We start from the raw sequence: 56010 nt of genomic DNA on the forward strand, positions 1-56010 counted from the left end.
TCCTTTGCTTCTAAATCATTTTTAAATTCTAGTAGTGCTTTAAACATACGAGTAGCCGCTCCGGACGCAGGAACAAACTTTAATAAGGTTTGTCCTTTAATCGATTCCTCGTATTTATCTACAAATACATTTATTTCCTCATTTGTTAACTTTATAACGCCGTCACCAAGTGTAGCAGGTCTGATAATGTTTGCGTATTCAAACCCTTTTTTAAAGTAGTTTAATTGTTTTTCAACTGTTTCCAGAGAAATTCCTTTCTGCTCCATTAACTCATGGTCTTTCGGCAGAAATTTTGTTGTTGATGTCATCTCTTGTGTCTCCAAGGTTATAATTATTTTAATGTTAGTAATAATTTATTGAACCAGCGAATAATATGTAGATTAGTTTTGGAAATACTAGCATAATACCATATACACAAAGTAAATAAAAAAAGTACAATTAAGCGAAACCGATTGCGTGGATTAACGTATTTTTCGGGAGTTTAAGATAACATATTAAAATAATTGTATTATTGTAAGACTAAATTGCAAATTACCGATCGAACCATATGAAAGAAAAGAACAAAGTACTACAAAACATTAGCTTAGGGATTCTAATAGCCAATACGATACTTCTAGTTTTACTTTATTTTATACCTACTTCTGATCGTCTTGGATGGACGAACAATAATGTTATCGAAAATATTAAAACACCATTATTCGATTTCGAAAAGTTCGGCACATACTTTAATATTCAAGGAGACTCATTTTTATTAATAGAGCAATTCAATGCTCTACCCATTTCTTTTTCTACTGAACATTTTGCTTTCTATGGAATTGTATTGATGATCAGTTTCTCAATTTATTTATCAAGTATATCTGGTTTAACGAAGTTGTGGCATGCTTTATTTTTTGGAGTGTTCGCATTATTGATTGGTACATTTCATCTTGAAAACCTTGAGATTTTACATCAAATACATGATAAAGCATTTACAGCATTAGTTTTAATTGCATTCACAGGATTAAGTTATTATTTCCATAGAAATCAACATATTAAGTTTCTTGTTCGATGTGCTAGCTTTTTGATATTAATATCAGGAATTATACTTTTTATCCAATTAGTAACACCTAACGTAAATTGGTATATAGAAAGCATAGCCTATTGCTTCCCTAGTTTATCATTATTGACTTTAGCTTTTATATTATTTGCCAGTATGGCCATTCCATTTGGCATACTTTACTTATCTACATTTAAAAATGTTGGTGGAAGCGGGGACAGTATCAAACACTTTTTATTTTTCTATATCGTTTACTTATTGAATTTAGTGTATTGTTATTTCGTCCTTTTTTATCAGCAAGATTTAGATATTTATTATATCCCTCCATTCTTACTTTTAATAATTGCTTCTTTTGTTGGCTTGTGGGTGATAAAGCAACAGGAGGAATTATTCTCATCCATTTTGAGAGATAAAAATATATTGTATTGGGTTTATGTAAGTGGTGCTTTAATCGCTCTATCTTCTTTATCTTTCCACAAAGCTATTTTTGATTCATCATTTGTAAAAGCTGCGGAGCAAACTACTGTAGCAACTATGCTTGGTTTTGGTTGTATCTTTTTAATCTACATTTTGTATAATTTCTATGATGTACTAAAGAAAAACCTTCAAGTATATAAAGTTGCTTTTAAACCTAAGAATATAGATTTCCTTTCCACTTGGGGTGTTGGCCTTCTGATTGTTATTGGTCTATTATATATACAGCATTTTGCTCCATTTAATCTAGCAAAAGCTTCTTACTTTAATAATTTAGGAGATGCAGAGTATATAGATGGACAATATTTCTTAGCAGAGAACAGATACAATACAGCTAGTGTGTACCATTATAACAACTACCATTCGAATTATATGTTAGGGCAAATTGCTGAGAAAAATAAAAACAAAACCGTTGCTGGAGTTGCCTATAAATATGCATATAAAGGAGGAGGTATAGAGCAAGCATTTTCTAAATCAGCTTCACTAGAGATAGATAAGAAAAACTATTTAGAGTCATTATTCATCCTCAAAGAAGGATTGAAAGAATATCCCAAATCGGAAATTTTACATAATAACCTTGCTTTAGCTTTCATGAATATCAATGAGCTGGATAGTGCATTATTCTATTTGGAAGCAGGGATTTCTTTAAACAAAGATTACAATAAAGTTTTAAAGGGGAATTATATCGCTATATCAGCACTAGCGAAAAAGGAAGTGAATGAGCATTCTAAATATTTATCAGAGATTGATAATTCTACTTCATTAATTGAGAGTGTAAATCAACTGGCATTATTAAATACCGATGGTATTGCTTCTGCTCAGAATTTCGCTAAATCATTAGTAAATGATAGCACCTTAAATGGCGATGAAGTTAGTTATATTTATAACTATGCATTAAACAATTCACTAAAAGAACAACCCGAGGTATTAGGTGATTACATTGCCAAATACATGAGCGTTCAAAACAGCGATTACAAACAACAGCTTCTATTTGCATACGGCTGGACTCAAAAAGCCAATGATAACCAAAAAGAATTCTTAAAAGCATTTAAAGATTTGGATAAATTTTACGGAATAAATAACGCCTATTACAACTTTATTATCGGTCTTGAGGCTCTTAATAATGATCAGTATATTTTAGCCGAACATAAATTAGCAGCTGCATGGAAGTTAGGACAAAAGTCGGCGATTTATCCTTTAGCACTTACAAATAGTATTTTAGGAAATCATCAAGAAGCAGTTCAGCTATTTGATTTATGCGAGAGATTTAAAATTATCGATACTGAGGACAAAACTTTAATTCATCATTATACATCAAGTAAACAATTGAAATCGGATAGTGAAAAAGATTATTTCTACCAGCTTTTATTCAATTATCAGAAAATGTCCAATGATGAGGTACTAAAATCACTTAAAGGGTTATCACTGAAAAGTAATCAAGAAGACCTTTTGACGATGATTTTAAATTATAAAGTGAAAACAAAACAAGCAGATATCACTTCTTTAATTCATCAATTCAAAAAACAATTTGATGTATCAGATGATTTAAAAGTTGAAATGATATTTGCTAAATATCAAATGGATTTACCAATAGATGAATTTACAGTAATAGAAAACAACACATCAATAGCTGTAGATTTTGCAAATCATTTGATAAAAAAGGATACAACTTTATTCGAAACAGAAGCTTTATTTTTAAACCCTGCCTATCAGAAATATATTGTCAACAGCTATATTCAAAAGGGTGAAGACGATAAATCTTTTGAGTGGGTGAAGGATGCAATTACCGTTAACCCTTACTCTGAATTGAATGTTCGCAATTACTTTTACGTAGCCATTCCTCAAGGTTTAAAAGATTATGCTCATGATATCATGGTAGATTCTGAATATTATTTAGATGATGCTGCGACGAAAAGAATAAATGAGTTATATTCAACCCTAGTAAATGATTACCATAAAAGTATAAATACTTGGAATTAAACTAACATTTTATGTCTAACCGTGTCATACAAACGAAAGGTATCTCTCGAATCTATAAAATGGGTACCGAAATAATTAAAGCTTTACAAACCATCGATATCACTATTGATAGGGGAGAATATGTTGCATTTATGGGCCCTTCAGGTTCGGGAAAGTCAACATTAATGAACATTGTCGGCTGCCTAGATACACCAAGTAACGGTGAATATTGGCTAAATGGACAAGACGTAAGTGACATGACAGAAAATGAATTGGCCATGGTTAGAAACAAAGAAATTGGTTTTGTATTCCAATCATTCAACCTTTTACCTCGATCTACCATACTTGATAATGTTGCTTTACCTTTGGTATATGCTGGAGTGAGTAAAGAAGAACGTTTAGAGCGAGCACAAAAATCTTTGGATGCGGTAGGTTTAGGTGACCGAATAAGCCATAAACCAAATGAGCTTTCTGGTGGTCAAAGACAACGTGTAGCGATTGCAAGAGCATTGGTAAATAACCCAAGTATCATTTTGGCCGATGAACCTACAGGTGCCTTAGACACAAAAACCTCTTACGAGATTATGGGAATTTTTGATGATCTACACCAAAAGGGGAATACTATTATTATGGTAACTCACGAAGAAGACATTGCTAATTATGCACATCGTATAGTTAGACTTAGAGATGGTTTGATCGAAAGAGACGAGCAAAACCAACATATCACTAAAGTGGAAATTTAAAAATGAAAGTATATACTAAAACTGGCGATAAAGGAGAGACCTCTTTATTCGGAGGTAAAAGAGTTCAGAAAGATCACATCAGAATAGAAGCTTATGGTACTATTGATGAATTAAACTCTTATGTGGGGCTTGTTAGAGATCAGTCAGTAAATAATAAACGATTGAATATTTTAAAAGAAATTCAAGATCGTTTATTTACCATTGGTGCCGAAATGGCTGCAGACCCTGATAAACCTTCTTTAAAGAAACCTGACCTTCATGAGCAGGATATCGAATTACTTGAACAAGCTATTGATCAAATGGATTCGAAATTAGCTCCTTTAAAATATTTTATCCTTCCTGGTGGTCATACTGCTGTATCATACGCTCATTTAGCTAGAACAGTATGCCGAAGAGCTGAACGTTTAGCGATAAGCCTTGTAAACGAAGAAGGAAGCATCGACTCTATTGTCATTCGATACCTAAACAGATTATCTGATTACCTTTTTGTTCTTTCTAGAGCTATGGCGAAGGAACTTGGGGTGGAAGAGAACTATTGGGTGCCGAGGAATAAGGATTAATAGGTAGCAGGTAGCAGGTAGCAAAGCTAACGCTCGTTTTTTAGGTAATAACTAATAAGGAATAACTGAAATTTTAATTAAACTAAAGTTTAATTGATACCTTATAATATAAATCAAAAAGCATGATTGAGGCAGAAGCCTTGGTCATGCTTTTTTTGAATCAAACAGCTACAGTATCAACTGATGTCGATAAAGTGATAAGTTATCACTAACTCATCATTAATAGTCTAATAGGTAAAGGTGATATCTTTGGATGATTTTTTTCAGAAGTTCACCATATAAAGGTGATGTCGCATAGCCAACTCCTCCATATTTTGTAGATCCAATCATATTTGCCCAAGCTTTATAATCACGACCTTGAGTAAATAGTGGTGCGTATCTTTTTTGCTTGTTTAAGAAAACGGAATGTGCTCTAAACGACTCCCATGGTGTTTGATACTGGGCAAAGGAATCTTTTACGGTACATTTATATAATACTCTTCCTCCTTTCTTAATTTTTGATGAAGAGACCACAATGTTTTTATTCATTTTGTACTCCTCCAAAGTGTAATATTCTGTGGTAGTAATAGGCTTTGTTTTTTTGGACTTGTCCTTTACTCCGAAATAATTATTTCCTACCACTCTTTTTCCGTACCCCGTCTCCAACGCTGCTTGTGCTAAAGTAATGGATGCAGGTACATGATATTTTGCTTGTTCCATGAGTGCTGTCTCTACTTTTTGTAATGGAACGGTTGATGTAAAAAATGCATATACATGTGGAGGTACTGACATTTGATCTAAAACTAACTTTCTAAACTTGTCGTTGATCTCTTTATTTAACACTAGTAGTTTTTGATTACTCAATTGATCAACTCTTGATACTTTATGTTCTATCAAAAAGTCGGTGACAATTAATTGCCTTTCGATGATAAATTTATCAATAGTCGTATTGGCCTTATCTAGTTTCGCCGTTTTATAATCCGCGTAATTATTATTCACAAACTGAACAGGTACAACACTCGTTTCTTGAACATCTGATGGAGTAGAGGGTAAAGTCTCTAAATCAAAATCTTCTATAAACTGATCGATAGTAGGTTGTTGCTGGGCACCATAATTTACCGCTACTGGTGCTTGCACATAAATTACTTTGTCTACAGGTTGTCTTAATAATTGTACTAGAAAAATTCCAGCAAATAAAACAATGAGTGATAGTACAAATTTTGGGTTGACAATTACAGTGTAAATGTTTCCGTTAAAGCGGAAATAGAAATTGTTTGGGTATTTTAATCCAAAAGCTAAACCATTTTTTGACTGTACTGATAATTCAGAGGTCGTTTTCAATAAAAACATGACATTTAAATTTTACTTTTGACCTGAGTTCGAAAAATACATTTCAACGAAATCAAGTATTACGAATTCAACAATCGTCATCTCAATATTTTTTTTGAGATAACTCGATAAATTTCGAAGCTAGTTTTGGTCAGAGTAATGTTGGTAATTGAAGTACTATATCCTCGTCTACTTCAATGAAAATTTTCAAAACTAAAACGCTTCTAAAAAGTTTCTAAGTGTGATTCATATGATCACATTTCAAAATTAGTTTAATTTTTAAACATTGCCAATATATTTATCAATTAATTATAATAAATAGCAAAATAATGTCAATTAGCATCAATACAATGCGTGTAGGACGCAAATACAAACTCACAAATTACAACGACGTGTTTATTTTTGAAACATTAGAAATGATCTCGGATGATGATTTTTTGATCAAATTATTAGACACTCTTGAAAAATGTAAGATGAGTGAGCTGTATGAATATGGGAAAGGGAAGGATTTTTATATTGAAGAAATTGAGGAAGAGGATTAGAAATTAGGAGATAGGAATTCGCTCGTTTAAACTAAGAAACTTAAGAACTAAGGAACTAAGTGAAGGAAATAGATTATTTGGATAAAGTATCGAAGGTCTTGGAATCTTATTCTTAGGATAATTATTTAGGTAAGAGGTAAAAAGTAAGAGGGAAGGGAGAAATTTTTGGTGCACTTGGTCTTTGAGGTAAGATGAAAATTTTGCCCTACTTACTATCTTTAGAAGGTAATAACTAATAAAAAATAACTAAGGGATTTAGAGGTAATAGTTGATAACTAGAAGATTATTAAACGAGCGTTAGAATCAGTAACTACGTTTTTCACTTTTCATTTTTAATTTTTCATTTCCCTTAACTTTTCACTCATAAAAAATCCCCTGCCGCATTAAGCAACAGGGGATATATGAAATAATAAGGTCGATTAAAAACCCTATTCCTAGTATCTGTAGTGATCTACTTTGTATGGACCTTCTACTGGTACACCGATGTATGATGCTTGATCTTCAGTTAACTCTTCTAACTCTACACCGATTTTAGCAAGGTGAAGACGAGCTACTTTCTCATCAAGGTGTTTAGGAAGCATGTAAACTTTGTTTTCATACTGACCGTTGTTTTGCCATAACTCTAACTGCGCCAATGTTTGGTTAGTGAATGAGTTAGACATTACGAATGAAGGGTGACCTGTAGCACAACCTAAGTTGACCAAACGACCTTCTGCCAAGATAATTACATCGTTTCCAGATGCAACAGTATACTTGTCAACTTGAGGTTTGATGTTCACTTTAGTGTGACCATATTTTTCGTTTAACCAAGCCATATCGATTTCGTTGTCGAAGTGACCGATGTTACAAACGATTGCTTTGTCTTTTACTTTTTCGAAGTGACGACCCACAACGATGTCTTTGTTACCAGTTGTAGTAACTACGATATCGCCTTCTAGGATAGCGTCGTCCATTTTCTTCACTTCAAAACCGTCCATTGCAGCTTGTAAAGCACAAATTGGATCGATTTCAGTAACGATAACTCTTGCTCCAGCACCTCTTAAAGAAGCAGCAGAACCTTTACCTACATCACCGTAACCAGCAACTACTGCTACTTTACCAGCGATCATAACGTCTGTAGCACGACGGATACCGTCTACTAAAGATTCTTTACAACCGTATTTGTTATCGAATTTTGACTTAGTAACTGAGTCGTTAATGTTGATTGCAGGTAATGTTAAAGTACCGTTCTTCTCTCTATCGTGAAGTCTAAGAACACCTGTTGTAGTTTCTTCAGAAATACCTTTGATGTCTTTTACTAATTCAGGGTATCTATCCAAAACCATGTTAGTTAAGTCACCACCATCGTCAAGGATCATGTTTAATGGCTTACCACCTTCGAAACCGTGTAACGTTTGTTCGATACACCAATCGAATTCCTCTTCAGTAAGACCTTTCCAAGCATAAACCGGAATACCTGCAGCAGCAATCGCAGCAGCAGCTTGATCTTGAGTAGAGAAGATGTTACAAGATGACCATGTAACTTCAGCACCTAATTCCACTAATGTTTCGATAAGAACGGCAGTTTGGATAGTCATGTGAAGACATCCTGCGATTCTAGCACCTTTTAATGGTTGCGAAGGACCAAATTCTTTTCTCAAAGACATCAAACCTGGCATTTCTGCTTCAGCAAGTTCGATTTCTTTTCTACCCCAATCAGCTAAAGAGATATCTTTAACTTTGTAATTCGCTGTTGTACTTTCCACGATAAAAATTCTTTTAAAATATAATTTTGAGTCTGCAAATTTACGAATAAAATCTTCAAATTGTGTATGTTATTCACAAACTTGCACATCTATAACAATATTGCGACATAAAATTGTTTTGAAATACGGCAAAATATTTGAAACATCTTAATATTGTCTTAAAGTTTTAAAGATCTATCTAAGTTATTCATATAATAGTATTATTTTCGTAAACTGTAGATTCTTTAGTATTCAAAGCAAAAAACCACAATGATTGGTTAATGAATGTCGCTATCAAACAGAAATAAACGAATTCCACAACTGCTTGCAATCATAACAAGTGTACTGACCTTAATTTTTGGCAACGATTTAAAAGCTAGTAATATTGATAGCTTAGCAAAAGACTTATCGCTTGATCAGAAAATTGGGCAGCTTATCTATGGGATTTCTTTAAATAATGAGAGTCAGTTAAAAGATTTAGGAAAGGACAATCAGCTAGGTGCCTTACTATTTGATAAATATTGCAAACCTTCTCTTCAAACCTATTTCAAAAATTTAAACAAACTGCCAAATAAATTACCCGTCTTACTAGGTGCATATAACCAAGAAGGTATTCAGTGCTTCGACGAGCATTATCAATTTTTACCGGATAACTTTAATCTTGGAGCAATAAAAAGTAATGCTTTTACCTACAATACCTATAAGGGAATAGCAGATGCTTGCCGTCAACATCAATTGGATTTTTATATAGCAGAAAGTTTATCTATCAATCCAGAAAAGGATCATTCGTATGGTTTTGGTGAAGAGGAGATCAATATTATTTCAAAAAACCATGCAGCTTTAAAAGGATTAAATCAGCTTGGGATAAAGCCTGGTACTTCATTTCACTATCTAAAGGAATTAGGTGATTATAAATTTAGAGAGATCAACACTCTTAAAGGATTGGTGAGAGATTCTATTCAATTTATCTACCCGTCTAAAGTCGCTTTCGAAGCGCCTATATTTCCTTCATCGGTAACTACTTTCCTTACCGATTCTTTAGGCTTTAATGGAATGATTGTAAGTGGAAACTTGTCAAAAGGGAATAACGCAAAAGTAACTGTTGATAATGCTATTTACGCTTTGAAGAATGGTCATGATATGATTGCTCTTTCTGGAATGTTCCAAGAAGTGATAAAAGGTATCACTAATGCTGTAAACAAGGGTATTTTATCAGAAGATCTGATCGACAAAAAGGTAGAAAAGGTATTACGTTTCAAAAAAGAGAGTTTGATTAAAACATCAGAGGAAACCAATATTAATTATCATGCGATCGCTGAAGAATCTTTTGAGAAATCGGTGACACTTTTAAACAATACCGATAGCATTATTCCTCTTTCTTCATTAAATGATCAAAAATATCACTTGATAAGTATTGGATTGAATGGTAGTCCTGACTACTTCTCCAATATGCTAAAGAAGTTTGTCGATTTTGATTATCACAGTATTGAAAGCTCAAGTTTTTCAACAGCTCAAGTCAACTTGCTTCTTGAAACTTGTAAAGATCAAGATTTGGTGATAGTCAATATAGTTTGTCATCAGAAATCTTCTAAGCATCGATTTGGAGTTAGTTATGCTACGGAACAGCTGATAGAACACCTACAAGAAAAAAAGAATGTGATTGTCGCCCTACATGGTGACCCTGCAGGACTAAAATATTTATCTGATAGCAGAAATACGATAATCAACTATTCGACTGCTAAAGAAGCTCAAGAAGCATCAGTACAATTAATTGCAGGAGCAATAGATGCCAATGGAAAACTTCCTATTGCAGTCTCAAATTATAAATTATATCAAGGTGAAAAGGTAAAAAGTTTGGGTCGTTTAGGCTATGGTTCTCCGGCATTTGTAGGTATTGATGCCGAAAAATTAACTACGCTTGTCGATAGTATTGCTATAGGTGCAATAGAAATGGAAGCCACTCCAGGATGTCAGGTAGTGATTGCTAAAGATGGTAAGATCATCTTTGAAAAGGCTTATGGATATTTCACTTATCAAAAAGAAGTTCCTGTAACCAATGAAACGGTATATGATATCGCCTCTATTACAAAAGTAGCCTCAACTACTCAAGCAATGATGATGTTGGATTATCAAGACTCTGTCAATGTCAATCAGCATTTAAAATATTACTTACCTGAAACGGATACAACCAATAAAGGAAATATCAGATTGATTCAATTCATGACACACACTGCTCCGCTAAGAGGAGGCTATTATTTCTGGGGTCATGTATATGATAAAGAAACTAAAAAATACGATCTGACTTATATCAGTTCATATAAAAAGAAGAACTTTGGAGTAGAAATCACTCCCAATTTATATGCTACGGATAGTATTAAAGATTGTATGTGGCATTGGTTACTCGATGCTCCATTATCCACTAGAAGAAGGTACACCAAAGAAGTATATCGTTATTGGTATAGCGATTTAGGGTATTATTTTCTTCAAAGAACTATTGAGAAGATCACAAATAAGCGTTTGGATCAATTTGTAGAAAGCAACATTTATAAACCACTAGGAACACGAAGTTTAGGGTACTTACCTCAAAATCATGGTATAGATATTAAGCGTATACCACCAACTGAAATGGATATCAATTACCGACAGTCTTTGATGAAAGGTTTGGTTCATGACCCATCTGCTGCTTTGATGGGTGGGGTTGCTGGACATGCAGGAGTATTCTCCAATGCGCATGATTTAGCTATTTTGATGCAAATGAACCTTCAGAAAGGTTATTATAGTGGACACCAATACTTTGATGAAGCTACATTGAAAAAATATAACCGTCAGCCATATAAACGATTCAAAAATAGGAGAGGACTTGGTTGGGACAAACCGCCATTAAGAGGAGATGAAGGAAATACATCGGCTTTAGCACCAAAATCTACTTTTGGTCATACTGGCTTTACTGGAACTTGTGCATGGGTAGATCCTGATAATAATATAGTTTATATCTTCTTGTCCAACAGGGTATATCCTACAGCTAGAAACAATAAATTAGCGAAGGAAAACATTAGAGAGAATATCCAAGGGGCGATTTACGAATCGATGATTGACAACAATTCCATCTAGATAAAAGTAGCTGTAGTTTTCGTCTTACAGTTTTTCTCTTTTATCTCAAAAAAACATAACCTACGATAGATCAATCAATTAACCACATCAAATAATGTCCTTGAAATAATATATTGACATTTGTTGTTAATTTATCGTGACTTAAATTTGGTTGGTAACAATATTCCTCATACTTTTGCATCGCTTTAAAGGAAAAAGCACCTATAAATGGCTCCGTAGCTCAACTGAATAGAGCATCACATTACGGCTGTGAAGGTTCCAGGTTTGAATCCTGGCGGGGTCACAAACTTTTTCCGAAAAGCAAATGGTTCCGTAGCTCAACTGAATAGAGCATCACATTACGGCTGTGAAGGTTCCAGGTTTGAATCCTGGCGGGATCACTAAAATTGGGAATTTAAGGTCAGAATACTATTTTCTGACCTTTTTTTATATCTAATCTTCAATGCTACTCATTGGAGATCAAGTGGTTAAGACTTTTTATGTTATGTGGACACGTTGGTGGATAGCTCACCATAGTGACCACTTTTTTTACTTTTTTAATTTTTTTACTAACCATGAAAAAAAGAATTTAAAGAAAATGAGAGTCTCATTTGTATCAAAACCACTCAAAAACAAACTAGAAGTGACCATTGCAGCAAGAATCGTGATAGGCGATCAACGTTCAAATGCCTTTGTAACAGGCGTAAGGTGTGAGAAAAAGAATTGGGATGGCAAGCACCAATTCATCAAAGGAAGACATCACTTTGAAGACAATCAAACCCTAAGAATCATTGAAAATGATGTAAAGAGCCTAATAAATCAGTACCGTATTGAACATGGTGAACTACCCCACCCCAATACTATCAAAGACATTTATGTACATGATTTAATGGGAAAAGAAGCTCCTCAAGTAAAACTGTCCAGTGCGATGAGTAAAACGATCCAGCAAAAAGAGTTGAAACTTTCTGCTGGTACAGCTCGGAATTACCATGTTCGTTTAGCTCGTGTAAATGAGTATATGCAGGAAACACAACAAGAAGAAGTAAAACTGAATGAATTAAATCCTCAATGGGGAAGAAAGTTTATCAATTGGCTAGAACATCAGAAAAATAAAAATCAGCTTGATGAGTTCTTGAACAAAAATACCGTAGCTAGGATTGTAGGAACATTGAAAACAGTGACTAAAGAAGCTGCTCAAAGAGGTGAAATTGACTATGATCCATTGGGAGCTTTAGTAAAACCTGAAGGGGAACCTGTTGATTTTGTTGTTTTAACTGAGGGAGAGTATTCAAAATTGAAAGTGTATCAATTTGGATCTTCGAAAATTCAAAAAATAGCTGATATGTTGATTTTCATGTGTGAAACAGGGTTTCATTACCGAGAAATGCAAAATTTTAAGGCAAGTGAAAATACTTACATCAGTAGCTCAGGAGTTAGAATGATTTCCATTTTACGTCAGAAAACAAAGAAATCAAGTGCTATTCCATGCATTCTTCCATTTTCAGACTTAGGACAAAAGTTATTAGAAAAATATGGTGGAGAAGAAATGCCAAGAATTTCAGTAGAAAAATTAAATAGCTACCTCAAAGAAATTGATGCAATACTGGATATTAACAAAAATCTCACATCGAAAGTAGGTAGAAAAACTTTTGCTACCCGATGGTTGAACCTAGGAATGTCAAAAGAAAGTATTGCTACCATGTGTGGTCATAGCTCTTCCCGAATTACTGAAGAAGTGTATATGAGAGTTCAGGATTACAAAGTGATTCGAGAAATGGAGGAAGCCAAAAAGAATATCTTTGACCTTCCAACTTCAGAGCTAATTCAAGGCTAAAATTTCAATTCTCTAATAGCTTATTATAAAATAGAATAGAGGTATTTCTTTTTTGCTTTATATGAGCTGTTACCCTTTAACAAGTGACTTGTTGTGTTTTAACAAGTGGAATCTAATGAAAATGAGTTACCAACATAGGTTTTATTTTCGTTAGGTTCTTTCACTTGTTAAATAGTAATAAGTAAGTTTTTCGCAAATAAAACGTTACTTTTATGAAAAATAAATCTAAGTTTTCTTATGCCTTTTCAATTAGAATACCTTAATAATCTATTAGTAGGATTTTTTCTGTCTATAGCTTTAATACAACTTATTATAATTATTCTCAATAAGAGTAATTATATCAATGTATTATTATTTTCTATAGCATTATTAAGTGCCGTTTTTGTTTTATTATCGGGTTATTGCCACTTAACAAATGATCCCATCAAGCACTTAGGCTATTATAATCTTTTCTTTTTAATCTATCTTATATTGATGTTTTTGATTATTATTCTAACTCAAGAGTTTAATAAAGACATTAAGAATAAGTTTTTTTATTATTTAGCAATTTGCAGTATTGTCATAACCGCATTAATACATCTTACACTAAAAAATGGTATTGTATATCAGGAAATATTAGCTCTTAAAACTTTGAGTAATTCAACATTTATTGAAGATTATTATTTACCTGAAGGAAAGATTAATGTCTTTTATCCATTTTTCATGGTTTGGTATTTTATCTCTATATTTCTCTATTATTTCTCAATATTAATCTATAATTACCGAAAAAAGGAAAAACAACAAGTTCACATTATCATATCATTGTTGATCATATTTATTTCATCCAACCTTTATGATAGTTTAATTGATATCGGCCTAATTTCATCAATTTTTATAACTGATTATGCTGTAATACCTATTGTCATTCTATTTAATTATGAGTATGCTTCTAAGATAACTGATTACTTAAAAACTAATGAAAAACTAATCGAAGCAAATCAAAAGTTTTCTGACCTTATTGAATCAGTAGAGTTGTTTATTATTGGTCAAGATACTGATGGAAAAATCATCTATTTAAATACTTTCACAAAAAAAAAATACTTCTATGGTATGGATGTATATGGTCAAAATATCAAAGAGTATTTAGTCAATTTAGAAAAATCAGTTACTCAAAACACAATAATTACAACTCTAAAGGTTGGTAATATAAAAGAAGCAATATTATCTATTACTAAAATTAAATTAAATACTTCTGAAGGCAATCTGAATTACTATATAGGTTATGATATTACTGATAAAACATTAAATGAAAAACAATTACTACTTACTTTAAAGGAGTTAGAAAAAGTAAAAAACGAACTTACAAAAGAAAATATTTTTCTAAAATATGATTCAAACAAAAAAAATAATGACTCAATACTACAAACCAAAAATAAATCATATCAAAAAGTAATTGACGAGATATATAGAATTAGAAACTTATCTAATACAGTTTTATTAGAAGGTGAAACTGGTGTAGGAAAAAGGTTTATTGCTAACACTTTAGTAAAAATAAGTAATAGAAAAGATAGACCGTTCACTACTTTCAATTGTAATTATCAAGGTCAAAGTTCTTTATTTAATTTCTTAAGAAAATCATTCAAAGATGGTAATCTTGTTGAAGAAACAGGATTAATTGAAATGTTAGATAATGGTACATTACTTATCAATGAAGTAAGTGGATTATCCTTAAAAGATCAAATTCACCTATATGATTTCTTAGCATCAAGAAGAGAAAAAAGTATTTATGCAAGTAATGTTAGATTAATAGTAACTACATCTAAAGATTTAAAGGTACTTGTCGAAGAAGGTAAATTTGATAATAATCTTTATTACTGTTTAAATTTATATTCATTAAATATTCCATCATTAATGAACCATATTGAAGATATCCCTCTTTTAGTGGAAAAGTTTATTTTTGATGCATGCAGTCAAGCTGGCATTCCTGAAATGACAGTAACCTTAAAAACAATTAAACAACTTCAATCTTATAATTGGCCAGGAAATATAAGAGAATTAAAATACGTGATTGAAAGAGCAGTATTAACAAGTCCAGGAAAAAAGTTAATCCTTAAAGAGGTAATTAGTGAAGAGCCTCCTAAAATTGAAAATGAAGGTTTTAAAACTCTATTAGAAACAGAAAAAGAACATATCCTAAAAGTCTTACAATTTGCAAATTGGAAAATCAGCGGAAAGAATAGTGCTTCAGTTATTTTAGGAATTAAAGAGAGTACTTTAAGGGCCAAGATGAAAAAACTTGAAATCCAAAAAGGAAAATAATCGCAATATATTACGGATTCGCAATATATTGCGATTATCACAATTGTTAATTTTATATAATATACACGCTTAAACAACTGAAAAACAGATTTTTAAATAAAAAAAATAAGAATAATGTTAAATGTAACAACTCACTATATAACTTTGTAGTATTCAATAATATGATTTCTTATATACAACGTTTCAACACAGTATTATAAGTTTATCAATAAGCTATTAAAGTAATAATAATGAAGTTTAATATTTTAATAACATTATTCTTTCTACTTGTTATTCAATCAGTATTTGCACAAAAAGCTGAAAGAAAGGAATTATATAAACTAGATAGTGCAAAGTACAGTGATGATAATTTTCCTCCAGGGAGATTTCAAATATTATCAGGACAATTTTACCCTAATTGGGAACCTCATTTAGGGAAAGGTTTACTTCCCCTCCCTAAGTATTATCAATGGAAACAAAAACTTTCATCAAAAGGAATTGATTATTTATTAGTTTTTTCTCCAGAGTATCAATTAGGAACTAAGGGAGGAGCTTTACATGGAAACTCAGAACAAGATGTAATCATATCTTGGAGGGTTGCAGAAAATGAAAACAGCTATAGTAAGTTCTTATTTTGGGGACTAAATGTATATAGATTCACAGGGACTACTCCTTCAGAATTATCAGCAGAACAAGGATTAACCGTTGGTACTATTGGAGGTGCAGATGCAAAATCCTTTTGGATGTTAGGAACATTCTTTTTTGAGCAAGGTCTACTAAAACATAAACTTAAATTAAGAGTTGGTCACCTTTTTACTAATATGTTATATGCTACGAATAAGTATATGGCTGATGATAGAGATACATTTATCAATGGAATTTTAAATTCTCCAGAGGGTGTTCAATGGACTTCACAAAAATCGTTAGGTTTTAATTTTCAATATGATTTTGGAAAGTTTTATGTGATGGGAGGTTTTCAAGATCAAAAAAGTGACCCAAGATATCCAAATTTTAATTCTTTCTTAGATGGCGATTATGTCTATTTAGGTGAAGTAGGATATACACCAAATAGAGGAACTAATCATGAAGGATTTTATTCATTAACAATGAACTATAATACAGCTTATGATAATGTCAGTTCTGGATATGGACTGTTATTTAACTTCCACCAAGATATTAATAGTGTAATAGGAGTCTATGGTAAATATGGCCAATCTTTTGAAAGATTTGGATACTTTAAAAGGGCTTATGCCGCAGGTTTAGCAGTAAATGGTCCTTTTGGATGGGATTATGACCAAATATCAATAGCTTATTTAAATGGTGATCCATCAGATCCAACTTTAAATAATAGTGATCAAGGGATTAATATGTATTACAAATGGTTGTTGACATATCGTACAGATTTTACGGTAGATGCTCAATACTATTTTGATAGATCAAAAGCACTTCCTACTGATAGAGATAATGCATTTCTAATAGGAATGAGATTAAGAACAATATTTTAAAAACTATAAAATTAATTCTTTGGTTTAGAAGATCAGATGTTTTATAAGATAATCATATTGTTGGTATTGAGTATTGTAGTTAAAAATGAAGTTTTTGCTCAACAATCCTATTTTAGAAAAAGATCTTTTTTTGGACAACAATATAATCAAGAGTTAATATTGGATTCAACTCATTATATTTTCCCATTAAGACCTCTTTTTAGAGAAAGTGATTTAGACTTATTGGTAGAGAAACAAATCCTTCCAATGACACTTGATAAAGATGAATATGCTTTTATACATTATTGGAATTCAGCACCTGCAACACCTTCGGATTATAATTTAATAAACCATAAAAAATATACTGACAAAAAAGGACGAAGTAAAAACATAGCCTATTCAGTTCCTAGTTTTTACGGTACAGATCCATTAGTAAGTTCTCCTTTTAAAAAAGTATGGACTCCTTTACGTGTAATGGAAAGACATACCATTTTAAAATATGGTTTTTCTACAAACATCTTAGCCGCATCGTATGTAGGTTACACTCCTTATGCATTAGAAGGTAAACCAAACTGGACAGGATTTGTTGGTGCAGAAGCTTACTCAAATTGGCTTTTGACAAGTAATAAAGTAGGTGTAACAAATTTATCCTTTGAAATAGGTTATAAGTATAATTTATTTTATGATGCACCTGAAATGAAAGATATAGTTGGTTCCGAAGTTATCAGTAATGTAACAAATGGTCCAAGTGATCCAATTATTGGTGACATGTATATTACACAAGGTTTATTTAATAATAGAATATTGGTTGCAGTAGGTAGAATCACACCTTGGTACTATTATGCTTTTAACACATTTGCAGATGATGAATTAACAAGGATGACGAATAATATGGTAAATGGAGGGTCTGTTTTACCTGATGGTGGAGGAAATAGTACAAAACCTGGATTTGCTGTTCAAGCTTATTTAAATAACAATTTATACTTGAATGTTGTCTCCACAAATCCATCTGGAGAAGATGCAGGATTTGACTTTTCAATATGGAACAGGAATCACTATTTTGTAGCAACGGAACTTGGTTACGTTTATACATTAAGTAATCATTTAGAAGGAAGGGTTTCTTTGGGAATGCATCATCTTTATAAATATGAACAAGAAGGAATCACTTCAGGTTATGGTTTTACATTTTTATTACAACAAGAATTAACACCAAAAGGATTTACACCATATACGGGTGCTTATTTTCAAATACATCAATCAAACCCAACAATATCAACAGTACAACAACAAATAGCAATAGGATTGAATATAGATCATGCTTTTGATAATAGAAATGATGGCTTAGGATTAGCTTTAGGTTATTCAGATACTTCTGATGATACAATGAGAGATGAATTTTTTGTTGATACTTTCTATAGGTTTCAATTTACAGAAAGTTCTCATATTACAGCAGACTTTCAATTCTATATCAATGCTGCCAATAAGCTACAAAATAAATTTATTGTACCTGTAATGAATGCACGATATATCTTTAATATTTAATCTGTTCGCTAAACTGTAAAAACTTAGTAATCAAATCTTAGTGAGTTAAAGAAGCAATACTATTGAACATGTATGATTAAGCACACGATTTTAACCTAATCTACTTATAATCAACTGTTTTTGAAAAATAATTAAACTAAAAATATGAAAAACGAAAAACAAAGTTGGATGCCTTTAATTGTAGTATGTCTTGCTATGCTATCCTTATATTTTCTTGCTTCAGGAATTAATGTAGTAATAAAAAAGGTATATGAAGACTTAAATACTACAGTGAGTACTATCCAATTATCTTTAGTATTAGCATCGTTGGTGAGTGGATCACTAATGATTACAGCAGGTAAAATTGGAGCTAAAATTGGGATGAAAAAGACATTAATTATTGGTTTAGTGATTTTTATTACAGGAGCAATAATCGCCTTAATTAGTCCCAATGAATCCATTTTTGTAATGGCTTGGGGATTTATTTGGCCATTGGGAATGGTTTTGATCGTACCTACAACTGTAGCTATGGTCACATATTATTACCAAGGTACACAAAGAGCAATGGCATTTGGTGTATACGGTGCAGTTGCTTCTTTAGCGGTGACTCTAGGGCCAATAGGAGTTGGCTTTTTAGCAGATCAAATTTCATGGAGATATGCAATGAGTATCTCACCTGTTTTAGCCTTGGTTACCATTTTATTAGCTTTTAAAGTACAGGAATCTGAAAAAGATAGTTCAATTAAAATTGATTTTCCAAGTGTTCTTCTTTCCTTTTTAGGATTAGCTACTTTCTTAATTGGTATGATGATGGGAGGAACTTATGGTTTTATCATTGAAAAAAGACCATTTGAACTTTTTGGTACAATCTTACCATTAGCGGGTTTATCAGTCGTAGTTTTAGTTATGATAATTGCTATTGTTTTTATGTACTTATTTATGACAAGGACAAAACAACTGATAAACACAGGAAAAGAACCATTAATTGATCCTTCAATATTTTCAAATAAAGTTTATTCAGCAGGTTTATTTTCACAGACCATACTATATATTGTAATTCCAGGTATATCCTTCATCTTACCTTTATTTTTACAATCAATTAATGCATATGGACCTAGTGAGACTGCTTTAACAATGTTACCAGGTACTGCTACAATGGCAGTTGTTGCTTTATTTACCCCAAATCTCGGAAAGTTTATAGCTCCTAAATACATTATCATAAGTGGTTTTATCATCATTGTAGCTAGTACTTTCTTAGTATTAGGAGGAATAGGAAGTCAGATTGGTGAAATTTCATTAACAATGCCACTAATAGTATTTGGTACTGGTGCTGGCTTAGTAATGTCACAAATTGCTAACCTTACATTATCATCAGTAGATATTAGCCAAGCTAGTGAGGCTTCTGGTATAGCTGAAACTTTTAAAGAAGCAATAGGAGGAGGTTTTGGTATTGCTCTAATCAGTACAATTGTATTAGGTATGTGGTATTCTTCTTTTATCGATAATCAATTAGCCATAGAAGAAAAACACCTAACTGATCAAGAAAAAACAGAATTAGTCATCAAATTAGAGGATCAAATTAATGATGGTCCTACAGTAAAATCATCTTCTTACTACAATACTCTCAGTAAAGAATCAAAAGACTATTTTGATCAAATAGATTTTGAAAGTGGTAAGTATGCTATTACTCAAACAATGTGGGTAATTAGGCTTTTCTTAATTATAGCGATAGGGTTAAGTCTTTTATTTCCAACTACTAAGTTATCATAATAACACACATTTAAATTTTTAATATTATGTATAAAGGTGAATCAAAAGTTTCTCCTGAGAAACTAGAAAAAGTTAGAAAAATCTTTAATGAAACTTCAAATATCTACGATGCTCCTGAAGTAATTCGTGACTTTTGGATGAGAATGGCTGAGGAAAAAGTACCCCATCTTTTTTCACAAAACCTTTCTTGGTATGGTTTTCATCATGCACCATTTTCAACAGACACAGAAAATGCAGATGTTATAATGTATGGTGTTGGATATGATCTTAACTCATCTCAAGAAATGGGAGACACTCGACATGCTCCTATGTATTTAAGATTTGCATCTAAATATATACCACCCGTTCATGGTGAGTGGGAAATGGCTCCTTTTGAGATGTGCAATGTTATTGACAGAGGAGATATTGATAAATTTTCAATGGATTATAACCAAAGTTTGGAATGGGATATGAAACATGCTTTAGAATGGTCTAAAAATGGAGCATTACCATTAAGAATTGGTGGTGATCATGAAATTTTTGGAGGAACAATGGTAACTGCAAATATGCTTGCAGATAAATATTTCCCAGGACAATCAATGGGAGCGATTATGTTTGACGGTCACTCAGATTGTTTCTTACCAAATGATGTAGGAGGATATATAGATACTGATTGGGTAAATGGAGGAGGAATTCCAAGAGCTATTTACAATGGTTGGGTAGATCCAGAAAAAGTATTTCAATTTGGTATGAGAGGTTTTGGTATAGATTCTCCAGCTGGTCAATATGCAGCTGATAAATTTGGTATTAATATCATTCGTCCTCTTGATTTAGAGAAAAATGGATGTCAATATTATGTAGATATGATCCGTGAGCGTGTTGGTCAAAGCCCAATGGTAATGACCTGTGACCTCGACTGTCTTGACCCAACTCAAGGTGGAGGTATTACACAACGTGATGGCTTTGGTTTAACATTCAGAGAGGTACAGCAAATAAGTAGATCAATGAAAGGGTTGAACTTGCTTGCTGCAGATATTTGTGAGTATGCTCCTTCTCATGATAATAATGCAAGATCAACAGCTTACAGTGTATCAGCTTTAATTTTTGAATATATGTGTATGCTTGTTGATACTAAGGTTCGCTTGAATGATGGCAAATACAATCAAACAAAATGGGACCTTAATCTTTCTACTTCTGCAACTTATCCAGGAGAAATCTTCTTGGATAGATGGAAGAAAGATATGAAAAAATAAGTATGGAGATGAGTAGAAGTTTATATGTTCTTACATAGAGCTTTCACTTCTCTCCCTCCTTTAATAAGACAGAAAATAACCCTTTTCAATATATAAGGCCCTTGTTTCAGTAATTGGAATAAGGGTTATTTTAAACTTTTAGTCTTGGATTAATGCAAATGAAAAAATAGAATTTTTTTATAAAACTCTCATTTATTTTTTATGGTAAAATTATGAAAACAACTAATAAATTAAATGATCAAGATCTATCTTTTTATTTAGATTACATTACAAACCTAGGAATGTTACTTTTTGCGATTAGCTTAACTACTCCTATTTTAGGTTTGGTGATTTTTGATGTAGAAACTGAGATTATTGATGGAGAAGAAGTTATTGAAAATCAAATGTTTTGGGATAAACCTATATTACCATACATCTGCGGATTTATAATTCTTATGATACATTGGTTTAAATTTGTAGAAATTAGTCATTACATGAAAAATACAAACTTGAACCAGATGCTTATTACTTTCGGTTACTTTTTTCTATTGTGCTTATATCCATATTTAGAAATGAATATTGAGTTTACTTCTGATCAGCCACATTCTCGAGCTGTATTCAGTGCAGTCTGGGGAGGGTTAGGTATATTTTCTTTTTGGCGTCTACATCATGCGAAGAAAAATGAAATGTTAAAGGAAGTACTATCTGAAAATCGATTAAAAGTATTATCCAATGAAATTTTGGCAGACCCAATTGCTGCAATTTTTTGTATAATACTATCTTATTTTGGATTCAACATTTGGTTAATTGGTATGATAGCTTTTGTACCTCTTGCAAATTACTTGTTAGGTAAAACTAAAATAAAAGCAGGTCTTTAAGAATTACTCAAAGACTTTTCTCTTAATGTAATTTTTCATGTCTTGCGTGTAACAATGCAAAATACTGATCATATTTTCCTCTATAAACAATATTATAATGAAACTTAATAATATACTCATTACTTCAATCTTTGTTTTTTCTTCCTTTTTAGGATATAGTCAAGTAGCTCCAACAAATGCAGATGCTGAAATAGCAAAAAAAATGCAAGATCCTTTAGCTTATATTTCTGCAATAATGTCTGACAATGACCTTCTGTTTAAAACAGGAGAAAATGATTTTAGTTTTAGCTCTTCTATTCAACCTGTGAAGGCATGGTCATTTGATAAAGCGGGTTTTAATTTTATAGCAAGAGGTGTAATCCCTATTTTAGGTTTAGCTCCTCAAGCTCAAACTCCTGTTGTCGGAGAACCAATTTCTAATACTACAAGTCCAACATGGGGACTGAGTGATATGATTACTCAATTCTTTTTCTCTCCTAAAACTGATGGTGCTTGGAAATGGGGAATAGGACCTATGTTTTCATTAAAAACTAGAACTAATGAAAAATTAGCGGGGCCTGGTTGGGGTTCTGGACCTGTTGGTGTTGCAGTAGGTGGAGCGGGTAACTTCGCATTTGCTTTTATAGCAGGACATCTTTGGGGATTTGATGAACAGTTTAGTACAAGTATTTTTCAGCCAATGATATTCTATAACTTCCCAAGTAAGCCAGGTTTATCTGTCGCGTACAATAACCAGGTTTCATACAATTGGTCTGCTTCTGAAAATAATGAATTAACGTTACCACTTGGTTTATCAGTAAATAGATCATGGGGAATGGCTGATGGATATGGTTTAGAATTAGGGGTAGGACCTTATTGGAACGTTGTGAAACCAGAAGGATCAGCATCATTTATGACCCGATTGAATGTTGCAGTAATATTTCCTTAATCACAAAAAACTATCAACATTTCTTAAATAAATAGGGGGTCTTACTTAAATATTTCACTTTATATTACCCCCTATTTTATACTAATCGATAACACCTCTTCCACCCTCACATTCTCATTCCCATTAACCACCTCACATTTCCACTTCTTCTTACCCAAAAACCATTTTCTTTCCCAATAGGCTACGACTTCAATAGGTACATCTACTTTATACTCAACGGTAGCATTTCGAGAAGAATCCAATAATACTTCTAGAGCTAAATATTCATCTTGATATTGAATGGTTTTATATGTTTCTAAGGTATCTACACCTATATGAATAATGGTATCCTTAATAATCAGGTTTTCTATCTTTTGGTTGGCTTGAAAGGAAACTTGGTAGGCACTTTCTAAGTTCTGGAACTTTGTTTTTAAAGCATTGTATTTACGGAGCCAGTTAAACTGATCTTGTTGATGAATTTCCTTTAAGGTTTTAATGGATAAAGCCAATGCATCGGCTTTATAAACAGTTTGATTAAGATCGTTTTTATAGGTTTTAATTAGAAAAATAAAGTAGTCCCCACTCTAAAAGTCTGTCCGTAAGTTTTATCTGCTTTATAAAAACCTGATAACTGTATCTTTTCTCTTATCGAATACGCTAAAAGAATTTCACAAGCTACATTCGTTTCTGCTCTACGAAAATCTGGTAACTGCACGATAGGAGTGACTTGCACATACATTTTAGGACTAAATACAATGGGCGTAATCACCTGGAAAGTCATACCATGTAAAGCGACATTCTCTCCGTTTTCATTTAGCATCCCTGCCTTTTCAGACATGTATTGGTAAGAAATGATTGGGAAGAACTGTACCTTTTCAAAGGCCATTACACCTAAAGTTAAACCAGGTGCCACTACCCAACGGCCATTCCCTAATCCTTTGTCCACATTTCCTGTTGGTGCATAGACATCAATAGAAGGACCGAAGGCGCCTAAAAGTTTATCGTAGTTTTTATAAGGTAAATAGAAGTAGCGCAATCGCACATCACCAATTCCGGTTGCTCCTGTTCTTGTGTTATGAAGAATAGGAAGTTCACCTAAAATTAAATGTTTTTCAGAGGGAGCGATAATAAATGAATTCCTTAAACCGTATTGATCACTAGCACCTGCATGCTCAAATTGAATATCCATTTGTGAGTAGAAATTCGTCGGTTTCGATGCATCAATGACTTCTTCAGTATTTTGTGCAAAGGTAAGACCACCCAAAAATAGGAGTTGAATGATAATGTAAATTTTTTTCATGATAATTATAAGTATTCGTATATCATGAAAAGGACAATTTAGATCACGCAACCCTATTTCTAAATGGTTTAAATAATCAAATCTCCCCCTAACTCCAACTCCGTTCCTTCAGGAAAGTAGGCCTGTCCATCAAAAAACAAGATGTTGTTGATAGGGATATTGATTTTGCTGGGGGCACTATCAAATTTTATTTTCGTTTTGGAAATGACCCTCTTGCTCTTTCTAAAAGGCATTTTCTCTTTTTGATCTTGCCATTCCACAACGACTTCATTTTCATCAATCATAATAAACTGAGAAGGAGATACATGCCATAAATCCAATTCTGTATGATTCATCCACTTGATTTCGAGGAGAAGGTTTTCTCCGTCGTAGATGCAATTCAACTTTGCTATCAAGCCTGCTGCATTCATCTCATTTTCTGAGAATCTTACTCCAGATAAACCTTTTCCTCTCTTTTTGTCTAAGATGTTATTTAAGTATTGATTGATTGATGTTTCTTGTTCTTTATTTTTAATGGATAGTTGATAACTTTTCTTGAATGACACATAAGGGTTTTCTCTTAAATACTTTTTATAAGAGTCGTTTGATAATTGATAACGTAAATGTTGTGCTTGTCCTTCCTCATAGTAATTGATAACATACAGCAAACGAAGTGGTCCCTTTTCATCTGTCTTAATATAATTAGGAGAATTATTTGATGGATGAACCGTTTGATGAATAATCGTATCCTGTTCAATCCAAATTCTATCTTCTAACAATACTGCAGATAATCGATTGTCAGTTGTCGAAAGTCGAATTGGTTCTAAGAAGCCTGTTCCTTTATAAGAAACGATATACGACAACTCATGCTGATTCGGCAATGCGATTAATTGTATACCACATGTATTCCCGTGCATGTCTAATGTATTTTTCTCTGCTTGATACTCCCAGATATTATCAGAAATTACTTTGGAAGTAGTCTTTTGATTGATCTGACAACCACAACATATCAATAAAAAAATATAGAGGACTCTCATAAAAATGAAGATAAAAGGAGCACCCAGAAATCATCTGGGTACTCGATACTTGAAATGATTATTACGTTCGGTTTACTTAGTAGACCAAATTGAATAACTTCTCGGAGGACATTGGATTTTCACCCAAGTCCCACCTTGTGTCCACGGTTCCCAATTTGAATGTCCTGTGTAATCCTTAATTTGTTGACTACTCCAATTCGTTGGAATCCAACGTTCTTGCCAGTTGTCAGAGTTATTGATATATAGCACTAAGCCAGGGTTTCCATTGTATCCATTTCTTCTCATAATGTACTCGTCATTATCCACATGAAGAATAGATGTATTACCAGTTGCGTAGCTTTTGTGAATCCATAATAAGTTGTCCATCATACCACGATCCAACCAATCTTCGTAGTCTTTGTAGAAGACACAAGGGTAGCCTTCATGTGTTAAGATGTATGCGTATGCTAGATTCTTTCTCCAGATTTCGTCCGTATCGTGGTTCGCCACAAAAGTTACTGCTCTATAGCTATCTTTTTTCCAAAGCATATCGCTGTTCAACTCATTTAAGTTGTTACCATCAAATGCTCTGTCCATAGCATAATATGCTGCAAAATCGAAAGCCGATGCTTTTCTATCGGTGTTATCTACCCACCACTTTAAAGTATTTGCATTTCCATCCCACATTTCACCTACAGCAAAACCACCAACATGATTTACCCAATCTTTCACGACCCAGCCACCAAAGCCTTTTACATAGTCAAATCTCCAACCATCAAAACCTACATTGTTCTTGTAGTATTTACCCACACTTTCGTTGCTTTTCCACAACCAATCCTGTACGTATCCTTTTACGTGACTAAGATCTGGGTATCCACCAAAAATACCTTCATCATTGTTGGCATCTAAGTTCGGATGGAAATCGTTGTATGTTCTGTTGAATTTACCAGATGCCGGTTGGAATTTCGTCCATGTATCTGTACCTGTATAAGGATTCGCCTCTAATTGACCACCACTATTATGGTTGATCACAATATCAGCATACACTTGCATGTTTTGATTGTGTGCCTCACCAATTAATGATCGAAGCTCAGCACCCGATCCAAAACGTGTTTCTGTTGAACCATTTTGATTATAATCTCCAAAATCAAAATAATCCATAGGATCGTAACCCATAGAGAATGGACCATTCTGTGCTTTTGAAGCTGGTGGCAGCCAAATCGATCCAATTCCTTGGTTACTCCAGTTATTCAGTTTTCCTTTTACAGTATTCCACCAAGTTCCTCCTGCTGGAACATCCCAATAAAATGCCTGCATCATCACTGGGCCACCTGGACTATCATAATATCTTTTGTTGGAAGACTCATCGGTAGTAAATGGAGCACCATCGTGAGTGGTCACCTGCATCTCCATATTGGCTTTTGGTTCATGAGCTGGTATTGAGTTTTCGTCTTCCTCAAATACTTGCGTACAAGAGAAACTGCCTATTAAGAGAGCGGACAATAGGCCTAATCTAGTAGTTTTCATTTTCATTTCACTAAACTAAAGTTCTGAGAATTTCCTCTCAGATTAAGGTTAAACAATAAGTCAAATTTTATTTAAATGCGATCGCTCGTTTGATGTTACAAGTTTAACCTAATGCACCTATTGGAATCGTCTAAGATTCAAAAATTGAAATGAATAGCATCAAAAATAAAGTATCAATTTAATTAATTGACACTATTAAATTACTGATTTACAATTGATTGATGTTTTTCACGTAAAATTTACATTTTATATAATTGGGACGTATTATTTTTTATCCGACACTATAAAAATCACTTTCCAAAAAGAGTATTTGATGTTTAACCCGAAAATCAATCCTCTAAAATTTTCTTGACAGCCGATTTCTGCATGTATTCTTTCGGTGTTACACCTGTTGACTTTTTAAAAGCTCTATTGAACGTACTTTTCGATTGGAAACCGACTTCATAAGCAATACTTAATAGGGTCGACTTTTCTGCATCTCCAATAAGTACTCTTTTAGTAAATGCCTGCACTCTGTAATCATTGACTAACTCCGAAAAATTCCTCTTATACGCCTGATGAATCAGTTTAGTCAGTTTATGAGAAGGTATATCCAATAAGTTGGCCACATCATTTAAAGTAAGATCATGTTTGGTGTATAATTTATCTCTTTCAAAAAGTTGAGTCATCTTCTCAATAAATTCTTCGATCTCTTTATTTGTGGATGTCATTTCTTCTTTTCGATAGGTACTTTTCTGATCTATAGGTTTAATGAATGCATGATATTTAAAGACCCAAGCCGATATAAAAATCAGATAAGTAAAAGTAGCATACCATATGATTTCGTCTGATAAGTCTTGAAGTTCAAAGTTATTTTGGAATGAAAACACCAAATAGCCCTGAATCACTAAAGCCCCAAAGAAGGCCATAATAATTACCAAACCTACTTTTTGATAATACTCAAAAGCTTTTCTGACCAATTTTACTGTGCTGCCTTGTAAAGACTCAGTATTATATTCTTTCAAATGCTTTTTAGAAAAATACCACCCAATCAAAGAAGTTGAAACAAAGAATACTTTTACCAATAGATTAATCGTTGGATATTTTCTCTCATGGAAAATTAATAGAAGTGGTTCTTCTTGCATCAAGTAACAACCTAAAGATGCCAATAGCCCCACCCCTAAAAGGAATATTACCGATAAGTATTTCTTGGGTTGGAAAGATCTAAATACATCGTCTTGCACATTGGCTATGATTAAATAAACAAGTGGAATCATCAAATAGTGGAAGAGATGAATACTGCCTAAAGCATTTTTTGTGGGCAAGTAGTAAGATGTCCAATAAAGTGTCACTGTGGATAAACCCGATAATAATATCATCAACGTTAATTTTAATTGATGATGCCCGTGATTCATCCAAAGAATATAAATCGTCAGTAAAAAAAGATGGAATAAAAGAAACTGAGTAAGTTGAGGTAATTCCCAAAAATGACCTTTAAAGACATCTTCCCAATCGTCGACCGAAACAATAATTTGTTCGGGCCCTTTTGAGGTATGATGATACACTCTATTAGGACGATAACGGCCATTAGACAAACACTCAATCGTCGACCAACTTCCTCTCGAGACTTTAAATTCGAAATCAGCAATTGATGAAGGCAAAGTAAAAGTGTACAAGCCGTTTTCATCTTTATTAAATTGATAATTGGTATTTGCAGGATCCCAATCGTTAAAATCGCCTGCTAGAAAGAACTTGGATTCGTAAGGAGTGGAGGAAGGGATTTCATGTAAAATAATCGTCGTTTGCCCCGCCAAATCTTCCCATCCGAGTATATCAATAAACACGGTATCCGACTCATTTTCTGATATAAAAACTCGGTTAGCCTTCGGTTTGCCATCTTGTGTGGACTCTACCTTCGACCAATCGCCTCGGGTTATTTTATACTCAAAAGCGTTGAGCTGATCGGGAACAGTAACCATCCATTGTCCCTCTTCATTTTTAAAAAACTGGTATTTCTGATCAGATGGATTCCATGCATTAAAAGACCCCACCAAAAAGAGTGTTTCATTATGGGGATGATGCAAAGGCAAATTTTTGATCACAAAGTTGACAGCATCCACCTGAAGTGTTTGACAGAAGAATAGGATGGAAGTGAAATAAGTAATTAGTCGATAATAATTCATTGTCATAGCGTGTTTATTGATAGTTGACAACAATATACTATCCTTAGGTTATTTGATAACAACTTACACCATATTATCTATCAAAAACGACAAAAAGAGACCTACCAAAAAGATAGGTCTCTACTACTTCATTTCTCGAAATATGAAAGTTTTAGGATTGTTACTCTTCTTTCACAGTCCAAGTATTCGTTACCGTATTTTTCGATTTCAGAACTATCTTTTGAAAATCTCCTTGATTATCAAAAGTAAATGATTTGTCTTTTAAGTTAACTTTACCCAAAGACGTATACTGATCTGCACCACCTGTTTTGAAATTATTTGTGGTAGTCACCAACACTTCCGCTTCTCCATTTTGTAATGGCGTCCATGTAATGGTTGTTTTGTTATTTTTTGATGATGCATCCAATCCAAAGAAATCAGTTTCACCATAAAAAGCGACATCATCCAACTCTTCTCTTTGTTCGTCTTTCATTTTCCACCCCATAAAATTGATGATAGATGGATAGATAGAAGTCACACCTGGAGTGCCATAATCAAAATACTTATTTGGCTTTTGGTTCGTCACAATCCAAGTCGCTCTTTCGCGCTCAGATTGACCACCATGATGATGTCCTGTTTCTGCTGTACGACCATGATCTGTTGTCACTACAATCATCCATTCCTCGTTATACTTTGCTTCTCTTTCTTTCACAGCGTCCCAAACTCTACCCACTTGAGCATCCGCTTTTGTAACATACTCATAGAAATAATCACCATCGCCAAAACGGTGGGACGCATCGTCTGTGTATTGAAGATACACCCATGAAAAATCAGGTGCGTTCTCTTTAATATAACGCCCTGCCTCTTTACTCACTTTTTCATCGATTTCGAAGTACTGCAAGTTGTTTTCTTTCTTTGGGAAATTGACAGTATCCAATTCAAAACCATCAAAAGCATAATCTACTTTTACATTTCCTGTAGCAGCTAGACCCTCACCAATTAACTTAGTTCTATTGTCCAACCAAGTTGAATAAATTGCAGTAGAATAAGGTCTTTCTTGTTCTTTGGCCAACTTAAAAAGTGATGTATAATTGTAATTAGGTGCTTTGATTCCGTTTCCAAAAACATTGTGTTTATTTACCCAAGTACCCGTTAACAGCGAATTGTATCCTACTGCAGAAATTGTTGGTGTTTGCGAATAACCATCTTTTTTTCCACCAACATACGCATGTGTATAACCTCCTTTTGCAGCAATACTATCTAAATTAGGTGTATGTACTTTCTCTACAACATCATTTGGAATGCCATCAACAATGATGTAGACTACTTTTCTTTCCTTTTCTGAAATATTATTTGATTTATTTTCTGTTGGTTGGCAGCTCACAAATAATGTTAGTATTAGTGATATCAACCCTAGTGTATAGTTTTTCATAATTGATTTTTGTTTGATTGTAAAGGGGCTGTCAGAAGCATACACATCCGACAGCGATATATTTATTTCCAGATCCAAGGAGTATGGTTTACATCATCATTGTAATCCAAAGCATCAATTGCAGATGCATTGTTTAATACTTCCGACTGAGGGTACATCCAACGGTAAGGAATTTTACCATTGTTACCTGTTCCTTCACCAATAGTAATTTCCGGATAACCTGTTCTTAGGTAGTTGTAGAACAATTCATATCCACCTTGAATAATTAAAGCAGCTTTTTTCTGATCCATAATCATCTCCAATCCATTTTCAGGTTGGAAAATCACTTTTGGATGTTGCATGTAGGCTTCAATTTTTTCATCAGAAATTCCATAGAATTGAAGCGACCCCACTGTTCCTTTATTGTAGAAAGATGCTGTTAGATTATTATCGATCCAACCTCTTTGTGCACCTTCTGCCAAAATGAACATCATTTCTGAGTAACCTAAGATCATGTAAGGTTCATTTACTGGATCAGAAAAATAACGTGGATCAATAGAAGAAACATCTCCAGTATTTACTTCGTTTCTGATATCTCCAAACGCCATCGAACCGTCAACACCTTCATAAGCATCCCAATCATTTGCTTCTTTTCCTTCCAACTCTGCATTGGTAGTCATAGCAGCAACACTAAAAAGACGCTCATCTTCTCTTTCTTTAAAGAAATCGACCATGGTCTTTTCCATCCACGTATCTGTTGCGATACCATTGTTTTGATAAAGGAAGTATCTAGAATTTAAGGCATCAACATATCTCAAATTAGCAGCAGCATCCAATTCATTAAAGTATTCTCCAGACTCATAGATCTTTTTAAATTCTTCCGAAATATTAAAAGATACATCACCTTCTCTTTTACTTAAGTTGATCAACACTTTCAAAGCAAGTGAGTTGGCAAACTGTTTCCATTTTCCTGCATTCCCATCAAAAACAATATCACCACCTATCGTATTATTCTCATCCAATAAAGAAGCAGCTTCTTGAAGTTCTGAAAGTACACCTTCAATCACATCTTTTTGAGAATCATAAGCAGGAGTGAAAATACCATCACTTTCTCCCCTTACTGCTTCTGAATAAGGAACATCTGTAAATGTTCTTGTCAGTTCGAAGAAATAATACGATCTCAAGATTTTAGCAACTGCGATATAATTATCACCATCTTGCAATTCTTGTGATTCCTCTATCATTTTCTGTAACTGCATGATGTAGTGATAATCTCCAAAACCTCCTCTTTGCCACGTAAATGACTGAGAAGCGGTATTACTCTGAGTATATACCAATTGTCTTGACGATAAGGAAGGATCGTAACTTGTTCTGTTACCATTAAACACATGCTGACTTACGTAGGTCAACAACTGAGAGGGATGTGCCGAAGTTGGATCGTTCGGATTCTCATTCACCTCCGAAAGGGGCTTGCAGGCACTAAAACCCGCAAGCAATACAACTATATATAAAAATGATTTTTTCATGACTCGATTAGAAATTAGCTTTTAAGTTGATACCAGTATATCTAGGCGATGGCGATTGAGAATTATCGTATCCGATGTCTGGATCAACATTCGGGATATTCGACCACATCCAAACATTATTGCAAGTAAGACTTACTGAAGCTCCTTTCATATGAAGTTTTGATGCAAATGTTTTTGGTACATTGTAAGTGATAGATACCTCACGAAGTTTTACATAAGAGGCATCAAAAAGACCCGGAGCATCTGATCTACCACCGTGATGATCAATTACCCAAGAAGAATAACCTACTCCTGTTGAGTTCGGAGCAAATGTTCTTGTGTCTGATATCACATTACCTTGAGCATCTCTAACAATCTCTCCGCCAGTAACGATCACACCTTGTCCCACAAAAGAACTTTCTCCAGCGATATCTCTATCACGATGTTCCGAAAGCGTATTCATATGAACACCACCCCACATCATCTTTTGGTTAGTTGTAGAATACATGATTCCACCAATACGGCCATCAATAGCAAATCCTAGGCTCCAATTTTTATATCTGAAAGAGTTTTGGAAACCAAATAACCAATCCGGAGCAGTGTGCCCCATGGCTGTTCTAGTTGGATTCACAATTGGTAAACCTGAGTTGGCATCATATACAATTTCTCCTTCAGGTGATCTCTCCCAATCGTATCCCAAATAAGTATCTGTTCTATCACCTGCTTGCAAACCATTGTAGTTGTCTTGTCCCCCATAAATGCTAGTTAGCTTTCTAACGAACTTTGACCAGTTCATTGAAGTATTCCACTCAAAGTTATTTTTGCGAATAGGAGTCGCATGCACCATCAATTCGATACCTTGCTGCTTGTACTCATTACCGTTCACATAACGTTCATCAAATCCAGAAGCTTCTGATGTTGGTAACTTAATAATCTGATCTGTATCGACGATTTCGTAATAGGTAAGGTCAAACCCAATTCTATCTCTCAAGAACCTCACGTCAGTACCTAATTCAAAAGTTGTTGATGTTTCAGGACGAATATTTGGATTCAGTAAAGTTGATGGATAATACACTTGAGCATTTCCATTCCACATTCTATTCGCACTTCTGTATACTGATTGTGTTTGGTAGATGTCCAAATCACCTGATACCTGTGCCATAGATCCTCTTAACTTAAAGATGGAAACTGCTTCAGGCATTTCGATTAAATCAGATACCACAACACTTGTGCTCACTGATGGATAGAAATAAGAGTTGTTCGATGCAGGTAAGGTAGAAGACCAATCATTACGAGCGGCTAAGTTTAAGAAAATAGCATTCTTCCAAGCCAATTCTGCAGTACCGTATACTGAATACATTGCTTTATTAAAGAACATATTCGTGGCAGTTACCGGTCCAATAGAGTTAGCTAAGTTATAATTGTTCGGTACTTGCAAACCGTCTGTTCCCGAATACATATCTCTTGCCTGGTAAGAATTATAATTACCTCCAAGATTCATTGATAACGCCCAATTATCATTAAACTTCTTATTGTAAGTGATGATAAGATCATTATTGAACCAGAAACGATCTGCATTCCATATTTCATAGTTACCACGAATATCATTACTGTAATCCAAGAACGATTTTGGTGTTTTCAAGTCTTTGAACTCCGAACTATTATTAATCGATGCTCTGTTTAAAATCTTCAAGTTGTCATTGATATCGTACGTTAGAGTAGCGTATGCCAAGTTGGTATTTTTATCATACATCTGACGATTCTCATAAGCCACAAAGTAAGGGTTGTTGTACCAAGCGTCGTTATAATTTCTTTGTTGATAACCTTCTTGTCCATCTGCCCAATAATTTCTCAAATCTCTCACATCTACATCAGGACCCATCCAGAATAACAAGTTGTACATATAGTTGTGTGGACCATAACCTGTTCTTGGGTAATTATCAGAATATTGTTTGTTGTAAGAGAAGAAGGCATCTAATGTAAATTTCTTACCCAATTTCTGCTGAGTAGTTACCGATACATTGCTGATGTTCAAATCCGTGTTCGGCACCATACCACTTTGGTACATATGTCCTGCTGACACCCTCACATAACCATTTTCTGTATGCTTTGCCACCGATAAGTTAAGGTTAGAGATCGATGCCTGAGATAAAAAGTTCTGAAGGTTGTTTTCTCCTTTTGATACCCAAGGAGTAGCAATTCTTTCTCCTGTTACAGGATCAATTGGGCTATTCCATTGTGCTATTTCTCTATAACCTGAGGCTGTGTTAGGATCTCTCTGATTTAATTTTGGGCCCCAAACCCATCCGTCTCCATCAGCGATACCGCCACCTTTACCATCTACATACCAATACTGACCATTTGATCCCATTCCATATTGTGATTGTGTTTCCGGAAGCACAACAAACCCTGTTTGCATTTGTGTTCCCATATTCACATTGATGTCCAGTTTATCGCTTTTTCCTTTTCCTTTCTTCATGCTGATCATCACTGCACCGTCTTTACCTCTTGATCCATAAAGAGCAGAGGCAGAAGCACCTTTTAGCACGTTCACGCTTTCAATATCATCAGGGTTAATATCATATAGATTGGTTTCTACAGGAATACCATCTACAACAATGAGTGGTTCTCTACCTCTAATTTCAATCGAAAGACCATCAAACATTTCTGTAGAGTTCTTCACATCCAAACCTGCCACTTTACCCGTTAGGTTGGTCATTACGTTAGGCTGACGAACTGTTTCTATGGCATCAGATTTTACTTCTTGAGTGGAATAACCTACCGCTTTAGCTTCTTTTTCTAGACCCAAGGCAGTGACTACTACTTCTGTTAATTCCTGAGCATTTTCATTCAGTTCTACATTAATAGTTGACTGAGATGTGAAAACTACTTCCTGAGGTTCGAAGCCTAGAAAAGCAAAGACTAAAATGTTTCCCATAGATGCTTTCAGCTCATAATTACCATCCATATCGGTAATTGTGCCTGCTGTAGATCCTTTTATAATAACCGTTGCTCCAATAATCGGTTCCCCGCTCAAAGCATCCTTAACTTGTCCTTTGATAATTCTTTCCTGTTGATCTTGTTTAGGCTGTTCTTTAGGTGGCTGAACGATATACATATCATCCACTCTTTTAAAAGAAAGGCCTGTTTTATTCGAAAGCTGTTGAATCACATTATCCAAAGATCCATCTAAAGAGATATTGATGTTTTCCATATCTCTTACTTCATTGGAATAAGCAAATTCTACATGATGCTTTTCTTCGATCTTTTGGATGATCTCAAAAAGAGAGTATCCGTTTAAAGCGAAGGCATTTGTGGTGAATATTGCCATGAAAGTAAAGGCAATAGGCAGCCAGCCCCACTTTTTGATAAAAAAGTTAGGTAGTAAAAGTCGATACATAACTGTTGTAGTTTTTTAATTAGTTTTCTTTGAGGTAATACAAGTTTCCATCCTGCCTCACAGATACATCCAATGAGAGTTCAATTATTCTCATCACTTTCTGTAGGGAAGCATTCTTGATTTTCGCGTTTAATTTTACCTCGTTTAACGAATGTTCATATACTAGTTTAATCCTGTAAGCTTCGTAGAGTCGTTTGGCCACTTCATCTATACTCGCTTCCTGGAACCAAAGGCTGTTGTGATCCTTCTCAAAAAGTAATTGCTCTGAGGAGAATCTCATTATTTGTGTGTTGGTCCCTTGCATCACAAAGGACTCATTTGGTTTGATATTGATATAGTTATCATCTGATTTTTTCTTCACCTTCACTTTCCCTTCTATCAAACTTACTTTTGATACTGCTTCATCTTCAATGACTTCAAAAGTAGTTCCTGTCACTTTTGTTTCTAACTGATTTGAATAAACATAAAAGGGGTGATCTGCATCAGATTTCACTTTAAAAAAGGCACTTCCTATTAATTGAACTGACCTTTTGTTTTGATCCGACAGCGGCGACTCATAAGTAAGTGATGCTTTTGGATAGAGATGTACGTTTGTCCCATCTTCCAAAGTCACAATCATATTACTATTGGTCGTATTGATAATCTCTTGCACATCTTTCTGAGAAAACAGATAAGAAGCGAAAGGAATAATCAATAACATTGCTGCTGCTGAAAGTTTCCAGAAATTATATAAAGATCTAGTTTTAGTTTTTGTCGGTACTTCTACTTTTTGTTGAAGTAATTGCAATCCCTCATCTACAGAAAAAGAAGGAATAGAAGAAGGTTTTTCCCATTGCTGCTTTAACAAAAGAAACTCTTGTTGATTTTTCTCTTCTTTCATCCATTCATCAAAAAGGATTTTCTCTTCTGCACTTAAATCTTTCTCCAGTGCCTTAACTAATATCTGATCTATATTTTTGTTCATTTGTTTTTGCTTTCACTACTAAGAGTCGAAACTGAATCGCTACCTCACTTTTTTTAAATGAACAAATGATGAATTATAAATGAACTGGAAATAGGCACTGAATAGCTTTAATCATTGATTTTAGACTTTCTTCCCTGAATTTGAAGTTTTGTTCTAAAATGTTTCAAGGCATTGATCATGTGTTTTTCAACTGCACTTACAGAAATGTTCATCAACTGCGCAATTTCTTTATAGGACATCTCTTCCTCTCTTTTTAAAAGAAAAACTTCCTTGGTTCTAGTCGGTAATTGATGCAGTTCTGATTTAAATTGATGCTCCATTTCATCAAATACCATTTGTTCTTGAATGGTAAAATCAGTTGAAATAAAAACATCCGACAGTTCCTCATTAAACTGCTGCTGTTCACCCTTCTTTCTGATGATATTATTTCTAACCGATTGATATAAATAGGCTTTTGGATGATCAGGAATAATTAGGCTACCTCGTTTCTCCCAGATGTTAGTAAAGATATCCACCACAACTTCTTGTACTATATCCCTATCGGCATAAATACCATAGGCATATTTACAAAGTGGCTCGAAGTGAAGTTTAAACAGTTGGTCGAATGAAGTATAGTTTCCTTTATTTATCCCTTGAAAAAGATTTAGGTCTTTCATGGTTTTGTAGTTTATGCCACAAATAAAAGCATCCTATATTCTTCTTTCTATTCTAACCGATGAACATTCTATTAAGTATTTTCTTCAATGTTAATTGACCAACAATTTAGAACATAAAAAAAGTACATGGTCATACTAATTTATGGCCATGTACTTCAATTTATTTTTTGATGAATTTACTATCCCTTATAAAACCCCTTACTCTCAATCAGCTCTCTCACCCCATCAGGAACCATATAACGAATATCTTTCTTTGCCTGTATCGACTTTCTGATGTAAGTCGCAGAAATATCCACCATAGGTGCCTCAATCAATTTCACATTTTCATGATCCTTTAGATCTGAAGTTTTAGCGTGAGGACGAGGGTAGACCAATAAGCCATAATCTTCGAGAATAATATGGTGGTTCTTCCACTTTCTAAAACCTTCTAGATTATCTTCTCCTACGATGACTTTAAAATCGTGTTGAGGGTGTTTCTCTGAAAGATAGACCAAGGTATCCACAGTATAGCTCGGCTTAGGCATTCTAAACTCTATATCCGTCGCTTTAAAGTTGTAGTTTTTATCTATGGCCGCTTGTACCATATCCAAACGATCAAACTCGTGGAGTAGAGTACTTTTCTTTTTAAAAGGATTGTGAGGAGAAACAACAAACCAAACTTCGTCTACTTCTCCGCTTTGAACCATGGCATTTGCTAGAATTAAATGCCCAATATGTATAGGATTAAATGATCCGAAAAATAAACCTGTCTTTCTCATTTATCTTATTTTTTCCAACCTCTCAACATTTCTCTTTTACCAGGAGGGCCTGGGTAGCGTTCCACTTCGTAGCCTACGCTTACCAAGTCTCTTCTTAATTGACCTTTTGCACAGTAAGTCACAAATAAACCGTTTGAGGCCGTCAACTCAAAAGTTTTCTTTAAGTTATCCACAATCCATACTTCCGGTTGCTTGTTCGGTGCGAAGGCATCAAAGAAGATCACATCAAATGATAAGGTCGGAGTGAAGTGCTCTAAAGTTGTTTTTTGTTTGTGAAGTTTGAAGTTAGGTAGGATTTCTACCTCTTCATCCCAAGCAGCTTGATGTAAAGCCTCAAAATAAGGCGTCAGATGCTCATCTAGCAGTTGGTTATAGTTGAGTCCATCAATAAGCTCCTCTGATAAAGGAAAGGGCTCTAGGGTAACATAATTGATCTTTACTTCTGGGTATTTCAATGCTTGCTCTACCATCAAGATAGCGTTCAAACCTGTTCCCATTCCCACTTCGAGGATATTCACCTCTGTTTTTCCTTCCATAATGGCTTCGAATCCCGATTTGATAAATACATACCTCGATTCTGTTAAAGCACCGTGAGAGGAATGATAGGTCTCATTTAAGGCCTCATTGTATAAAGAGCTCGATCCGTCTCCTGTTTCTATAATTTTGATGTTACCCATACTGCAAAAATACACACTCATAAAATAAAGAAAAGGCTTTTAACCATGTTATTTCTCAAACCATAGTTAAAAGCCTTTGTTTCAAAAGCACAAAAAAAAGAGATCACCCGAAGATGATCTCTTAATTTATATTTTTAGAACGTTGTTCCTAGAAGAATTTATAACGCTCGTCTTTTACGTCTGAAAGCTCAGTTACTGCATTCAATACATTTTGGAATGCGTATCTAGTTGCTTGGTTTTCTACCTGACGTTGGTAGATAGTGTAATCCGCTGACTCTAATGCTTTGTCTGCTTTTCTTACTTTAACGATAACTACACTGTTCTCATCTACGATAGGAGCAGAAGTAGCACCTTCTTTTAAACCAAACGCAGTACCGATTGTCTTAGGAGCAATACCGATACCTTGGATAGAAATATCGCTGAAAGATAATTCGTTTACGATATCTGTTTTCGCACCGTTACCGTAAGCTTTCGCCATGTCAGTTAAGTCGCCTTTTAAGCTGTTTAACTTGTTCACGATGAATTCAGCTTTCTTCGCCTTAGTTGCTTGAACTTTTGCTTCGTTTTTCACTTCAGCAAAATCAGCTACACCTTCTTCACGAGAAGACATTAAAGTAGCTACTACGAATCTGTCGTCTAAGTCAAATACTTCAGAAACATCATCGATACCTGCCTCAGTGTAAGCCCAACGTACAACTTGTCTTACTGAGTTACCTCTTAAGCTGTTGATGTATGTAGCTTCAGGAGCAATGTTTAAAGCTTGCTCTACGAATAATTTTTCTTCGTCAGCTTTAGCTTCGAATGCTGCTCTACCAGATTTAACTGATGAAGCGAATACTGAAGCTTTTCTGTATGCTGCGTTGATTGTAGCGTCTGAAGGAGTTAATTTTTTCTCCACGATCGCTAAATCGTACATTTTCTTAGTTTTTGTCTCTGTTACTTTGATGATATGGTAACCGAATTGAGTTTTCACTAATCTGTTTACCAAACCAGTTCTTCTAGCACCAAATACTGCTTGATCGAATTCTTTTACCATTCTACCTTTAGCAAACCAGTTCAAATCACCACCGTTTGCTTTAGTTGTTGGAGCAGCATCACCTACTTTCTTAGCAAGCTCTTCGAAGTTTTCACCGTTTTGGATCTTTCTTAAAGTAGCTAAAGCTTCTTTCTTAGCAGCAGCATCATCTTTATCGTTTTTGAATAAGATGTGAGATGCACGAGCAGAGTAGATTGAATCTTCTGAAGTACCAGTTACTTTGTAGATTCTGTAAGCACCTGCAGCGAAGTAAGGACCGTATACTTGATCTACAGCCATATCTTCGTTGATCATGTAAGTAGGAACACCTGTCATGTTCACTGTCATCAAGTTAGTAGCACCTTCTGAGTGAGAATCAACAAATGCAGTATCGTTTGTTGTTTTCGCGAAAGAACGTTGTAAGTCTTTCATTTCGCCTTCCAATACTTCTTTGTCAGCATCAGATGGTTGAACTTGGAAAGAAACAAACTCAATACCTCTGTTCGCTTTACGCTCAAATTCGTGTTGATTGTTGTTGTAGTAAGATTTGATATCAGACTCAGAAACATCCACTAAAGAATCTGCTACAGCATAGAAAGGAACGTTTAAGTAAGCAATTTCAACTTTGTCGTTTTGCTTCTCATATTCTTTCTTACCTTCTAAGTTAGAAGCATAAGTTGTTCTAGAAATCAAGTTTTCGAATTTTACACGACCTCTTGAAGTCTTCAACTGTTGCTCCATTGCCACTTGTTGTTGGTATTGCTGTGAATTAGCTCCTTGAGTTTTCAACATGCTTAAGTACTCGTTGATACGCTCTTTGCTTACTTGACCAGTTGAGTCTACGAAGTAACGTCCAAATTGAGGGTCGATGTTGTTTCCTGAGATAATATCAGTCATTTCTTCATCCGTAACTGTAATACCTAGTTCGTCCATTTGACGTTGGTATGCGATACGGTAGATCATTTCATTCCATGCTGCTTGACGAACACCTTGCATTTGTTGTTCGTTTGGAGGAGTTGGATAATTCGCTTTAATATTTTCAACGATTGTAGAGAATTCTCTCAATTCAATATCATCCCCACTAATTTGCCCTACAACTTGCTTGTTATTTCCCAATAATGTAGAGTTTGGTGACAGCAGGTCACCTCCTACCATAAATAGAATAAGACCGACTGCAATTACACCAATTGCTACGCCAGATCTCTCCCTTATACTCGTAATGATTGCCATGATTAATTATAAATGCTTTATATATGAATCCTTTTGGTATATCCATGGATGTTTTTTCTTCCCATTCAGATTGAAAAACCACCACTCAAAAAACTTTACAGGGAATCTTTCCAAGTAAAATTAAAAACATGCAAATGTAACAAGATATTGGGTAGCAACACAATTAAATACAAAAAAATGTACAGATAACACCAAAAATTTAGCATAAAAAAAAACCTAACAGAAAAATATCTGTTAGGTTTAATTCTTGGTACTAACCAAGAGCGAAAAACGGGGTTCGAACCCGCGACCTCAACCTTGGCAAGGTTGCGCTCTACCAGCTGAGCTATTTTCGCTGATTTAGTACCAGGAGTGGGGATCGAACCCACACGAGGTTGCCCTCACAAGATTTTAAGTCTTGCGCGTCTACCAGTTCCGCCATCCCGGCCCAACCATCTCTGATTGGAGATGAAAGGATTTCATTTTTGAGCGAAAAACGGGGTTCGAACCCGCGACCTCAACCTTGGCAAGGTTGCGCTCTACCAGCTGAGCTATTTTCGCTTGATGTCCTTTTCATCTGTGTGTCTTTCCGTTGAAAGCGATGCAAAGGTAAGGCGACTTTTTTTATTTCCAAAAGTTTTTTCGAAAAATGTAATAAACGAATGTAAACTACCTGATTATCAAGGTCAATTTTTACAAACTTTTTTTGAAGTTTTTTTGGTGGGTTTTAAAATCGGTGTTTTTCGTTGAAATCGGAGGTCTCAAAACTCCCACAGTTTTGGAGGTAGTCTTCTTCTTTATTTTATTTTATTTACGATTCAATCTCTATTTTTACATTTGTTTGCATTTAAAATCAAACAAAATTTCTCCTTTTTTGATTTTTCTAAGTGTCAAACATCAATAAATCTGGAAAAATGAGAAGTGAAAATTCTTGTTTTTGGTTTTTTGGATTAAAAAAATTGAGTTTAGAGGAAAAAATTATGATCATTTTTCATCAAAAATTTCCGATCATGAACTTCAATCATCAAAAAGAACTTCTGTTTTTTATAATTTTAGATCAAATTAAATACGATTGATAAAACCAATTTTAAATATTTTCATGCAAATTTTGAATCTATATATCAATTGTCCGCTTTAATTATCTAATAAATATGATGAGCAAAAGTAAATAACAACGTTTGAAACAATTTTTATAATCTAAAAACTATCAGTGAAAAGGAGTGACTTACCATTAAAATTTAATACAAGTTTTAATGATCGTTATTGATTTACTATTATTAAGGATCTATTCACAATAACAGCTTTAAAGTAGTTTATCTTTGCGTTACGAATTAAGGGTTCTTTTTACATATCCTGTTTTTTATAAGACAATAAGACACGATTTTACTGATATATAGAAAGATTTCATTACTTTTAAAGGAATAATAATCATGGCAATATCAACTTATCCTATGGATTTTAGTTTCACAGATACACTTTTTGAGGGAGATAAAGAAGGTTATATCGACTTCCTAAGCATTTCTATAGATGAATTCGAAACTGATTTTCCTAAACTAAAACTAGCTTTGGAAGATAAAGATTCTGATCTATTCAGTGCAGTTAAACATAAGTTTAGCACAAGACTTCATACATTTAACTTAGATACATTAGAAAGATTTATGGCTGATGTTGGAGCAAATTACAAAGAGGATGTAAACTCAGTAGATCCTGTAATGGCTTGGGCTGAATTAGAGCGTCATTTAAAGAGTATCTTAGATACATTAAACCTTAAATTGACAGAAATTAAAAACAGTTAGTCTCGACTAACCATTTATGGGAACTGATTCCCAGAAGATATATAGACCTGTATCTCCCGTGCTTGACTATCATAGCGGCGAGACAGGTCTTCTTTATTTTCTTGTAAATAATACTTAGAAAGATTGATATTGGCATGTAAAGCCACCTCATTCTTCTTTAAAAACAAATTAGGAGCCAAGCGAATCGGTTTACTATAATAGCCTTCGACTGCTTGCTTTTCTTTACCCATACCATAAACTATGTTTCCCAACAGCAAATAGCAGCCTAGCGTTTTTACGTAGTCTCTACCATAATTTGTATTATAGTACTCTAATAATTGAGAGGCATAATGAAAAGATGAATCGTATTGATGATGTGCATAATGAATCATCGACAGGTTATTATAGGCCATTGCTTTCCATCGACTTTCTGATTCTTTTTCAGAATCAAGCACTCTATGATATAATTGAATAGATTGTAAAGTATCTCCTTTCTGCAATAGCAACCCTGCCAAATCAATTTGCTGAATAACAATCTGAGCACTGTCTTTAGAAGAACCCATATCCCATTCCATATCGTAAGCTTTATTGGTGAAGTCCTCTGCTTTATCAAACTCATTCATCTTAGCCAAGACTCTTGAGATTTTATGCATTAACTGAGCAGCTTTTAAATTCTCCTCCCCAAACGATTTTTGATTGACCTCTAAACATTCTTCATACATCACATAAGCAATACTGTCTTGAGACATTCTTTCGAATTTCTCGCCTATTCGAGTATACCAGGAAATGATATCATTTACATCATTTAATTCTTTATTGGTCAGAAGTAGATCGTCAAAAAGCTTTTTATACCATGTATGTGCATAATTGTACCTTCTCTTATTAAAGAATACATCAGAATTTTGTCGCATATACGACTGACGCTGATCTTTAGTACCTACATTACTGAATAAAATATCAAGAGACTCTAAGGCATAGATGTTGGCCGAATCATAATCTGCCTTCTTAAAATAGACATTGGCGATTTGCTCATTTACTCTTTGAAGTTCTAAGGCATTTTTACCAAATATTTTCTTGGCAATGGTTTTAGAGCGATCAAGATTATTTAAAGCTAAACGATAAGAACCCGTAGCGGTATGTGCTGTAGCTATTCGATTTAGGATAACAAACATATCTTCTCGATATTCTGTATCCATTTCCGCAATGATATCAGATGCTTTGGTATAATAACTTGTGGATGTTCCAAAATTTTGGATTTCGAAATTATAATTACCTAAGGTCATGTAGGCATTGATCAGATTATAAAAATGATTCATACCTTCTGCTTCTTCGTATGCTTCTGCAGCTTGTTCGTAGTAATTAATGGCTATGGTAGAAAGTTGGTGATGTCTGAAGATATGTGCTAAATACATATACATATCTCCAATAAACCCATAATTAGGATTGGGTTGAGCCCTAAGTAAGGCTAAGCCTTTTTGTAAATATTGAGATGCAATATTGGAATATCCTTTATCGGCAAATTTTTCTGCTATTTTCTTATGCAGTAAAATAATACGCTCATCTGTATTCAGGTATTTCTCTTTTGCTAAAACGATTATACTATCGGATAAGTGCTGGGCTTCGATATGGTAATTAAAAGATAATAAAGAATCTAGCTCGTACTGAATCTCAGAGATCTCGTCTTGTTCTATTGACAAAGAATCTTGCTCGACATTCTGTGCGAAATTAAAGTGGGGAAGTACTATTAATATCAACATTCCAATCCCCTCACATATACGTTTATATAAATGTGACCTTCCCAAGTACTTACTCAAATTGATGGTAATAAATTATTCTCGTGGTATTTATTCAAAAAACTTCAAATAGAGCGACTATTTTACCGTTTGATGTACTTTACTCACAAAAATATAATCTTCTTTTTTGAGGAAGTACCTAACATAAATAGATTGATAATATATATCAGATGTTATTTTAACTCACTGAGTTTTGCTGGAGTCAAAGGTTTAATAATAATCCCTTCTACCTCATTATATTGTTCCGCTCTTTTTCTGTCATCTAATGTCACCTCAGCAGAAAGCATATAAACTTTAGGTGCTTTCGTTCCTTTTTCAGACAATTGATCTAAAAAATCCCAACCTGTGCTTGGTGGCATATTAATATCTAAAAATACAAGTTCAGGATTTACTTCATCCCAAGACTGTACTGCATCACTGGCTTCAGTAAATGTGTAGACTTTTTCACCAAAATTTGTTTTTTCAATCATTTTGCGACAGATCATATTATTCGTAGGATCATCGTCTACAACAAATACATTTTTATAACTGCTCATTCTCTTATTTCTATGCTAAAAAAAATGAAAGTGTTGATACACTTTACAATGGAGTCATATAAAAGACTCAATATTTATTTAATCGCTATGCAAAAATAAACAATTCTTTACGGTTTACGGCAAATTTGGATTATTTAAATGATCTAGAATTCAAGGAAAAAAATGTAAAAAGTTTTAAAATAAAAAAAGGTGAGCAAAACTCACCTCTTTCCTAACCAATTCAATTATTTAAACTTCCATCGAAATCTTTCATAAATGATGCTATGCATCTTTTAATTTCTTTTGGTCACACTAATTGCATTTTTCATAATGAAAATGCCTTTTGTTTGATTTCTTGATTGTAAACATATATTAATATTACCTTTTTCGCAAGTATTACACAAAAAAATTCGATAATTCTCATTAAAAATGGCTCAAATGTATCTTATTTATAATCAAACGACTATAAATTAAAAATAATTAAACCATAGAATTAGTAGGGTATTGTAATTTTTAAAGGCCTTTACCCAATGCTTACAAACATCTTTTCAATTCAGTTAGAATTATACTAACTTGTAGTTTATGCATAAAAATGGATAAGGAGTCTTCATTTTTTTGAAATCCTTCTGATTTATGCTTTATTTTTAAAGAATTTCTTTAATGAAATCGACTCATTCTCTGTTTAAATTAAATTGATGAATATTTCCACTGCTCAACAAGCCCTGAAGCATTACTTCGGGTACGATCGATTCAGACCAATGCAAGAGGACGTTATCAATTGCGTGCTCTCCAAACAAGATGCAGTAGTACTTATGCCTACTGGAGGTGGTAAGTCTATCTGTTACCAAATTCCTGCTATTATTTCTCAAGGTACAGCTATTGTTATTTCACCTTTGATTGCTCTTATGAAGGATCAGGTAGAAAGTTTAAAAGCCAATGGTGTATCTGCTGCTTTTCTAAACAGTACACAATCTTATACAGAACAAAGAGAAATTGAGGAAGACTTGAGATATCAACGTCTTAAATTGTTATATATCTCACCAGAAAAATTACTTACGGGTAACTTTTTAGATTATCTATGCAATCTCAATATCAGTTTTATTGCTATTGATGAGGCCCACTGTATTTCTCAATGGGGTCATGATTTTAGACCTGAATACACTCAATTAGCTGCTTTAAGACAACGCTTACCTCATATTTCTTTTATTGCTTTAACTGCAACAGCAGATAAGGTGACTAGAAATGATATTGCTAATCAATTAGGCATGAATAATCCACAAATATTTTTGGATTCATTTGATCGACCTAATCTAAGCCTAAGAGTAGAAGCGGGACAAAAACGTATTGAGAAAATCATTAAGTTTTTAGAAGCAAGACCCAATCAATCGGGAATTGTGTATTGCTTGTCTAGAAAAAGTACCGAATCTATTGCTACAAAACTTAGAAACGCTGGGTATAATGCCATGTATTATCATGCTGGCATGAGTGCCGATGAACGTTCTAGAGTTCAAGAATCTTTTATTAAAGACGATATACCAATTATCTGTGCTACTATTGCATTTGGTATGGGAATCGACAAGCCCAACGTAAGATGGGTAGTACATTATAACCTTCCGAAAAACATGGAGGGGTATTATCAGGAAATTGGTCGTGCAGGCCGAGATGGTCTTCCATCAGATACCATGCTTTTCTACACCTTTGCTGATGTAATGCAACTACGTGACATGGTCAGTGATGCAGGACAACATCAGCTTCAGCTTTCCAAATTGGAAAGAATGCAGCAATATGCGGAGACGAGAACGTGTAGAAGACGTATCCTGTTAAGTTATTTTGGAGAAACTTTGGAGAAAGATTGTGGGAACTGTGATGTTTGTCGTAATCCTCCTGAACTTTTTGATGGAACTGTGATTGCCCAAAAAGCGATGTCAGCTATTGTTCGGGTACAAAGGGAAATGAATAAGAACTTATCGACAGGTATGTTGATCGATATTCTTAGAGGATCAAGACGTATAGATTTGATCAATCAGAATTTCCACACTATCAGAACATATGGTGCTGGTCACGATATCAGTTACGATCATTGGCAATTGTTCTTGCAGCAAATGTTGAACTTAGGATTAATTGAAATTGCTTACGACAATCACAATACTTTCCGTGTCACTGAAACTGGAAACCAAGTATTGTTAGGGAAATTTCCTGTGAACTTTGCTAAATTATCTCAGTTTAAAAGTACTCCTTCTTCTAAAGTACCTACTAAGAAAGTCTCTGCTAAAGAGCAATTGGGTAGAGAGTTATTCGAAGAACTTAGAGTATTACGTAAAACCATTGCAGATAAGGAAAATATTCCTCCATATGTAGTATTTAATGATGCTACGCTAAAAGACATGTCAGATAAGAAACCTATTTCTGTTAATCAAATGATGTCTATTTCTGGTGTAGGTGAATTGAAGCTGAAAAAGTATGGCAATGAATTTATCGGCTTGATTGTTCGATTCATTATCAAAAAATCGAAGGAAGGATTTAAGATTACCGGAAGCACTTCTTTATTGACGTATGAATTGTATCAACAAGGATTGAGTGTACATGAAATTGCTCAACAAAGACAGCTTCAAGATCAAAGTATTGTAAGTCATCTTGCTAACCTTTATGAAATGGGTTACAACATCGATATTTATCAATTTACCTCTGAAGAAGAATTGGATGCTATTGATGATTGTATTCGAAAAATGGGAAGCAACAAAGGTGTAAAAGCAATTTTTGATTATTTCAATGGTGAAATTCCTTACACAAGTATCTATTTTGGAATTGCCCATCAGAACCGATTAGAAACGGTAGTTAGGTAAACCTTTGTTATTTTATCTTCATTTTCAGTACATTTTGACCATATTTTACAGATATTTGTCTTTACATATATCTTATTTGACCTTTTATATATTAGTACATTTCTTTAAAAATGAGCGAAGAGAAAACACATAAGGCCGGTTTTGTAAGTATCGTAGGTAAACCCAACGTTGGTAAATCTACGCTTATGAATCAGCTTGTAGGGGAGAGGCTTTCAATTATTACATCAAAAGCACAGACAACGAGACATCGTATTATGGGGATCATGAGTACGGAAGATTATCAGATTGTTTATTCTGATACTCCCGGTATTATTACTCCAAAATACGAATTACACGAGTCTATGATGGATTTTGTAGACAACTCTCTTTCTGATTCAGATGTGATTCTTTTTGTGACGGATATCTTCGAGCAGTTTAAGGAAAAGGATGCACTCATCAAACTTGAGAAAGCAAAGGCACCTATCATTGTTATTATTAATAAGATTGATATGGCCAAGCAAGATGAAGTATTGAAAAAGGTGGAATATTGGAAAGAAAAATTAAATCCAAAAGTAATTATGCCAGTTTCGGCACTTCACGGATTTAATGTTCAGGCGATATTGGACGAGATATTAGACTTGCTTCCAGAACACGCTGCTTTCTATGATAAAGAGGAATTGACTGATAAGCCAATGCGTTTCTTCGTTTCTGAGATTATTAGAGAAAAGATCTTCTTACACTATAAAGATGAGGTTCCATACTCTTGTGAAGTGATGGTCGACAGCTATAAAGAAACACCTGATTTGGTAAAAATCAGAGCGACTATTATGGTGGAGAGAGATAGTCAGAAAGGTATTATCATTGGTAAAGGTGGTATCAAACTGAAACATGTGGGTGCTGATTCTAGAAAAGAATTAGAGAAATTCATCCAAAAGAAAGTATTCTTGGAAACTCATGTGAAAGTGGATGCTGACTGGAGAAAGAACGATAAAAGTTTAAAGATGTTTGGTTATAAAAATGACTAAGCAAATTGATATAAAATAAAAAATCCCTTACAATTTAATTTGTAAGGGATTTTTTATTTCTATCTCTTTTTACGGATTAACATGATAATAAATACTCGCTAAAGTATTATTTCTCCTTTGATCTGATCCATTAAATCGTAACTCATACTGTCCTGTATCTGGGAAAACATACATTTCTGATATATCAAATTGACCAGTTCCTGGAACAGGAGGAATAAGCATAAAATCATTGACCAATGAATCATAAAAACCAGAGGTTGTTGTATCTGTAGGAATTTTTAGATACATCAACATCAAACAATTGTTCATGTTGTCATCTAAATCATCCATATAGGCATTTACTGTAAGCTTCTCTGTTAATTTCACCTCAAAAGAATCCTTCTCATATTCAGGAAACTTAAAATAAGGGGCGAAATTTTTAAAATCTATAGCAAAACGAGTCAAAGGACTTTCGTTAAATGAACGATCCTTCGCTGACATATAAATTTCATATTCACCAGTACCTGCATACAAAGATGTGGTAGTTTGTGCAGATGCAACTCTAAAGTTCTTAGTAATCTCTGTTTGTGCACCTGCAATTGCGAATGTGTCCTCTCTCACTAAATAAGGAGGAAATCTTAAACCTGGCGAATTATCAGGTCCTACATAATCAAAACCAAGCTTATAAGAGAACAATCCCTCATTATCTGTCATATAGGCAATAATTGTCAGATCTGTAGACAATGTATCTACAACAGGAGCATCACCCGCTTCATCCCCGTTTACGGTAAACGATCGGATCATAGGTGGTTCAGTATCTATAAACTTCTCACACGAAAAGAGCAAGATCGAAAACAGTAAACTGAAACTATATTTAAGGGTTACTTTCATAAACTAAAATTTCTTCACATTAATGAAGACAGTTAAACCAATAGTAATGACCACAAAGATGTTCAAAATTATTTTAACCCAATTCGTATCGTCCATGAATAACAAAGAATTATTGGCATTTTTCATCGCATCATAGAAAGATCCTAAATCAGATTTAGAAATCTGAGCATTTCGCAAGCTCTCTCCTTCTACAACAATCTTACCTTCTGGATATAGTGTTTGATACTTCTTTGTTTTAGGATTAAATATCGATAAAGAAATAAAATCTTTTAGTAGATATTCTCCTGGCTCTTGAGGCTCTATATAATATTGGAAGGTTTTTGCTCCCACTACCTTTCCGTTCGCTCTGTTAATACTCTGAGAAACTGAAGGAGGGTAGAACAATAAAGAGTCAGTTTCGCTAAGATTCGGCTGACGGATAGCATTGATGTTTCCTTCTCCTTCCACTCTAAATTCTAGCGTTACACTTTCCCCTGTTTTTAATTGTTTATCGCTTAATTTCTCTCTTAAACGGTAGTTACCTACACTCGATAATTCTTTTTGAGGGTTATCAGGCAGATCTTTTATTCTGATTGTTTTCCCTTTTGATTTGAAAACCTCTCTATCTTCTTTTCTTTCTCTTCCGAAAAACGATTGTCTTTTAGAAACTTGATATTTAACCATTTCCAACTCAGTTGTAGGAATCACAATATCTTCTGTATTTAAAGGATAGAACATGGCTTCATATATTTTATACTGTCTATATGATTTACCATTGATAGTGATGATTTGAGGTCGAATAGATTCTATATTAAAGTTCTCTTCCCAACAGTTCTTAGGTTTCACTGCCTTTAATATGTTGGTAATTTGTTCGTCCATTTTATAAAACTCTAATTCCGCTTGATTCGAAATAGCGATATAAAACGAAATATCCATCTTAAAGCCTTCTCCTCTGTATACTGATGATTTATCTGTGCTTACGGCATAAAACGCATCCGCCTTCACATCAATAAATTGTTGGTTATCTTGATTTCTATCAAATGAATTTCCTCTTCCCCAGAAATCGGCAAAGGGATCGTACGTTTGTCTTTGTACAGGTTTTCCTACTTTAATAGATGCTCCAGGATGATTTTTAGACTTATCACCCACTTTCATTGTAAAGGCAGCTAATGTAAATGTTCCTTGCTTTGTTGGTTGATACAACTGAGTAACACTTTGCTGAGTAGAAACCTGACCATTAATGATGGTAGTTTGAGACGAAGAAGAGGGTCTTCCTTTTCTAAAGCCTGGAATATCCGGAAATTCAGAATAATTATTCATCCTTCCATTTTTTACTGTTAAAGTAATTTCAAAGCTTTCGTTAATACCTATATCTGTTTTACCAATATTCAGTTCTATTGTTTGAGCAAATACATTTCCCCCAACAAAAAACAACAAGGCGAATAAAGAAGCTTTTAATAAGCCAAAAGTATTGTCTATGATATATGTATATTTTTTCATTCCGTAAAGATCAGAATTCATAACTAGAAAAAATGTAAAAAAATTCTAAAAAATTGACTTCTCTCAAATAAAATGTAACTATTACACTATTTTTTCGTAAATTAGTTTAGACAAAAAATTAAATGTCTACTGTCCAACATATTTTTATATTAACACCAAGTAATAAACCCGATCATGCTCGAATATTCTAAAATCATTTTAAAAAAGGTTGCTTTTGATCGTCATCTTTTTTTGAAAGAATTACGCAAATCATTGGGGATCTTATCGATTAACGAAGTACTATCGCTAAGATCATGGGGAAAGTTAGCTTTTCCAAACTACGCTTTCATGATTCAAAATGAGTGCAATAAACAAATAAGTTCTTACGCATTAGTAGGATAATTAAACATAGAAAAAAATTAAATAAGAAGGTGATTGTTTTTAAGCAATCACCTTTTTTTTGCGAAATTAATATTCCTCATTAATCCCTCATATTTAGTTCTTTTTACGGCAGACTTTCTGAAAACCTCCTTAAAAACGTCTTCTGTTAGTTCTTCCCAATCTTTTTTATTTATATCGCCTAACTTTTCATGAGCGTTAAAACTTTCTTCTTGATGTGGCTTTGAGAATCTATTCCATGGGCATACATCCTGACAGATATCGCAGCCAAAGATCCAATCTTGCATTTTCCCTTCAAACTCTTGAGGGATGGAGTCTTTCAACTCAATAGTTAAATAAGATATACATTTACTACCATCTACCACGCCTTTTTGAGGAATTGCATCTGTAGGACATGCATCAATACATCGGGTACAAGTACCACAATAATCTTTAATAGGTGGATCCTCTTCTAATTCTAAATCAATAATTAATTCAGCAAGAAAAAAGAAGCTTCCCATAGATCTGTTTAAAAGGAGAGAGTGTTTACCTACCCAACCTAACCCTGCCTGTTTTGCCCAAGCACGTTCCATAACCGGAGCAGAATCTACGAATACTCTTCCGTTCACCTCTCCAATTTCAGATTCTATATATTTTACAAGATCTTTTAGTTTCCTTTTAATCACATAATGATAATCCTCTCCGTAAGCGTATTTAGCTACCTTATAAGTATCTTCAGAAGCTACATCTTTTTCTGGAAAATAATTATAGGAAAGCATCACCACAGATTTAGCTCCCTCCACAAGTTTGGTTGGATCTAATCGTTTATCAAAATGATTGGCCATATACGACATTTCGCCATGCATCCCATTTTTAAGCCATTCTTCTAAAAAATCGGCTTCCTCCTCTAAAAATCTAGCTTTAGCAATGCCGCACTCACTAAAACCCAAGCGTTTTGCTTCTGCTTTAATGAGTGCGGCATTTTTTTCTTTTTGTGATTTTTTATTCACTTCTATATTGAATATTAATTCTTCATCTCCCTAAGGGAATCTTCTGCACACTTCTCAATTTCTTCAATAAAATGATTTTTATTTAAAGTATCAATATCTAATCTCTCGGCCCCTTTTGCCATTTGATGTAATCGGTTAGCACCTACTGTTCCTGCGATTCCTTTTAATGTATGAAGGCAAGTTCTAAGTTCTTCGTTCCTTTTATTCCTCATAGAAACTTTGGCCTGAGATATTAATTTATTAAAATCCTTTTCGAATGATTGGAGTAAATTATTGAACTGTTCCTCTTTAGCATAGTTTTTAATTCTAACCCAAACATTTTCTTTAAGAAGTGGTATCGTTCGATATATTTTAATATAAATAGTTTCCATTACTAATAAAACAGAAATAAAGATTTTTCCGTTTTTTCATGGATGTTTATCTACTTAAAGAATCAAAGAAAACTTTATTGATTCTTTAAAATCAAGTAAAACCTTTACAAAGTGAACTATTTAATAATTTATATTCAGACCTCTAAATTAAATATTCTACTCAGGCATAATACTTAAAATCAGTTCTTTAATTTTCAATTTATTGCATAACTTACATCTGTATCATTTCATATAAAATCATAATTTAATATCACGTAATTAATTACGTTCTTCTATCATAAAGCTTGCAATATAATATCACTACAATTAAATATTTATTTCTACCTATTTAAGCATTTATACAAGTTTGTTTTCTATTCATCAGATAACAAAAGAATACCTATGCAGAACGTAATTATTTACAATCTTCTTCTCAATGGGAATAATTTACAAACTCTAAGGAAGTTTAAACTGTTTAAGTTTCAATGATTCTTCTTTTATTTGTAATCAATAACTACGTATAGTCTATTTAGTTATTGATATTAATTGTATCTTTTATACTTATTTGATAAAAGTTTGCAGAATCATAGTGAAGTCTTCATTGATACTATTTATTTTGCGAAAAAAATCTATACCATGATCATATATAACATTTCCTTTCATGTTGATGACGAAGTGCTTCAACCTTGGAAAGAGTGGATGAAATCTTTCTTTATTAACGAAGTAATGAACACCCAATGTTTTACAGGGTATAAGCTCATGAAACTTCTATCTGAAAAGGCCGAACAAACCGGTACTAACTTCGCTTTAATGCTTGATGTCGAAAATTTATTAAAAGTTGATCAGTTTATGCGTCAGTTTGAAGGTGATTTACACACTAAGTTAAAAGCAGAGTTTGGTGAGAAGGTTTCTCAATTCCGTTCTGTACTAAGAGAAGAAAACATTTAATCGTACAAACCTTACAATGAAACAATTTTTTAAGTCATTTAGCTTCATTACTATTTTGCTGCTTGGGACATTCATCACTACCCAAGCTCAAATTATTAACCCTGTATCTTGGTCAGCTACTCTTTCTAACGATGCTCCTAAAGAAGGAGAGGAAGTAGTGATCACATTTAAGGCAAAAATTAAAGATGGTTGGTATTTATATTCCAACGATTTTGATCATGAATTAGGTCCCATCGTTACCTCAACAGAATTTAAACCTAATGCTACATTCCAAGTAGCCGATACATTATTACCTATTAATTCATCAGAAAAATATGATGAAATATGGGAAGGAAACATTAGATATTTTAAAAAGGAGGGTACGTTTAAGCAAACCGTAAAAATTCTTGATCCTAACTTCAAGATTGAGGTGACCATGAATGGTCAGAGTTGTTCTGATGAAACTGGATCTTGTATTCCTTTACAGAAAGATTTTACTCTTGAACCAAAAGTGGATACATCGGATGAAAGCTTACTTGGTTTTATAATTTCTGCTTTCTTATTTGGATTAACAGCGATATTTACTCCATGTGTGTTCCCAATGATTCCTCTAACGGTATCATTCTTTACCAATCAAAGTGGAGGTAAATCAAAAGCATTTTTATATGGATTTTCGATTATCGCTATTTACGGTTTCTTTGGAGCTGTACTAGCGCCATTAACAGGAGATCCTAGTGTAGCCAATGCGATTAGTACACACTGGCTGCCAAATACATTATTCTTTATCATCTTTATTGTCTTTGCATTGTCTTTCTTTGGCATGTTCGAAATCACTTTACCAAGTTCATTGGTAAATAAAATGGACAAGCAATCGGATAAAGGTGGATTAGGAGCTGTATTCTTTATGGCATTCACTTTAGTATTGGTTTCTTTCTCTTGTACAGGTCCTATTGTAGGTACTATCTTGATTGAATCTGTAGGTGGAGCCTTCTTAAAACCAATCTTCGGTATGATCGCTTTTGCTTCAGCATTTGCTTTACCTTTTACATTATTCGCTTTATTCCCTGGATTAATGAAAGGTCTTCCAAAGTCTGGTGGATGGTTAAACTCTGTAAAAGTAGTTCTAGGTTTTGTTGAATTAGCTTTAGCCTTTAAATTCTTATCAACAATAGATTTAGTTTATAACTGGAGACTGTTAGATAAAGACATCATGGTGGCTATTTGGATTGCAATTAGTGCTATGTTGGGATTGTATTTATTGGGTAAAATTAGATTACCTCACGATTCTCCAACAGATACAATCAGCCCTCCTAGAATGATTTTAGCAACAATTGTTTTCACTTTTGTCATTTATTTAATCCCAGGTTTATTTGGTGCACCATTAAAACTTTTATCTGGAATTTTGCCTCCTCAAACACATCATACATTTGATCTAAGAGGCATTATCAGAGAAGAAATAGAATTTGCAGAATTATCTGGAGGAAATAAAAAAGAAACACTTATTCATCCAATCAAATATGAAGAGCTGTTCGAATTACCTCACGGATTAAAAGGATACTTTGATTATGATCAAGCATTAGCGGCATCAAAGAAATTCGGTAAACCTATCTTCTTGGACTTTACGGGCCACGGCTGTGCTAACTGTCGTAAAATGGAAGACAATGTTTGGTCGGATCCAAGAGTCTTAAGTCGCTTGAAAAAGGATTATATCATTCTTGCATTATATGTAGACGATCCAACAAAGTTACCTGAAGACGAATGGATTACTTCTACTTTTGATAAAAATGTGAAAAAGACAATAGGAGCTAAAAACTTCGATTTCCAAATCACGAAATTTAAAAGTAATGCACAACCTTTCTACTGTTTATTAAATGGTGAAGGAGATCTTTTAGTGAATCCTAAAGCATATGATTTAAATGTGCAGAACTTCGTTGATTATTTAGATTCAGGTGTAGCTGCATTCAAAAAATAAAAATTCACCTTACTATTTGATGTTGGAATAAAATAATATTGATTCCATCTCATACAGTTCATAAAAAAGTCCACTTCATAGAGGTTATGAAGTGGACTTTTTTATTATTTTTACTTTTAACCTATAATAGATGAATTAATTTTCATCAAATAAAGGCCCTATGATTAATTCTGCTCATTTTTTGCAACTGCTTTTACATACTTATTTATATCAAATAAGTATATGATCTAGACATAAAC

The 56010-nt window shown here is 33.8% G+C and carries 40 protein-coding genes and 5 tRNA genes (1 of these 45 cut by a window edge); 20 read left to right on the forward strand and 25 right to left on the reverse strand.

What is annotated here, in order from left to right:
• Positions 1–308: the 5' end (the start) of a DUF4301 family protein gene (locus KMW28_RS20405; protein ID WP_169665874.1), read on the reverse strand. 1252 nt of this gene lie to the left of the window's left edge; only the first 308 of its 1560 coding nucleotides appear in the window; its start codon is at positions 306–308; the stop codon falls past the left edge of the window.
• A 239-nt stretch (positions 309–547) separates the two neighbouring features.
• On the opposite strand from KMW28_RS20405, the gene KMW28_RS20410 reads away from it, so the two are divergent.
• From KMW28_RS20410 to KMW28_RS20420, 3 genes are read left to right on the forward strand one after another with little or no spacing between them, the layout of a single operon-like run.
• The gene (locus KMW28_RS20410) at positions 548–3490 is read left to right on the forward strand and encodes a tetratricopeptide repeat protein (RefSeq protein ID WP_169665648.1); all 2943 of its coding nucleotides are present in this window, start codon (positions 548–550) and stop codon (positions 3488–3490) included.
• Between the two features lie 11 nt (positions 3491–3501).
• A complete protein-coding gene (locus KMW28_RS20415) occupies positions 3502–4212 on the forward strand; it encodes an ABC transporter ATP-binding protein (protein WP_066211350.1) in 711 nt (236 codons plus the stop codon).
• Between the two features lie 2 nt (positions 4213–4214).
• Positions 4215–4772, forward strand: a complete 558-nt coding sequence (locus KMW28_RS20420; RefSeq protein WP_066211348.1) for a cob(I)yrinic acid a,c-diamide adenosyltransferase — start codon at positions 4215–4217, stop codon at positions 4770–4772.
• A gap of 219 nt (positions 4773–4991) precedes the next feature.
• Here KMW28_RS20420 and KMW28_RS20425 read toward each other — a convergent pair whose 3' ends face one another.
• Positions 4992–6101 carry a glycoside hydrolase family 73 protein gene (locus tag KMW28_RS20425; protein WP_169665650.1) on the reverse strand — a complete coding sequence of 370 codons (1110 nt, stop codon included), beginning with the start codon at positions 6099–6101 and terminating at the stop codon, positions 4992–4994.
• A 329-nt stretch (positions 6102–6430) separates the two neighbouring features.
• Here KMW28_RS20425 and KMW28_RS20430 point away from each other — a divergent pair, with 329 nt between their 5' ends.
• The gene (locus KMW28_RS20430) at positions 6431–6622 is read left to right on the forward strand and encodes a hypothetical protein (RefSeq protein WP_244994473.1); all 192 of its coding nucleotides are present in this window, start codon (positions 6431–6433) and stop codon (positions 6620–6622) included.
• A gap of 434 nt (positions 6623–7056) precedes the next feature.
• On the opposite strand, the gene ahcY is transcribed toward KMW28_RS20430, so the two are convergent.
• Positions 7057–8367, reverse strand: a complete 1311-nt coding sequence (gene ahcY, locus KMW28_RS20435; RefSeq protein ID WP_066211343.1) for an adenosylhomocysteinase — start codon at positions 8365–8367, stop codon at positions 7057–7059.
• A 264-nt stretch (positions 8368–8631) separates the two neighbouring features.
• Here ahcY and KMW28_RS20440 point away from each other — a divergent pair, with 264 nt between their 5' ends.
• The 11 genes from KMW28_RS20440 (at position 8632) to KMW28_RS20490 (ending at position 23339) form a co-directional block, all read left to right on the forward strand.
• Entirely contained in the window at positions 8632–11457 is a 2826-nt protein-coding gene (locus KMW28_RS20440; protein ID WP_169665654.1) for a serine hydrolase, read from the forward strand.
• A gap of 209 nt (positions 11458–11666) precedes the next feature.
• Positions 11667–11740, forward strand: a tRNA-Arg gene (locus KMW28_RS20445).
• A gap of 23 nt (positions 11741–11763) precedes the next feature.
• Positions 11764–11837: transfer RNA gene (locus KMW28_RS20450), tRNA-Arg, on the forward strand.
• Between the two features lie 197 nt (positions 11838–12034).
• Positions 12035–13270 (forward strand): tyrosine-type recombinase/integrase, encoded by a 1236-nt coding sequence (locus tag KMW28_RS20455; RefSeq protein ID WP_169665656.1) that lies wholly within the window; start codon positions 12035–12037, stop codon positions 13268–13270.
• Positions 13271–13507: 237 nt separating this feature from the next.
• On the forward strand, positions 13508–15568 hold the full coding sequence (locus KMW28_RS20460; protein ID WP_169665658.1) for a sigma 54-interacting transcriptional regulator: 2061 nt from the start codon (positions 13508–13510) through the stop codon (positions 15566–15568).
• Between the two features lie 230 nt (positions 15569–15798).
• Complete coding sequence (locus KMW28_RS20465) at positions 15799–17052, forward strand: hypothetical protein (protein WP_169665660.1); 1254 nt, start codon at positions 15799–15801, stop codon at positions 17050–17052.
• A 36-nt stretch (positions 17053–17088) separates the two neighbouring features.
• A complete protein-coding gene (locus KMW28_RS20470; RefSeq protein WP_169665662.1) occupies positions 17089–18573 on the forward strand; it encodes a carbohydrate porin in 1485 nt (494 codons plus the stop codon).
• Between the two features lie 144 nt (positions 18574–18717).
• Positions 18718–20322: an MFS transporter gene (locus KMW28_RS20475; protein ID WP_169665663.1), complete on the forward strand. Its 1605-nt coding sequence runs from the start codon at positions 18718–18720 to the stop codon at positions 20320–20322.
• Positions 20323–20348: 26 nt separating this feature from the next.
• The gene (locus tag KMW28_RS20480) at positions 20349–21554 is read left to right on the forward strand and encodes an arginase family protein (RefSeq protein WP_169665664.1); all 1206 of its coding nucleotides are present in this window, start codon (positions 20349–20351) and stop codon (positions 21552–21554) included.
• Positions 21555–21766: 212 nt separating this feature from the next.
• A complete protein-coding gene (locus KMW28_RS20485; RefSeq protein ID WP_169665665.1) occupies positions 21767–22411 on the forward strand; it encodes a TMEM175 family protein in 645 nt (214 codons plus the stop codon).
• A gap of 97 nt (positions 22412–22508) precedes the next feature.
• A complete protein-coding gene (locus KMW28_RS20490) occupies positions 22509–23339 on the forward strand; it encodes a hypothetical protein (protein WP_169665666.1) in 831 nt (276 codons plus the stop codon).
• Positions 23340–23410: 71 nt separating this feature from the next.
• On the opposite strand, the gene KMW28_RS20495 is transcribed toward KMW28_RS20490, so the two are convergent.
• The 16 genes from KMW28_RS20495 to KMW28_RS20570 form a co-directional block, all read right to left on the reverse strand.
• Positions 23411–23887, reverse strand: coding sequence for a DUF6549 family protein (locus KMW28_RS20495; protein WP_317171286.1), 477 nt, complete (start codon positions 23885–23887; stop codon positions 23411–23413).
• Complete coding sequence (locus tag KMW28_RS20500) at positions 23878–24618, reverse strand: transporter family protein (protein ID WP_169665668.1); 741 nt, start codon at positions 24616–24618, stop codon at positions 23878–23880. Before KMW28_RS20500 ends, KMW28_RS20495 begins: the two co-directional genes overlap by 10 nt.
• A 68-nt stretch (positions 24619–24686) precedes the next feature.
• Positions 24687–25634, reverse strand: a complete 948-nt coding sequence (locus KMW28_RS20505) for a hypothetical protein (RefSeq protein WP_169665670.1) — start codon at positions 25632–25634, stop codon at positions 24687–24689.
• Between the two features lie 72 nt (positions 25635–25706).
• Positions 25707–27140: an alpha-amylase gene (locus KMW28_RS20510; RefSeq protein WP_205958218.1), complete on the reverse strand. Its 1434-nt coding sequence runs from the start codon at positions 27138–27140 to the stop codon at positions 25707–25709.
• A gap of 329 nt (positions 27141–27469) precedes the next feature.
• The gene (locus tag KMW28_RS20515; RefSeq protein WP_169665674.1) at positions 27470–29302 is read right to left on the reverse strand and encodes a helix-turn-helix domain-containing protein; all 1833 of its coding nucleotides are present in this window, start codon (positions 29300–29302) and stop codon (positions 27470–27472) included.
• Positions 29303–29462: 160 nt separating this feature from the next.
• The gene (locus tag KMW28_RS20520) at positions 29463–30713 is read right to left on the reverse strand and encodes an alkaline phosphatase family protein (RefSeq protein WP_169665676.1); all 1251 of its coding nucleotides are present in this window, start codon (positions 30711–30713) and stop codon (positions 29463–29465) included.
• Between the two features lie 62 nt (positions 30714–30775).
• Positions 30776–32218 (reverse strand): SusD/RagB family nutrient-binding outer membrane lipoprotein, encoded by a 1443-nt coding sequence (locus KMW28_RS20525; protein ID WP_169665678.1) that lies wholly within the window; start codon positions 32216–32218, stop codon positions 30776–30778.
• 7 nt (positions 32219–32225) lie between these two features.
• The gene (locus tag KMW28_RS20530) at positions 32226–35597 is read right to left on the reverse strand and encodes a SusC/RagA family TonB-linked outer membrane protein (protein WP_169665680.1); all 3372 of its coding nucleotides are present in this window, start codon (positions 35595–35597) and stop codon (positions 32226–32228) included.
• Positions 35598–35616: 19 nt separating this feature from the next.
• Positions 35617–36561 carry a FecR family protein gene (locus KMW28_RS20535; RefSeq protein ID WP_169665681.1) on the reverse strand — a complete coding sequence of 315 codons (945 nt, stop codon included), beginning with the start codon at positions 36559–36561 and terminating at the stop codon, positions 35617–35619.
• 107 nt (positions 36562–36668) lie between these two features.
• The gene (locus KMW28_RS20540) at positions 36669–37217 is read right to left on the reverse strand and encodes an RNA polymerase sigma factor (protein ID WP_169665683.1); all 549 of its coding nucleotides are present in this window, start codon (positions 37215–37217) and stop codon (positions 36669–36671) included.
• 179 nt (positions 37218–37396) lie between these two features.
• Positions 37397–37975: a nicotinate (nicotinamide) nucleotide adenylyltransferase gene (gene nadD / locus KMW28_RS20545; protein ID WP_169665685.1), complete on the reverse strand. Its 579-nt coding sequence runs from the start codon at positions 37973–37975 to the stop codon at positions 37397–37399.
• Between the two features lie 5 nt (positions 37976–37980).
• Positions 37981–38652 carry a tRNA (5-methylaminomethyl-2-thiouridine)(34)-methyltransferase MnmD gene (mnmD, locus tag KMW28_RS20550; RefSeq protein ID WP_169665687.1) on the reverse strand — a complete coding sequence of 224 codons (672 nt, stop codon included), beginning with the start codon at positions 38650–38652 and terminating at the stop codon, positions 37981–37983.
• A gap of 148 nt (positions 38653–38800) precedes the next feature.
• A complete protein-coding gene (locus KMW28_RS20555) occupies positions 38801–40897 on the reverse strand; it encodes a peptidylprolyl isomerase (protein ID WP_169665689.1) in 2097 nt (698 codons plus the stop codon).
• A 262-nt stretch (positions 40898–41159) separates the two neighbouring features.
• A tRNA-Gly gene (locus tag KMW28_RS20560) sits at positions 41160–41232 on the reverse strand.
• An 8-nt stretch (positions 41233–41240) separates the two neighbouring features.
• Positions 41241–41324 (reverse strand) — tRNA-Leu (locus KMW28_RS20565).
• 40 nt (positions 41325–41364) lie between these two features.
• Positions 41365–41437: transfer RNA gene (locus KMW28_RS20570), tRNA-Gly, on the reverse strand.
• Positions 41438–42306: 869 nt separating this feature from the next.
• Between KMW28_RS20570 and KMW28_RS20575 the strand changes: the two genes are divergently transcribed.
• Positions 42307–42672: a hypothetical protein gene (locus KMW28_RS20575; RefSeq protein WP_066211316.1), complete on the forward strand. Its 366-nt coding sequence runs from the start codon at positions 42307–42309 to the stop codon at positions 42670–42672.
• A gap of 14 nt (positions 42673–42686) precedes the next feature.
• Here KMW28_RS20575 and KMW28_RS20580 read toward each other — a convergent pair whose 3' ends face one another.
• Together KMW28_RS20580 and KMW28_RS20585 are read right to left on the reverse strand one after the other, a co-directional pair.
• Positions 42687–44408, reverse strand: coding sequence for a tetratricopeptide repeat protein (locus tag KMW28_RS20580; protein WP_169665691.1), 1722 nt, complete (start codon positions 44406–44408; stop codon positions 42687–42689).
• 209 nt (positions 44409–44617) lie between these two features.
• A complete protein-coding gene (locus tag KMW28_RS20585) occupies positions 44618–44980 on the reverse strand; it encodes a response regulator (RefSeq protein WP_169665693.1) in 363 nt (120 codons plus the stop codon).
• A 674-nt stretch (positions 44981–45654) separates the two neighbouring features.
• Here KMW28_RS20585 and recQ point away from each other — a divergent pair.
• Positions 45655–47802 (forward strand): DNA helicase RecQ, encoded by a 2148-nt coding sequence (gene recQ / locus KMW28_RS20590; RefSeq protein WP_169665694.1) that lies wholly within the window; start codon positions 45655–45657, stop codon positions 47800–47802.
• 110 nt (positions 47803–47912) lie between these two features.
• A complete protein-coding gene (gene era, locus KMW28_RS20595; RefSeq protein ID WP_066211309.1) occupies positions 47913–48806 on the forward strand; it encodes a GTPase Era in 894 nt (297 codons plus the stop codon).
• Between the two features lie 69 nt (positions 48807–48875).
• Here the strand turns inward: era and KMW28_RS20600 are convergent, their stop codons facing one another.
• The 4 genes from KMW28_RS20600 to KMW28_RS20615 all read right to left on the reverse strand — a co-directional run bounded on the left by KMW28_RS20600 (position 48876) and on the right by KMW28_RS20615 (position 52893).
• A complete protein-coding gene (locus KMW28_RS20600; protein ID WP_169665696.1) occupies positions 48876–49676 on the reverse strand; it encodes a hypothetical protein in 801 nt (266 codons plus the stop codon).
• Between the two features lie 3 nt (positions 49677–49679).
• The gene (locus tag KMW28_RS20605; RefSeq protein WP_169665698.1) at positions 49680–51155 is read right to left on the reverse strand and encodes a BatD family protein; all 1476 of its coding nucleotides are present in this window, start codon (positions 51153–51155) and stop codon (positions 49680–49682) included.
• A gap of 428 nt (positions 51156–51583) precedes the next feature.
• Positions 51584–52522 (reverse strand): tRNA epoxyqueuosine(34) reductase QueG, encoded by a 939-nt coding sequence (gene queG / locus KMW28_RS20610; protein WP_169665700.1) that lies wholly within the window; start codon positions 52520–52522, stop codon positions 51584–51586.
• 14 nt (positions 52523–52536) lie between these two features.
• The gene (locus KMW28_RS20615; RefSeq protein ID WP_169665702.1) at positions 52537–52893 is read right to left on the reverse strand and encodes an Hpt domain-containing protein; all 357 of its coding nucleotides are present in this window, start codon (positions 52891–52893) and stop codon (positions 52537–52539) included.
• 615 nt (positions 52894–53508) lie between these two features.
• On the opposite strand from KMW28_RS20615, the gene KMW28_RS20620 reads away from it, so the two are divergent.
• The gene (locus KMW28_RS20620; protein WP_066211301.1) at positions 53509–53820 is read left to right on the forward strand and encodes a DUF4286 family protein; all 312 of its coding nucleotides are present in this window, start codon (positions 53509–53511) and stop codon (positions 53818–53820) included.
• A gap of 16 nt (positions 53821–53836) precedes the next feature.
• A complete protein-coding gene (locus tag KMW28_RS20625; RefSeq protein WP_169665704.1) occupies positions 53837–55771 on the forward strand; it encodes a protein-disulfide reductase DsbD family protein in 1935 nt (644 codons plus the stop codon).
• The last annotated feature ends 239 nt before the right edge of the window (positions 55772–56010 follow it).

Origin of the sequence: Flammeovirga yaeyamensis, assembly GCF_018736045.1 — a bacterium.
GTDB lineage: Bacteria > Bacteroidota > Bacteroidia > Cytophagales > Flammeovirgaceae > Flammeovirga > Flammeovirga yaeyamensis.

Coding starts and splice junctions, on each gene's coding strand:
- KMW28_RS20410 (WP_169665648.1), top strand. CDS start 548: ATGAAAGAAAAGAACAAAGTACTACAAAACATTAGCTTAGGGATTCTA.
- KMW28_RS20415 (WP_066211350.1), top strand. CDS start 3,502: ATGTCTAACCGTGTCATACAAACGAAAGGTATCTCTCGAATCTATAAA.
- KMW28_RS20420 (WP_066211348.1), top strand. CDS start 4,215: ATGAAAGTATATACTAAAACTGGCGATAAAGGAGAGACCTCTTTATTC.
- KMW28_RS20425 (WP_169665650.1), bottom strand. CDS start 6,101: ATGTTTTTATTGAAAACGACCTCTGAATTATCAGTACAGTCAAAAAAT.
- KMW28_RS20430 (WP_244994473.1), top strand. CDS start 6,431: ATGCGTGTAGGACGCAAATACAAACTCACAAATTACAACGACGTGTTT.
- KMW28_RS20440 (WP_169665654.1), top strand. CDS start 8,632: ATGTCGCTATCAAACAGAAATAAACGAATTCCACAACTGCTTGCAATC.
- KMW28_RS20455 (WP_169665656.1), top strand. CDS start 12,035: ATGAGAGTCTCATTTGTATCAAAACCACTCAAAAACAAACTAGAAGTG.
- KMW28_RS20460 (WP_169665658.1), top strand. CDS start 13,508: ATGCCTTTTCAATTAGAATACCTTAATAATCTATTAGTAGGATTTTTT.
- KMW28_RS20465 (WP_169665660.1), top strand. CDS start 15,799: ATGAAGTTTAATATTTTAATAACATTATTCTTTCTACTTGTTATTCAA.
- KMW28_RS20470 (WP_169665662.1), top strand. CDS start 17,089: ATGTTTTATAAGATAATCATATTGTTGGTATTGAGTATTGTAGTTAAA.
- KMW28_RS20475 (WP_169665663.1), top strand. CDS start 18,718: ATGAAAAACGAAAAACAAAGTTGGATGCCTTTAATTGTAGTATGTCTT.
- KMW28_RS20480 (WP_169665664.1), top strand. CDS start 20,349: ATGTATAAAGGTGAATCAAAAGTTTCTCCTGAGAAACTAGAAAAAGTT.
- KMW28_RS20485 (WP_169665665.1), top strand. CDS start 21,767: ATGAAAACAACTAATAAATTAAATGATCAAGATCTATCTTTTTATTTA.
- KMW28_RS20490 (WP_169665666.1), top strand. CDS start 22,509: ATGAAACTTAATAATATACTCATTACTTCAATCTTTGTTTTTTCTTCC.
- KMW28_RS20500 (WP_169665668.1), bottom strand. CDS start 24,618: ATGAAAAAAATTTACATTATCATTCAACTCCTATTTTTGGGTGGTCTT.
- KMW28_RS20505 (WP_169665670.1), bottom strand. CDS start 25,634: ATGAGAGTCCTCTATATTTTTTTATTGATATGTTGTGGTTGTCAGATC.
- KMW28_RS20510 (WP_205958218.1), bottom strand. CDS start 27,140: ATGAAAACTACTAGATTAGGCCTATTGTCCGCTCTCTTAATAGGCAGT.
- KMW28_RS20515 (WP_169665674.1), bottom strand. CDS start 29,302: ATGAATTATTATCGACTAATTACTTATTTCACTTCCATCCTATTCTTC.
- KMW28_RS20520 (WP_169665676.1), bottom strand. CDS start 30,713: ATGAAAAACTATACACTAGGGTTGATATCACTAATACTAACATTATTT.
- KMW28_RS20525 (WP_169665678.1), bottom strand. CDS start 32,218: ATGAAAAAATCATTTTTATATATAGTTGTATTGCTTGCGGGTTTTAGT.
- KMW28_RS20530 (WP_169665680.1), bottom strand. CDS start 35,597: ATGTATCGACTTTTACTACCTAACTTTTTTATCAAAAAGTGGGGCTGG.
- KMW28_RS20535 (WP_169665681.1), bottom strand. CDS start 36,561: ATGAACAAAAATATAGATCAGATATTAGTTAAGGCACTGGAGAAAGAT.
- KMW28_RS20540 (WP_169665683.1), bottom strand. CDS start 37,217: ATGAAAGACCTAAATCTTTTTCAAGGGATAAATAAAGGAAACTATACT.
- nadD (WP_169665685.1), bottom strand. CDS start 37,975: ATGAGAAAGACAGGTTTATTTTTCGGATCATTTAATCCTATACATATT.
- mnmD (WP_169665687.1), bottom strand. CDS start 38,652: ATGGGTAACATCAAAATTATAGAAACAGGAGACGGATCGAGCTCTTTA.
- KMW28_RS20555 (WP_169665689.1), bottom strand. CDS start 40,897: ATGGCAATCATTACGAGTATAAGGGAGAGATCTGGCGTAGCAATTGGT.
- KMW28_RS20575 (WP_066211316.1), top strand. CDS start 42,307: ATGGCAATATCAACTTATCCTATGGATTTTAGTTTCACAGATACACTT.
- KMW28_RS20580 (WP_169665691.1), bottom strand. CDS start 44,408: ATGTTGATATTAATAGTACTTCCCCACTTTAATTTCGCACAGAATGTC.
- KMW28_RS20585 (WP_169665693.1), bottom strand. CDS start 44,980: ATGAGCAGTTATAAAAATGTATTTGTTGTAGACGATGATCCTACGAAT.
- recQ (WP_169665694.1), top strand. CDS start 45,655: ATGAATATTTCCACTGCTCAACAAGCCCTGAAGCATTACTTCGGGTAC.
- era (WP_066211309.1), top strand. CDS start 47,913: ATGAGCGAAGAGAAAACACATAAGGCCGGTTTTGTAAGTATCGTAGGT.
- KMW28_RS20600 (WP_169665696.1), bottom strand. CDS start 49,676: ATGAAAGTAACCCTTAAATATAGTTTCAGTTTACTGTTTTCGATCTTG.
- KMW28_RS20605 (WP_169665698.1), bottom strand. CDS start 51,155: ATGAAAAAATATACATATATCATAGACAATACTTTTGGCTTATTAAAA.
- KMW28_RS20615 (WP_169665702.1), bottom strand. CDS start 52,893: ATGGAAACTATTTATATTAAAATATATCGAACGATACCACTTCTTAAA.
- KMW28_RS20620 (WP_066211301.1), top strand. CDS start 53,509: ATGATCATATATAACATTTCCTTTCATGTTGATGACGAAGTGCTTCAA.
- KMW28_RS20625 (WP_169665704.1), top strand. CDS start 53,837: ATGAAACAATTTTTTAAGTCATTTAGCTTCATTACTATTTTGCTGCTT.